We start from the raw sequence: 54,417 nt of genomic DNA on the forward strand, positions 1-54,417 counted from the left end.
AGCGTGTCGGACACGTCACCGAGCCAGGCACTCCACTCACCACACTGGCCCAGTTCCACGACTACCTGACCGCTTCGGGCATCACACCGGAAGACCCCAACAAACCAACGCTTTAATTATCGGCAAGACCTAAGTTCCAGGCATTGGCGTTGAACGCCACAAGGATGGCCCCGAGGGGTCCTTTGCTCCGGCCGCCAGAGGGGCCGTCAGAGGGCGCGGAGGCCTTGCAGGACGCGTTCCATGAACTCGCGGGACGAGCGGTCGCCGAGGGACAGGCCGGTCTGGTGGATGATCACGAGCCCGGCGTCGGCCATGTCGCCGGCGAGCACCTTGACCACGCCCAGTGGCAGGCTGAGGTATGCGGCGATCTCGGCCACCGAGCGGGCGTCGGCGCACAGGTCGCAGATCGCGCGGTACTCGACGGGGGCGGCGCCGCGGTTGGAGCGGCCGAGGTCGCTGGTCGACACCATCGCTTCGAGGGCCAGGTCGTGATCCGAGCGGGTGCGCCCGCCGGTGCGAGCGTAGGGGCGGACACGAGAGCGCGGCTGTGACGACTGTGCCGACTGCGACGACTGCGTCGCCGGAGACGAGGACGGCGTCGGAGCGGCTACGCGGCGCTGGCCGTTGGCCTGGACCTTGACCAGCGTCGACACCCGGCTCAGGTCGAACCGGCTCGGTGAGTCCAGGCCTTCACGCTCGGCTCCCCGGTGCAGCATTTCCCAGGCACCGGTGCTCTCTTCGTCCTGCCGCGAGGTGCTCATCGAGTTCTACCCACGCACGCCGCCCTGGAGCTGCGCGCGCAGCTCCGGGGTCAGTTGCTGGCCGACTCGGTCCACCAGCAGCGTCATCTCGTACGCCACGGTGCCGATGTCGCTGCCGGGCGCGGCCAGTACGGCCAGGCACGATCCGTCGCTGACCGACATGAGGAACAGGTACCCGCGCTCCATCTCGACCACGGTCTGGTTGACCGCGCCGGCTTCGAAGCACCGGGCGGCTCCCTGGGTCAGGCTGATCAGCCCGGACGCCACCGCCGACAACTGCTCGGCACGGTCCTGCGGCAGGCCTTCCGACGGCGCGAGAAGCAACCCGTCAGCCGAGACGACCACCGCGTGGGCGGCGCCGGGAACTCGCCGCACGAAGTCCGTGATGAGCCAGCCGAAACCGCCGGACTGCTGGCCGGAAGCCGTCACTGCCCCTCCTCACTGCCGTTCGACACGCGCATCGGCGCGTAACCCGCCGTAAGCGTATTCGTCCCGCCAAACGTGTCGACCCGGCTCCCCGGTACCCGAGTTACACCCACCGTAGGCAGGTGGGCGCGGACCGCATCGACACATGGTGAACCGTGCATTGTTGCGTGACCGGACCACACCGGACCAGAACCGATCTTGGAGCATGTTACCGCAGGTGGAACGGCATTTACCGACACTGGACCAAACAGGACACCGGCATCTTCGACACTCGGCGGGGCTGTCCGGCAGCCTCCCGGGTGACATCACTCCCCAATGCGGGTGAAGCCTCCGGAGTTCACTCCAACGGCCGCACCGAGACGGGTTTTTCACCCAGCAGGTGGGTCTTTCTAGCCCGCCTGCAAGGCCGCGTCGTGCTCGATCGCGTGCTGCACCACCGAAATCAGCACCTGCTTGGCCGAGTCCCGCTCGCGCGCGTCACAGGCCATGATCGGTACCGAGGACGAGATCGTCAGCGCGTGGCGGACGTCCTCGATCTGGTGATGCAACAACCGATCGAAGCAGTTGATCGCCACGACGTAGGGCAGGTTCCGGTTCTCGAAGAAGTCGATCGAGGGGAACGCGTCGGCCAGCCGCCGCGTGTCCACCAGTACGACCGCGCCGATGGCGCCGATGGCAAGGTCGTCCCACATGAACCAGAACCGGTGCTGCCCCGGCGTACCGAAGACATAGAGCACGAGGTCGGAGTCCAGCGAGATCCGCCCGAAGTCCATCGCGACCGTGGTGGTCGTCTTGTTCGGCGTCGCCGAGTTGTCGTCGACGTCCGAACTCGCTTCGGTCATCAACGCTTCGGTGGTCAGCGGGTCGATCTCCGAGACCGCCCCCACCAGCGTGGTCTTTCCGGATCCGAATCCGCCGGCGACCACGATCTTCGCCGAGGACGTCGGGCCGGTGACCGCCGACGTGTTCGCGTCGGAGTCAAATTCTCCGAAGGCCACTGAGCACCCTCTCCATGAACTCGATACTCGGCCGGTCGCCCACCGCGGTATTCCCGGAGTGCACCAGAACCAGCCCTAGGCCTGCAACGTCACCAATCAACACACGCACCACGCCGAGCGGCAACCGCAGCAGGGCCGCGACCTCCGCCACCGAGCGGGTGTCCAAGCAGAGATCACAGATCGAGCGGTGTTCGGGAACCCGGACGCGGTCGAGCAGCCGTCCGTGCTCACTGGTCGAGATCAGGGCCTCGATCGCGAGGTCCTGGGTGGGCCTGGTCCGGCCCCTGGTGCGGAAGTACGGCCGCACCAGACCGGAACCCGGCTCGGGGTCGGGGTCGGCGAACTCTTCGAACCGCTCGTCGACGTACTCGGTGCTCGCCTGCGTCGGCAAGGCCGCCGCGAGCGGGTTTTGTTCGTCCAGACCGAAGGAAGGGTGCTCAGAGGTGTACAGCGGACCGCTGGTGCCACCGAACAGTTCGGAGCCGGGACCGCCGAGCAACCGCTCGCGGAAGTCCTCGACGCTGAAGTCGGCCGGTCCGGGGCCGGTCACGGTCTCGACCGGCGCCAACCACGTCGCCGGTTCTTCGACCGGGTTCTCCTGCTCGGAGCCGCCGGAACGGCGCGAACGCCATTCACGGTCAACCTTGTCCCGGAACGACTTCCAGGTTTCCGGTGGGACCGGAGTACCCGTCTCGTCCCGCCGGTGGCCGCCCGAAAAGTCGTCACCGGACCGGTCGTTGCCTCTCGCACGCCCGTCGTTCATGACCTTCTCCTCGGTGTCCGCGCGATTCAGCGACGCACCGCGCCCTGCAACTGGGCACGCAGTTCCGGCGTCAGCTGCTGACCGACCCGATCGACCAGCAGTGTCATCTCGTAGACCACCAGTCCGATGTCGCTGTCCGGCGAACCCAGCACCGCGAGGCACGAACCGTCGGACACCGCCATGATGAACAGGAACCCGTTCGCCATTTCGACGACCGTCTGTGCGACCGTGCCGCCCTCGAACACCTTCGCGGCGCCGCGGGCGAGACTGGTCAAACCCGAAGCCACCGCGGCGAGCTGGTCGGCGCGGTCCTTCGGCAAACCCCGTGAGGACGCCAGTAACAAACCATCCGCGGAGACGACCACGGCATGCGCCGCGCCCGGCACCCGATGCACGAAATCGGTGATGAGCCAGGCAAACGTGCCCGACTGACCCGATGACTTACCCGGTTGCGCCTGGTTGTTGGGCTGCGCCTGGCCCCCCGGCTGAACTGCACCCGCCCGTGTCACTGCCACTCCTCACTGCTGTCTTCGGACGAGGAACTCATGCTCCCGCCGCTCACCGAAACACCCTCGTCGGCTCCCCTGCCGGCCGCCGGCTGCTCTTTCATCGCATGCCGGCCGGAGGTGTACCCGCGCTGGAAACTCGCCATCCGGCTCCTTGCGGCTGTCGCCGACCTCGCGATCGACGCCTTGCCCGGCAGACCGGCCGCGACATCGGCGAACACGTCCGGCTGTTCCGGGGTGTTCACCGACCCCGGCACCAAGTATGCGTTGGGCACCCGCTTGGGCAACCCGGCCGGGGTGATTTCCTCGTCCTTGGACTCGAGTAGCGCCTGCGCCGCCTGCCAACCGCTGTCCGACGCGCTTTGCCAGCTCGAAGCTTCGACCGGTTCGATCCGCTCCTCCTCGCGACTGACCTGCGGGGACCCGAATCCCTCCAGGCCGCCCAAGTCATCATGACCGCCCGAGCCCTCGTCCGCGACCGTCGAGGCCGATGACGCGTACTCGGCGAAGTCGGTGGACGGCGCCTGCGCGGCCTCGGCAGCGCGTTCAGCGGACTCCGCCTCGTCACCGTCTTCACTGAACCAGCGCGAAAGCACCGACTGGTAGATCGGCAGCCGCCTGGTCGGGACGTCGTCCTCGAGCGCCGTCGAACCCGTTTCATACGCGGGCTCCGCGGGCTCGGGCTCCTCCGCCGGCGTGACCGGAACGTACTTCGGCTGGCGTTTCGGCAGCACCAGCGGCGTGTACTGGGTGTCCTTCGCGTCGTCGTCGCCGGACGCACCTTCGCCGTTGACGTAGGTGTGGTCCTCGCTCGTCGGCCAGGCCGGCATGCTCTCCGCCGGTTGCCGGACCGGCAGATCGGACGCACTCGGGATCGACGTCGGCAGCGGGTTCGGCGCCGACGTCGGCGAGCTCAGGAACGCCGCGTTGTTGCCGCCGACGAGGTCGTCCAGGCTGATCGGCTTTTCGAGCGGGGTCAGCCCGTTCGCGTCCTTGACCGGCGCTGCCGGCGAAGACGACAGCGGTGCCGGCGAGTCCGGCGGGGTGTACGGCTGCAAGCCGCTCTGCGTGGAGTCCGCGTACGACCGGCTGGACGAGTCCTCGAACGACCGGTTGATCGGCGGGATGGACTGACCGGAGGTCTCGGACCGCGACGCGCTCTGCAGCAGCCGCGGGTCGACCCGGACCGAGGTGAGCAGGTTCGCGGGCACCAGGACCCTGGCGATCACGCCACCTTCGATGTCCTCGTTCTCCCGCAGGCGCACCTCGATGCCGTGGCGCTGGGCCAGCCGCGCGACCACGTACAGGCCCATCCGCCTGGTCACCGAGACGTCCAGGTCCGGCGGGTCGGCGAGGCGCTGGTTGACCTCGGCGATCTGGTCCTCGGACATGCCGACGCCGTGGTCGGTGACCTGGATCGCGAGGGCCTTCTTGCGCGTGACCACCGCGCGGACGGTGATCTTGGTTTCCGGCTCGGAGAAGTACGTCGCGTTGTCGAGCAGTTCCGCGAGCACGTGCACGAGGTCGTGGATGGTCAGGCCCTGGACGGCGACGTCGGGCACCGCGCCGACCTCGATCCGCGCGTACTGCTCGATCTCCGAAACCGCGGCGCCGATGACGTCGGCGGCAGGCACCGGCTTGGGCACGGACTTCGCGAGGCCGGCACCGGAGAGCACCAGGAGGCTTTCACCGTTGCGCCGCAGCCGGGTGGCCAGGTGGTCGAGCTCGAACAGGCTCGCCAAGTGGTCGGGGTCCTGCTCATCGGCCTCGAGCCGGTCGATGACCCCGAGCTGGCGTTCCACCAGCCGCTGGGACCGGCGCGAAAGGTTCACGAAGATGCCGTTGACGTTCTCCCGCAGCAGAGCCTGCTCGGACGCCATCCGGACGGCCTGTTCGTGCACCGCGTCGAACGACCGCGCGACCTCGCCGATCTCGTCGCGCGAGGTGATCGGAACCGGGGTGACCGCGCGCTGGGACGCCCGGATCGGGTCCGGGTCGTCCAGGATCGCCTGCACGGTTTCGGGCAGCCGGGTGTAGGCGACCTCGAGGGCGGTGGTCCGCAGCACCCGGAGCGGACGCAGCATCAGCCGGGCGATCGCGAGCATCAGGATCAGCGCGACGATCAGCGCCGCCAGCACGATCCCGATCTCCCACCACGCCGAGGAGGTCACCGAGCTGGCCAGGCTGTTGGCCTGCGTGCGCATGTCGTTGAGCAGGCTGGTCTCGACCGCGCGCAGCTTGTTCGACGAGACATTGCTGTCGGTGGCGAGCTGGGCGCTGTTGATGTTCGGCGGCTCTTGGTTGTTGTTGGCCGCGAGCGACTCCACCCGGATCCGCTGCCGGTCGTCGACCTCGGCGCCGCTGTAGGTGTCGGTGTAGAGCTGTTCCTGCTGCGGGGTGGCGTTCGCGGAGAACTGGTCGATCGCCGCCTGCCCGCTCGCTTCACCGTCGATGACCTGCTGCAGGAGGTCACCGGGGAACTCGTTGTGCAGCACGCCGATCTCGAGGGCGGCGTCACCGCGGGCGATGAACTCCTTCGCCTCGGTGAGGGACTGCGTGACGGTCGCCTGGCGGAGCAGTTCACGGTTGGTGACCGACGTGGTCACTTCACGACCGAGCTGGACCAGCGAGCTCAGGATCGCGGAGTAGGCGTTGAGCGCCGAGGCGTCGGAGTAGGACGAGGTGCCGATCGCGCTCCGCAGGGCCTTCAGCGCGTCCAGCCGCTGCAGACCCTGGTTGTACCGGTCCTTGGTCGCCTGGTCGGTGTCCAGCTTGCTCGCCGAGGAGTGGAGATCGGCGACGAAACTGTCGACCTTCGCGATCTCGCTGTCCAGCGGAGCCTGCTGGGCAGGGTCCTTCGACGCGATCCGGATGACCGACAGCACGCGTTCCTGCTGCAGTTCGTGGATGGTGGCCGTCACCTTGATGGCGAAGTCGACCTGGCTGACGGTCTGCTGGAACTGCTGGGCTTGCTGGAGTTCGTCGGTGGCCCGCAGGCCACCAAGCACCAGGGCGGTGAGCGTGGGCACGATCAGGATGACCGCGAGCTTGCTGCGCAGCTTCCAGTGGCGCACGCCGAACAGCGAGCCGGTCCGCTTGACCGCTCGTTCCTTGCCCGGCTGGTCCGCGGGCACGTTGCCGTGCGCGGAGTCGCCTCCAGCCCCCGAGGTGTCTTTTGTCGGCACCGCTGCTGTCCTACCGTCGTTTCGCGAGCTGAAGACGTCTTCAGCGTTCTGGTCGACCACTACCGGACACCCACCTCAGTGGGACGATCGGCGTTCGCCGATCTTGAGGTGCGGGGTACGGACGGACGGGTTCGGATCAGCACCGTACGTTCCGCTCGGCCATCCGTGGGGCTCACTCTCACTACAATTGATGGTCTGTACCTGATCGCAGGAGCAGAGGGTAGCGAACACATCGCGAAGATGTAAGCCTTCTGGCGGTGGGGTAGTCAATTGTGAGGCAGGACCTGGGGGCACAGCGTAAGGACGATCTTCTCGCCGAACACCGTGAGTTATCAAAACAGGACCAGACCCACAGAGTCACTCCCTGTGGTCCACATTGCACCCGTTGTCTCCAACAGTTTCACCCTATCAGGTGATACAGGTCACCTTTGGACCCGAACCGAACACCGACTGTACGGTAGCCGCGCCGTTCTCTAGAGTAGCCGCGCGACCGGTTCATGTTCCTCGCCGACGCAGTACATGGGGCATCGCGTTAACTAGCCACCCGGTCCACAAGACCGTGACCAGCTACAAGGAGCTTGTTGTGCTTCGACACGTCATCACCGCCCGGGGGACGAGACGGCGCGCCGTTCTCGGCCTGACCATGGCCGCACTGCTGGCGGCGGGGTCGCTCACCGGCTGCAGTGCCCTCGGTGGCTCCACCAACTCGTCGTCGGGCAACGCCAGCGTCGAAAAGTCGACCATCAAGGTCGCCATCCTCCCGACGATCGACCTGTCGCCGCTGTTCCTGGCGCAGAAGGAGGGGTACTTCAAGGCCGAGGGCCTCAACGTCCAGATCGTCAACGCGGCCAGCGGCCAGGCGACCCTGCAGAAGGTGATCAGCGGCGAGGTCGACATCGCGTTCGCCACGTACGTGCCGTTCTTCCTGGCCAAGAGCAAGGGCGTGGCGGACATCAAGCTCGTCGCCGACTCCGTGTCGGCCAGCCCGAACAGCAACCTCATCGTCACCAGCCCCAACTCGTCGGTGAAGACGGTCAAGGACCTCGCGGGCAAGCGCATCGGCGTCACCGCGACCGGGACCGCGTCGGACACGCTGACCAAGGCGATCATGAAGGCGAACGGCATCGACTACACCAAGGTGCAGTTCGTGCCGACGCCGTTCCCGAGCATGGCGGCCGCCCTCACCCACGGCGACATCGACGCCGCGTACATGGCCGAGCCGTTCATCACGCAGGCCGAGAAGAGCATCGGCGCGGTCAAGGTCGTCGACGTCGCGTCCGGGCCCACCGAGAACTTCCCGATCGCCGGCTACGGCGCGCTGGCGAAGTTCCTCACCGAGAACCCGAAGACGGTCGCCGCTTTCCAGCGCGCGATGAAGAAGGCCTCGGACCAGGCCTCCGCCGACCGCGCGAAGATCCAGCCGCTCATCGTCTCGGACGCCAAGGTGGACGCGGACACAGCCGCGCTGGTGACCCTGCCGAACTACCACTCGACAATGGACCCGTCGCGCCTGCAGCGCGTGCCGGACCAGCTGCTCGAGCTCGGCCTGATCCCGTCGCGGATCGACGTCACCCCGATGCTCGCCGCGCAGCCGACCAGCTGACGTGACTCGTCTTCTCCGCAACCTGGCCGGCCTGCTCGGCTTCTTCCTGATCTGGGAAGTCGCCGTGCGGGCCGGCTTGGTCGATGAGCGGTTCCTGCCGCCGCCGAGCCTCGTCCTGACCAGGGTCGTGCAGATACTGGGCCAGCCGGAGTTCCAGGCCGACGTCGTCGCTTCCGTGCTCGCGTGGCTGATCGCGATGCTGATCGCGATCGCCATCGCCGTCCCCGCGGGCCTGCTGCTCGGCAGCATCCCGTGGCTGCGCACCGCGACCAGGGCGATCGTCGAGTTCCTGCGGCCCATCCCGTCGGTCGCGCTGATCCCGCTGGTCGCGCTGCTCATCGGCGGCGGACCCGGCGCCAAGATCACGCTCGCGGTATATGCGGCCGTGTGGCCGATCCTGTTCAACACCATCTACGCGCTCGCCGAGATCGACCCGGTGCTGCTCGACACCGCGAAGTCGTATGGCACCGGCAAAACCCGGGTGCTGACCTCGGTCGCGCTGCCGCACGCGGCCCCGTTCGTCTTCACCGGGATCAGGATGTCCGCGGCCGTCGCGCTGATCGTGGTGGTCAGCACCGAATTCGTCGCCGGTGCCGCGAAAGGCATCGGGAACTTCGTGCTCGAAGCGAGCAGCGGTTCTCCCCGGACGGACCTGGTGCTGGCCGGGACCGTGGTCGCCGGGCTGATCGGCTACCTGATCAACGAAGGGCTCGAACGCCTTGGCCACCGGTTGTTCCGCTGGAACACCGCCGCCCAGGAGGTGGGCGCGTGACGACGTTCCGCACCGGGGTCTCGAAGGGCCTGTCCTCGATTCTCCGCAACTGGTTGCTGTTCCTCGGTTTCCTGGTGTTCTGGGAGGTCGCGACGCGGCTGGCGGCCTCGCCGTTCTTCCCGCCGCCCACCAGGATCGTCGCGAGCGCGGCGCAGTTGTGGTTCACCGGCCCGGCTTCGCAGCTGTTCCTCACCGATTCCGTGTTCGACAACGTGTTCCTGAGCCTCGGCCGGGCCATCGGCGGCTGGGCGATCGCGTCGGTCGTCGGTATCGTGCTCGGTACCGCGCTTGGCCGTTCGCGGACCGGAATGGACTACGTAGGCCCGCTTTTCGCCTTCTTCCGAGCCATTCCGCCGCCAATGCTGGCGCCGGTGTTCCTGCTGCTGTTCGGTATCGGACCAGGAATGCAGCTCGCCACCATCATTTTCGGCGGGGTCTGGCCGGTGCTGCTGAACACCGTCGACGGCGTGCGTTCGGTCGACAGTGTGAAGCAGGAGACCGCGCGTTCGTTCCGGACGCCGCGGGCGTACTGGATCGGCATGGTCGTGCTGCCGGCAGCGGCGCCGAAGATCTTCTCGGGGCTCAGGCTCGCCTTGTCGCTTTCGCTGATCCTGATGGTGGTGTCCGAGCTCGTGGGCGCCTTCAACGGGATCGGGTACTCGCTGGTCGCGGCCCAGCAGCTGTTCGACCTCCCCGCCATGTGGTCCTGGATCGTCCTGCTGGGCATCCTGGGTTACGGGCTCGACGCGCTGCTGCGCCTCGCCGAGCACAAGGTGCTCGGCTGGCAGCCGGCCCGCAGCAAGTAAGGAGAACGCCGATGTCGACCATGCTCGAGGTCACGGGCCTCAACCACAGCTACGGCAAGGGCGCCGACGCGCAGATCGCCGTCGACAACCTGTCGTTCACCGTCGAAGCCGGGCAGCTGGCGTGCATCGTCGGGCCGTCCGGCTGCGGCAAGTCGACGTTGCTGCGGTGCGTGTCCGGGTTGGTCGCGCCCAGCGCGGGCACGGTCAGCCTGCACGGCGACCGCGTCGACGGCGTCCCCGACGACCTCGCCGTCGTCTTCCAGGACTACAGCCGCTCGCTGTTCCCATGGCTCACCGTCGCCCGCAACGTCGAATTCCCGCTGCGCTGGGGTGGGCTGAGCAAGGCCGAACGCCGCGAGCGCGCGCAGGAAGCACTCGACTCGGTGGGGCTCAGCGGCGCGGTCAGCGGGAAGTTTCCCTGGCAGCTCTCGGGTGGCATGCAGCAGCGCGTGTCCATCGCCCGTGCGCTGGCCAGCCGTCCGGCGCTGCTGCTGATGGACGAGCCGTTCGCGTCCGTCGACGCGCAGACGCGGTTCGAGCTCGAAGATCTGCTGCGGCGGGTCCAGCGCCAGCAGGGCAGCACGGTTCTCGTGGTCACGCACGACATCGACGAGAGCGTGTACCTCGGCGACCGGATCCTCGTGCTGTCGAAGTCACCCGCGAGCATCGTCGCGGACCTGCCCGTCGACCTGCCCGTCGAACGCAACCAGATCACCACCCGCGAGTCGGCGGAGTTCGTCGCCCTGCGAGGGGAGGTCGCGCGGTTGCTCACCGGCGGCGAGGTCCTCGCCAAAGCCGACACGGCGGAGTGGGACCTCGCCGAGCAGACCTCTGCCGCTGCTGCTCCCACTACGGAGACGACGGCGCCGTAGGGTGGCCCCGAGGGCACGCTAGCCGAGCGAGCAGCGGCAGATGATCTAGCGCCGCTAGTATGAGGGCGGGACGTCCCCGTCGATGACGACGTGAAGCAGTGTCGGACGGTCCTCGACGAGTGAAGCGGCGAGGGCGGCCTTCAGCTCTGAAGCCGTCTCCACGCGGTACGTGACACAGCCCAGACCGCCCGCAACAGCGCCGAAGTCGATACCGCCGAGCTCGACGCCCGGGAGCTTGCCCGCGCCGAGCGCGTCACCGAGGACGCGGACAGCGGCGTACTGGGCATTGTCCAGGATCACGAACGTCACGGGCAACTGCTCCCGCGCGGCCGTCCACAGTGCCTGGATGCCGTACATGCTGGAGCCGTCGCCGATGACGGCCACGATCTTGCGGTCCGGGCGGGAAATCGCCGCGCCGACGGCCGCGGGGAGGCCGTAGCCGAGAGAGCCGCTCGCCATGGTCAGGAAGCCGGAGTCCGGCGAAGAAATGGGCAAGTGGTCGTGCAGCATGTTGCGGTGGCTCGGGGCCTCTTCGACCACGATCGCGTTGTCCGGCAAGGAATCCGAGAGCTCGGCGTAGACGTACGCGGCTGAGAGCGGAGACGTTTCGGTCGGCCGCGAGGGTCGGACCAGCGCCGGCGGCGGCCGGCGGTCGGACGCGCTGACGACGTCGAGCAGCTGCCGGATCGCGAGCTTCGGCGTCGCCCGGATCCCGGTGCCCTCGGCCCGCGCGAGGATCTGCTCGTCGTCGCTGACGACGAACAGCGGCGGCAGCCGATACGAGGTTTCCGGGCGGACGACGTGGTAGGTGAACGCCGGTGCGCCGATCACGACGACGACGTCGTGCTCCCCCAACGCTTTCGCCGTCGCGCCGCGCTCCGGCTGCAGGAAACCCCGGAACAGCGCGTGGTTCTCCGGAAACGAGCACCGCGACGACAACGGACTCGCCCACACCCCGGCCTTCAGTCGCTCGGCGAGCGCGACGACGTCCTCCACCGCGAAGTCGGCATCCACACCAGGCCCGACGACAAACCCCGGCCTGACACTGGCGTCCAGCGCGTCGGCCAGCTCCCGCAGCGCGTCCGGGTCCGCCGCGAACCCGGGCACCCGCCGACGCGCCGGGACCAAGGTCGACATCTCGACATCCCAGTCGTCCGCGGGCACTGAGACGAAAGTGGGGCCCTGCGGTGCCTGCGTCGCGATGTGGAACGCGCGCTCGATGGCCGCCGGGACGTCCTGCGCACGCGCCGGTTCGCAACTCCACTTGACGTACGGCTTGGGGAACTCCGCCGCGTCCGTCGCCCCGAGGAACGGGTCCCCTGGCAGCAGCGAACGGTTCTGCTGCCCGGCGATGACGACCATGGGCGTGTTGTTGCGGTACGCCGTGAACACCGAGCCGAGCCCGTGCCCGACCCCGCCGGCGGAATGCAGATTGACCAGCACGGGCTTGCGCGCGGTCTGAGCGTACCCATCGGCCATCGCGACCACGACGGACTCCTGCAGCCCCAGCACGTACCGGAAGTCGCCAGGCCAGTCGGTCAGGAACGGGACCTCGGTCGTGCCCGGGTTGCCGAACACGGTCGTCAGCCCTAGCTCCCGCAGCAGCTCACGGGTGGCGTCACGGACCGTACGAGGAGTCATGCCCCGAGCTTGCCATCCTTAACCACGGTAAGGAAAGCACCCCAGGTCACAGCCGGGACTTCGAGCGCCCCGGCGGCACGGTTCTTGGTGTCCCGGACCCCCACCCGTTCCGCGCGGACGACCTCCACACACGCACTGTCTTCGCTGCTGTAAGTGGACTTACTCCAAGACCTGTCGGTCAAATTCGGCCTCCAACTCAGCGATGACGTCCGAGAGCAGCGCTAGCCATCCGCAACCCGCAGGGACGATCTGCAGGGCCAGGGTCTTCAACTTGACTACCTCCAGTAGGTGCCGAAGCTGGTGTGCCACGACTTGTGGTGAACCGATCATGGCCGCTAATCCGACCATTGATCACCACGAAAGCCAAGTCACCCGTTGCACAGTTTGCAGTACAGATTTGTACCGGAAACACTCGTTCCATGCTGAGATGGCAACAAGCACAGGGGAAACGGCACGCGCTGGACGGACTGCCACCGCGTCCGGGGGAATCGTTCGAGACTTTGTGCGGCCAGGTTGTCGAAGTCGTGCGGGCCGACATTCCGGAGCTCGGGGGCCAATGGTTCGCGTGGACCTGCCGGGAATGTGACGCGGTGTGGCGGCGCCGGGAGAACATCCCGCAGTTCGTGTCGTGATCGAACGTGACGAGCAGCTGCTGGAGCGGCTGCAGGACCTGGACAAGTCGCTCGCACCGGACATCGCCTGGCTGCTGAGGAACCCCTGCGGCGACACGCCTCGAGCAGACGGCCTGCGGGACCTCGGCGAGCGGCTCAGCGCCCTCGGCGAAGCGCTGCTGAAGCGGTCCGACGAACTCGATCGGCACGCGGCCGTCCGGCTGCCGCCCGAGGGTTGGATCCCCGAAGCCGGACCACCCGCCGGTCGGATCCGGGCCGCTCACTACGTCGGCCGGGGCGAACTCCGCTACGGCCCGCTCTACCTGGCCACCTGCGGAGCCCCCTGCCTTCCCTTCTACGGCAAGGACCCCACCCACCGCATCGCCCGCCACCCCCGCTGCACCGCCTGCACCAGCGCCGCGGCCAGTCCAGAGCTCGTGAGTGTCCGGCCGGTTAGAACCAGCGGGAACACTCACAAGTCCTAGTCCTTCACGAGGGCACTCCACTCGCGGACGGCATCTGTGGAGACATCGACAGCCCAGCCGCCGGGGCGGACGGCGCTGCCGACGTGGAAGCCTCGGACGCCGCCGGCGCGCAGCAGGTGCACCTGCGACGCCTTCAGCCCGCCGCCGACCAGCAGCTCCGGCCCGGGCCGCGAGACAAACTCCTGCAGCACACCCAAACCGCTCGCGACGCCGTTGGCGTGGCCAGCCGCCAGGACTGTGTCGCAGCCGAGTTCGGCGAGCTGGTCGTACGCCTTCAGCGGGTCGCGCGCACGGTCGATGGCCCGGTGGAACGTCCATTTCAGCCCGGTCAGCTCGCCGGCGAGCGCGCGGCACGACTCGACGTCGACCTCGCATTCGTCGTCGAGGAAGCCGAAGACGAACTCCCGCGCGCCGGCCTCGACCAGCTGAACGGCGTCCTTCCGCAGCTGGTCGAGGTCTTCCGGCGCGAAGGAGTTGTTGTCGCGCAACATGACGCGCACGGGAATGTCGACGGCTGAAAGCACGTCACGCACCACCTCGACGGACGGCGTGAGCCCGTCGGCAGCCATGTCGGCGACGAGTTCCAGGCGATCCGCACCGCCGGTCTGTGCACGCTCGGCGTCCACCGCGCTGAGCGCGATCACTTCGAGCAGGCCGGTTTTCGAGCTCATTGACCATCCGTTCAAGAAGTTGTGGAGTTGTCGTCACCCCTCGCGTGACGGCCTCGGCGGACACCGCCCTGCAGGCTGGTCATCCGCTCCCGGACCGCGTCAGGGGACAGTGACAGTACCGGCCGCTCCTCGATCGGCGGCGGGTACCGTCCGTCCTCGTCGGAAACGGGCCGCGGTATCCGCCTCGGCAGGGCGGGCCAGGTGTCCTCGGCGCCGTCCTCCTGCTCGAGCTCGGCGTCCGTCGGCCACTCGGGCTCGGAGCTGAACGCCGACCAGGACTCGGGCGCCAGAATGCTCTGCAACGCCGACGCGGTCTCGGGCTCGGGCTCGGGTTCGGGCTCGGGTTCGGGCTCGGGCTCGGGTTCGGGCTCGGGCTCGTGCACCACGGCCGGCACTATGACGGTCTCCGCGTCCGAGAGCATCCCGGACACGACGTCGGGCATGTCCTCGGGCTCGACGACAGGTTCCGGCTCCGGCTTAGCGACAGCAACCGGCTCAGGCTCGACGACAGGCTCCGGCTCTGACTCTGGCTCTGGCTCCGCAACCGGCTCGACGACCGGCGCGGGCTCGACAATGGCCGCGGGCGCCGCTGGGTGCGCGACTAGCGCGGGCGGCGACTCCAGCTCCTGGAGCGGGTCCGCCTGCTGGTCGCCGCCGGCTTGGAACCATCGCGCGAGCACGTCCTGGTACGCCGGCATGCGCTCGGTGGGCGCGTCGATGTCCAGCGGATACGGCTCGGCGTCCGTCGTGGGCCACGCCATCAATTCCGGCTCGACGACCGGGGCCCGGCGCGGTGGCCCGGGTTCCAGTACGGACTCGAGCGAAGGCATCTCGGGCATCGGCTCCGGCTCGACGACCGGCGCGGGCGGCTCGATCGGCAACGCCGGCCGTTCCACCGGCGGCGGCACCGCGGTCACCAGCGCCGCGGGCACGACGACGGTCGCGGTCAGGCCGCCGCCGTCAGCCAGGTCGAGCCGGACGTCGATCAGATGCCGTTTCGCCAGCGACGCGACCACGAACAGGCCCATCCGCCGAGACACCTCGACGTCGACCTCCGGCGGGTTCGCCAGCCGCGCGTTGGTGCGGTCGATCTCGGCCCTGGCCATCCCGGTGCCGTGGTCGGTGATCTCGATCCGCCACGCGCCGGTCTCGGTCGCCGAGCTGGCGAGCGTCACCATCGTCTTCTCGCCCGAGTACATCGTGGCGTTCTCGAGCAGTTCGGACACGACATGCACAAGGTCGTTGACCGCCACGCCGACGACGCCGAGCTCCGGTCCGGCGGTGAGTTCGACCCGCTGGTAGTGCTCGACCTCGGACAGCGCGGCACCGATGATCTCGTCGGCCGACACCGGCGCCGAAACCTCGCGGCCGAGTTCCGTACCGGACAGCACCAGCAGGTTCTCGCTGTTGCGCCGCATCCGCGTCGCGAGGTGGTCGAGCTCGAACAGGCCGCCGAGGGTGTCCGGGTCCTGCTCGTCGGCCTCCATCCGGTCGAGCACCGACAGCTGCCGCTCGACGAGGTCCTGGCTGCGCCGAGACAGGTTGACGAACATCGAGTTGACGTTCTCGCGCAGCATCGCCTGCTGTCCGGCCAGCCGGACGGCCTCACCGTGCACCGCGTCGAACGCGCGCGCCACCTGGCCGAGCTCCTCGCGGCTGAACACCGGCACCGGCGCGACGGCCGTGCGTCTGCTGAACGTCTCGGGCCGCGGCTCGGGATCGCTGAGAATGCCTTCGATCGCTTCGGGCAGTTGGTGCTCCGCGACGTCCAACGCGCTGCGCCTGAGGATCCTCAACGGCTTCAGCAGCGAGCGCGCGATGACGACGGAGAACACCCCGGCCACCAGCAGGACGCCGAACACGATGCCGCTGTCCCAGATCGCGGACGTCCGCGCGGCCGCGGCGAGCGCGTCCGTCCGTTCCTGCATCTGCACGATCAACGCCTGCTGGACCTGATGGGCGAGGTTGATCGTGTAGGTGGCGGAGGTGTCCCACTTGTCCGGGTCGAGGCCCGTCAGGTTCTGGTTGTTCTCGGCGCGCTGCAACGCCGACTCGACCATGTTGTTGCCGATGTCGACGACCAGTCCGATGACGGTGTCGTTGTACATCCGCTGCTCGTCGGGGGTGGCGAAGGTGCGGTAGTCGTTCTGCGCGGACTCCAGTTCCGCCTCCGCGCCCAGCAGCGCGCGCGTGCGGTCGTTGGCGAGGCGGCCCACCGCGAGGGCCTCGGCCATGATCGCGCGCTTGACCGACATCTGGTTCTTGACCTTGGCCAGGGCGTTGCTGGCCAAGCGGAGGCGGGCGAGATCGGGGTCGGCGATGTCGGCGGCCTCGGAGCCGCTGATGTCGAGCACGCCCGAGATGAGCTCGCTGTAGGACTGCAACACGGCGTCGGCAGGGTACGCGGAATGTTCTGCGGAAAACCTCAGACCGGTCAGGACGCCGAAGCGGTCCGTGGTCTGCTGAAGCGCGGACGCGGCGCCTGCCGAGAGCTGCGAGCGACTGTCGGCGAAGGTCTTGTTCAACGTGCCGATCGCCATGTCGACCCGCTGGCGCTGGCTCTGCACCTCACCGATGTCACCTTGACGCGAGCCCGCCACATAGCGGACTGTCAGGTCTCGTTCCCGTTGAAGCTGGTGCACGACTTCGGTGACCGAGCTGTCGACCCGGCCTCGCGCGGCGAGTTCGGCAAGCTGCTTGGCATCGCCGAGGTCGGACTGGACACGCAGGCCGACCAGCGCGACCACGGCCAGCGCGGGGATGAGCAGAACGACGAACAGCTTGGTCCGCAGCCGCCAGTTGCGGAGCCGCCAGTTGCCGCCGCTGGCCTCGATCTCGGGCCTGCGGGCAGCAAGATCCGTCGCGTCGCCCGGTTGGGCACGCTTATCGCGACGGGTCACCTGTAATCCTTATCCGACCGCAGTCTGTTCTCACCGCGGCACCTCACACGCGGCCGATCTCGGGCACCGTCGGATAACCTACTGAAGAGTAACGATTTTCATCAAGATCCGAAAGCCGCTCTACGGTGGTACGGCCTGCGGGCGATCGTATTGCCAGTGGACCCTAAGCTCCAGCATGAGTAGCACATTCCCTCGGTACTTGAGAGGCGCAGATGGCGACCCGCTCACGACGGCTCCTATTACCGCTGGTCGCCGTCCTGCTCCTCGCCGGCGGCTGCGGATTGTTTTCCGGCGACAAGTCCGCCCCGCCGCCGCTGGAACGGACGACCTTGCGCGTCGGCGTCGGCAACGCGATCGATACAGCCCCCCTGAGGCTCGCCGTCGCGGACGGCCGGTTCAACCGGGCGGGCCTGAAGATCGACCTCGTCGAGGAGGGCTCGGGCGACGGTCTGGCCAAACTGGCCAGCGGCGACCTCGACATCGCGTTCGCGAACGACGTCTCGATGTTCCGGGCCGCGGCCGGCGGCACGGCGTTGCAGCTGCAGGGCGAGGCGTACACGGCCGGCAGCGGGACGATGGGCCTGGTGACGTTGGCGAACTCGCCCTACACCGACCCGGGGGCCAAGAAGGCGCCGACGATCGCCGTCGACATGCTCGACGACCTGAGCACCCTGGCCGCCCGCTCGGTGCTCGGCACCGCCGGCGTGGACCCGACGAAGATCACCTTCTACCAGTGCCCGTACGACCAGATGACCAAGGCGCTGAACGACGGCGAAGCCGACGCCGCGTGGATGGTCGAGCCGTACATCACCAAGGCGGAAAAGGAGCTGGGCGCGCAGGTCCTCGCCGACGGGGCCCGTGGCGCGACCCAGAACTTCCCGGTGTCCGCCTACGCCTCGGGCCGCGTCTTCGCCCAGGCGAACCCGCGGACGCTGGCGCTGTTCCGCCAGGTGCTCGGCGACGCCCAGGAGTACGCCGCGGACCCGGCAGTCGTGCGGTCCGCGCTGCCGCGTTTCTCGAGCATCGACGCGACGTCGGCTTCGCTCATCGCGCTGGGAACGTATCCGACGTCACTCAACGCCATCCGTCTGCAGCGGGTCGCCGACCTCATGCACAACGCCGGTGCGCTGGCCGACCGGCTCGACGTCCAGTCCCTGCTCCCCCGAGGCTAGATCGACTCGCCAGGGTTGTGGAGGCAGACCGTGCGCTCGGGCGGGCCCACGTAATGAAGACTGACGTCGGCGCTATCACAGGCGCTCGCGGTGCTGCCTTCGTGCACTGAAACCAGCACGCGGGAGTCCGCCGAACCGCACACGACCTTGGCGAGCTTGGTCTCGTCGTCCAGCGAGTTCAGGCAGTCTCCGGTGACGACGTTGAGTGTGAGACACAGCATGAACTGCTGGGAGTTGCTGGAGGTGCCCTCCTCGTAGCGGAACCGCGTGTAGTCCTCGCCCGGGCAGCTCGTCGGCGTCGGTTCCTTCGTTTCGACGCGGAAGGCCGCCGTCGGCGCGCTGCACTTGATCCGCTGGAACTCACCGTTGGCCGGATCTTCGCTGGTGATGCGGAGGCAGTCGCCGACTTCCATGCCGCGCACCGCGTGCGCGATCGTCCCGGCGACGCCCGACACCCCGGCGCCGAGCACGAACGCGGCGAGCACGCTGACCACGATCGCGATCCTCGTTCCGGCACCCAATCCGGGCCTGGGCCTGGCCACACCGTCGGGCGGGGTGTCCAGGTCGGGCTCGCCGCCGATGGGTGGTGTGGTCAAGATGTCCCTCCCGGTTCCCGGCCATCATCTTCCCACTTCGGGAGGGCACGTATAAAGGAGTACGTGAGTGATGGCCCGCTGATCGTCCAGTCCGACAAGACCGTGCTGCTCGAGGTCGACCATGCCCAGGCCGACGACGCGAGGATAGCCATCGCGCCGTTCGCCGAGCTGGAGCGAGCCCCCGAGCACGTCCACACCTATCGTGTCACCCCGCTCGCGTTGTGGAACGCGCGCGCCGCGGGCCACGACGCCGAGCAGGTGGTCGACGCGCTCACCACCTACTCCCGGTACCCGGTGCCCCAGCCGCTGCTGATCGACATCGTCGACACCATGGGCCGCTACGGGCGGCTGCAGATCAGCAACCACCCGACGCACGGGCTGGTGATGACCACCACCGACCGCGCCGTGCTCGAAGAAGTGCTGCGCAGCAAGAAGATCAAGCCGATGCTCGGCGACCGCATCGACCAGGACACGGTCGTCGTGCACCCGTCGGAACGCGGACGGCTGAAGCAGGGCCTGCTGAAGGTCGGCTGGCCCGCCGAGGATCTCGCCGGGTACGTCGACGGCGAAGCGCACCCGATCGCGCTCGACGAGTCCGACTGGAAGCTGCGCGAGTACCAGCGCCAGGCTGTGCAGGCGTTCTGGGCCGGCGGCTCCGGCGTCGTCGTGCTGCCCTGCGGTGCCGGGAAGACCATGGTCGGCGCGGCGGCGATGGCCGAGGCCAAGGCGACGACGTTGATCCTGGTGACGAACACCGTCGCCGGGCGGCAGTGGAAGCGCGAGCTGATCGCCAGGACGTCGCTCACCGAGGAGGAGATCGGCGAATACTCCGGTGAGCGCAAGGAGATCCGGCCGGTCACCATCGCGACGTACCAGGTGATCACCCGCAAGACGAAGGGCGAGTACCGGCACCTCGAGCTGTTCGATTCCCGCGACTGGGGCCTGGTGATCTACGACGAGGTCCACCTGCTGCCCGCGCCGGTGTTCCGGATGACCGCGGACCTGCAGTCCCGGCGGCGCCTCGGGCTGACCGCGACACTCGTCCGCGAGGACGGCCAGGAGGGCGACGTCTTCTCGCTCATCGGGCCGAAGCGGTTCGACGTGCCGTGGCGCGACATCGAGGCGCAGGGCTGGATCGCGCCTGCCGAGTGCATCGAAGTCCGCGTGACGAACACCGACAACGAGCGGATCATCTACGCCACCGCGGAGCCCGAGGAGCGGTACAAGCTCGCTGCGACAGCCGACTCGAAGACCGCGGTGATCAAGTCGATCGTCGCCAAGCACAAGGGTGAGCCGACCCTGGTGATCGGCGCGTACCTCGACCAGCTGGAGATGCTCGGCGACGAGCTCGACGCGCCCGTGATCCAGGGCTCCACCCGCAACAGGGAGCGCGAGAAGCTGTTCGACGAGTTCCGCCGCGGCGAGATCAGCACGCTCGTCGTGTCGAAGGTCGCGAACTTCTCGATCGACCTGCCCGAGGCCTCAGTGGCGATCCAGATCTCCGGGACGTTCGGGTCGCGACAGGAAGAGGCGCAACGGCTCGGCAGGCTGCTGCGGCCCAAGGAGGACGGCCGGCAGGCGCATTTCTACTCGGTGGTCTCCCGCGACACCATCGACACCGAGTACGCCGCCCACCGCCAGCGCTTCCTCGCCGAACAGGGCTACGCGTACCGGATCATCGACGCCGAGGACCTCCTCCGCCCGATCTAGCGGCTGCGGCTTCACGGACCCCTCGGGGCCACCCTTGTGGCGTTCAACGCCACAAGGGTGGTGCTGTGGCGTTGCGGCCCGCGCGCGCCTTTCGTCCACAGGGAAACCGCACTTGCCAGCCCCAACAGCCCCATCGACACCACCAGCCCCACGGGCGCGGGCCTCTGATCCAGTCCACGTCCCCCAGCCGCCCCAGTCCCCGGCTCCCTAGACCGGACCCCGCACGACGTTCCCGCCCGCGCTGTCGTGCGTCGAAGTCCCCCTCAAGCCACCTTCGTTGAACGCACTGCGAGGGTCGCCATGTCGCGGCCTTTAGGGGTCCCTTGCCACCCTCCAGAGGCAGCTGGGGCACGTGTGGCGAGTGGGGCATGACCCCTTCCTCCGAACGGGGGAAGGGGCCGAACGGGCTGGAAATTGTCGTACCCTCGAACTAGTGTTCGAGTCAGTAGCCGAACACCAGTTCGAGGGGATCCTCATGACCGTCCTGCCGATGCGCCGTTTCACACCTTCACCTGAGCTCGTCCTGTCCGCCGGGTCGTGGCACGGGCGGCTCTGGGTGTCCGACGAGCCGCTGGCCGAGCCGCACCGCTACCTGGACTGCGTCGCCGAGTTCGACCGCACCGGCCTGTGGCCCGTTCTCATCCCGCACGACCAGCGCTTCGCGGCCATGAACGAGGACTGGATCGACGACCGGGGCAGGCTCGCGCCGGTCGAACACCGGGTCGGGACGGTCGATCCGGCGGCGGCGCTGGCCCGCTGGTGGGATTCGTCGTGCTGCGGTGGCGCGTGCCTTCGCCCGTTCGGCGCCACCTTCCCAGGGCTCGCGCGCAGGCCTTCGCGCCGGGCGGACCCGTTGGCCGAGGCCGGCAACACCGGGTCCGTGCTGGCGGCCCACAGCAAGTACCGCCTGGGCCTGGTCCAGACCGAGCGGCCCGCCGACATCCCGGCGATCCTGGGCTGGACGGGCATGATCAAGTCGACCGACCAGGTCGCAGAGCTGTCCGCGGTCATGCGGAGCTGGGAGGAGCGGTTCGGCGCCACGCTCATCGCCCTCGGCTTCGACACGCTGGAGTTCGCCGTCTCCGCCCCGCCCCGCAGCCAGGGCCGCGCCCTGACCGTCGCGGCCGAGCACCGCGCCTTCAGCCTGCCCACGTTCACCGGCCAGCCGGGAAACCTGCGCGAGTTCGCCGCCGGGCTCGTCCACACCCGCCGCTGGAGGTTCTCCTGGGCCTGATCACCTCGCTGCCGGATTGCACTGGAGCCGGAGGAGAGCCACGATCGTGGTGAATCTCTCTACGGGAGGTGCGGATGGCGGAAATCCGAATCGGCACCTCGGGCTGGGTGTACCCGCCGTGGCGCGGCGTTTTCTACCCCGAGGGGCTCGGCCGGCGGCGCGAGCTGGACTACCTCTCGCGGCGCGTGAACGCCGTGGAAATCAACGGATCCTTCTACTCGCTCCAGCGGCCGGAGAGCTACCTCCGCTGGGCCGAGCAGACCCCGGACGACTTCGTCTTCTCGGTCAAAGGTGGGCGGTTCATCACCCATCTGAAGCAGCTGCGGGACGTCAAGGTGCCACTGGCCAACTTCTTCGCCTCGGGACCGCTCGCCCTCGGCGGCAAACTCGGCCCGATCCTCTGGCAGCTGCCGCCGCGGATGACGTTCGACCCCGTACAGCTCCAGGAGTTCTTCACACTCTTGCCGAGAACGACTGGAGAGGCTTCGACACTCGCCGAAAAACATGACGGCAAGCTCCGCGCGGCCGCCTGGACGAACCCCGGCGGCCGTCGGGCGATCCGGTACGCCCTGGAGGTCCGGCACCCCAGCTTCACCTCGAAGGACTTCGTGAACCTGTTACGGGACAACGACATCGCGCTCGTTGTCGCCGATACCGCCGGCAAGTGGCCGTATCTGGACGAAGCCACTTCGGATCTGGTGTACGTCCGGCTCCACGGAGACGAGGAGCTGTATGCCAGCGGTTATGGCGACGCGGCACTCGACGTCTGGGCGGAGAAGATCCGCCGCTGGCACGACAAAGCCCATAAGGAGGTGTACGTCTTTTTCGACAACGACATCAAGGTGAAGGCCCCTGGCGACGCCATGGCACTCGCCGCGAAGCTCGGCATCGACCTGAGATCGTCGGTGGCCTGACACAGGTCCGCCCGACGCTGGTGATCATCTTGGTCGGCCGACAGTCAGCGCACAGTGAGCGGACTCGGGTTAAGTAGCTCACACGGGTCGGCGACCCGCGCGCTGTCACTGGGGGTCAGCGCGCGGGCGGATCCGTAGAGCTCACGCCGATGGGCCGACGAGCGCGGTCAACTTGGCCCGGACGTCGTCAGCGTCGGGGTGCGCAAGCTCGGTCAGCACATGCACAGCGCGTAGCCAAGTCTCCCGGGCTTTGCCGCGGTCGCCCACGCGGAGGTACATCGAGCCGAGCTGGGCCAGCGCGTCGGCCGCTTCGTAAAGCTCGCCGCGGGTGAAGAACAGCTCGACAGCCTGGCTCAAGCAGGAAATGCCTTCGTCGTGTCTGCCCAGCTTCATCAGCGCGTTGCCTCGGCTGTACAACGCAAAGCGTTCGTCCTCGACGATCCCGCCGCGCCGCCAGATCTCCAGCGCGCTGTCGGTCAGCTCCAGTGCCGCTTCGTGGCGACCCATCGACGAGTTGATGTCGCCGAGGGCTTGCAGCACGTCGGCTTCCAGATCGTCGAGGCTCAGCTCCCGGACCAGCCGCAGCGACTCGATCGCGTGACCGTGCGCCCGCTCGTGGTCACCGTTGAACCCGGCGGACAACGCCAGGTTGTACAGAGCGCGGGCCTGCCCTTCGGGCGCGTCGAGCTCCTGCTGGATTTCGAGCACCTGCTCGAGGTACCCGAGCGCCTCGCTGTGCTGGCGCGCCACCGAATGCGCGATTCCGAGGCCACTCAGGATGCCCGCTTCTCCGCGCCTGTTCCCGGCGAGCCGCGAGGCGCGGAGCGCGAGTTCGAACACCGACCGCCAGTCCTCCAGCCGGGCCCGGATCAGGAAATCGGTCTGCAGCAGCCACGCGAGCTGCCAGCACTGCTCGTACCGCTCTTCCCGGTACGCGATGCTCACCGCGGCAATCAGGTTCGACGTCTCCTCGGTGAACCAGTCGAGCGCCTGCTGGTGGCAACCGAACCGGACGCCCATGTCGACGTCGGTGCCCTGCACGAGCCGGTAGTGCCGCTCGGGCCGCAGTAGTCTCGACGCGTTCAGCGCGGAAGTCAGGTACCAGTTCAGCAGCCGGTCGAGCGTTTCGACGCGCACGCGCTCACCGTCCAGCTGACCGGACAGCTCGGCGGCGTACACGCGGATGAGGTCGTGGAACTGGAACCGCCCCGGCCGCGATTCGGTGATCAGGTGCGCCGAGGCGAGCCGTCCGAGGCTCGTCCTCGCCGCCGCGACGTCCACCCCGCCCAGCGCAGCGACGGCCGGCGCGCTGAGGTCGGTGACGGCGGGCAGGCCCAGCAGCCGCAGCAGCTGGGCGGCGTCGTCGTCGAGTGCTTTGTAGGAGTGGGAAAACACCGCGCGGATGTTGGTCTCGTCGCCGTCTTCGAGGTCGAACGAGCCCAGCCTGTCCTCGTCGTACCCGAGCTCGTCGACGAACTCGGCCAGCGGCACATCGGGGAACTGCTCCGCGCGCACCGCGAGGATCCGGATCGCCAGCGGCAGCCGCCCGCAGTAGCGCACGAAATCTTCCGAAGCCCGCGGATCCGAGTTGACGCGGTCGACGCCGATTGTCGCCGCCAGCAAGGTGATCGCGTCATCCTCGGCCAGTTCGCCGAGCGCGATCCGATGCGCCCCGTGGGTGGCGACCAGCGCGCGGAGCTGCCAGCGGCTGGTGACCATCACCAGGCAGCCGGGGCCGGGGAGCAGCAGTCGGACCTGCTCGGTGCGGGCGGCGTTGTCGAGCAGGATGAGCAGCCGGCGGCCGGCGCTGTGGGTGCGCCAGAGTGCCGCGCGGCCGTCGAGATCGCTCGGGATCCGATCGGCCGGGACCCCCAGCGAGGTCAGCATGGTTTCCAGGGCGGCCGCCGGCTCGACCGGGTCGCCCGGGCCGTAGCCACGCAGGTTCGCGTAGATCTGGCCGCCGGGGAAACGGTCCGCCACCTCGTGCGCGAAATGCACGGCGAGGGTGGTCTTGCCGATGCCGCCCATCCCTTCGATGGACGCGATCGGAGTCGCCCCGCGGCCGTCGGTGAGCTGGCCGGCGACGGGTATTTCGGGCATGAGGGACCGCAACGCCTTGAGATCGGCCTCGCGACCGGCGAACGCGCCGAGATCGACCGGCAACTGGAGCGGCACCAGCGGTTCGGGGCCGAGCCGGTAGCGGGAAAGCTCCTGCTCGCTGGACAGGTCGACCGCTTGGTCACCGGTGAGGATTGCCTGGTGGGCGCGCCGCAACGACGCACCTGGGTCCAGCCCGAGTTCGTCGGCGAGCACCTTGCTGATGTCGCGATACACGGCCAGCGCGTCGGCCTGACGTCCGGAGCGGTACAGCGCGATCATCAGCTGCTCGTGGAGCCGCTCGCGCAACGGATTCGCCCTGGTCAGCGCGGTCAGTTCCGGGATCGCCGTGACGTAGTCGCCGAGGCCGAGCATCGCGTCCGCGCGTTGCTCGCGGATGCGCAGGCGCTCTTCCGACAGCTGGGCGACCTCGTCGCGGTGCAGGGCGTCGGACTCGACGTTGAGCAGCGCGGGGCCACGCCACTGGCCGAGTGCCTCGGCGAAGAAGTCCGCGGCTTGGCGGAGTTCGCCCCGGCTTGCCGAGGCCTTGCCGCGGGCGGCGAGGGAACGGAAGCGCGTGAGGTCCAGCGCGTTCTCGTCGACCTCGATCAGGTAACCGCCGCGTGCGGTCTTGATCGGCGCCTGGTCGCCGAGCGCTCGCCGGACCCTGAGCACGTACGTCTGCAGCGCGCCCTTCGACCGGCGCCCGTGGTCGTCGTCCCAGAGCCAGCGGGACAACTCGTCGACGGAGACGACCTGGTTCGGGCGCAGCAGAAGTCCGGACAGCACGATCAGCGGCCTGCTGCCACCGAGCGACACCGGCCGCCCACCTGCTGTGACCTCGGCCGGGCCGAGGACGCGGAACTCGAGCGCCACCGGTTCATTCTGTCCTGATGGACGCCAATCGGCACGTGATTCTCCAAGGACTGCTCCAATGGCATGATCCGGCACATGGACGTCTACGCCATCGCGATGCGAAACCGGTTCCGCAATATCACTGTGCGTGAGGGTGTACTACTCCGGGGAGTCACCGGCTGGGGTGAGTTCAGCCCGTTCTGGGACTACTCAGACGTCGAAAGCGCGCCTTGGCTGGCTTCGGCCGTCGAGGCCAGTGAGCAAGGCTGGCCGGCGCCGGTCCGCGAGCGTGTCGAAATCAACACGACCGTGCCTGTGGTCTCACCCGAGCGAGCGTACGAGCTGGTGTCGGCCTCAGGCTGCAGGACCGCGAAGGTGAAGGTCGCCGACCCGCGGTCGAAACTGGCCGACGACTGCGAGCGTGTCGCGGCGGTGCGTGACGCGCTGGGCGCGTCGGGGGCGATCCGCGTGGACGCCAACATGGCGTGGGACGTCGACACCGCGGTGGACGCCATCAAGGCGCTCGACTCGGCGGCGCGTGGGCTCGAGTACGTCGAGCAGCCGTGCGTGTCGATCGAGGAACTGGCCGCGGTCCGCCGCCGAGTGGCCGTGCGCATCGCCGCCGACGAATCCATCCGCCGCGCCGAGGACCCGATGAAGGTCGCCGTGGCCGGCGCCGCCGACATCGCGGTGCTGAAGGTCGCGCCGCTCGGCGGGGTGCGGCGCGCGTTGGAGATCGCCGAGGCGTGCGGGCTGCCGTGTGTGGTGTCGTCGGCGCTGGAAACCAGCGTCGGGCTCGCCGCCGGACTCGCCCTCGCCGGCGCCCTTCCGGTACTCGACTTCGCATGTGGGCTCGGGACGCTTTCGTTGCTCACCAACGACGTCAGCACTGACACGCTGTCCCCTGTGGACGGTTACCTGCCCGTCCCCCGGACCGCCCCCGAGCCCGACCTCTTCGCGATGTCAGCGGCCGACGACGTCACCCGGGAACGCTGGCTGACCCGCCTCACCCACGTCCGCGCCCTCTAAAGCGGGGCACTTTTGCACAAAAGTGCCCTCGTTGAAAGCTCAACAAGGGCACAAAAGTACAAAAGTGCCCGCTCTGGACGTGCGAGGCGTCAGGCGGGGGTCCAGGAGCGTTGGTGTGCCTGGACGAGCCAGGAGTCGGCCCACTCGGTGTCCGGTCGCACGGGGAGCGGCGACGAGTCGATCAGCTTCTCGAGCTTGCGCTCCAAGCCGGTCGCGGCCTCCAACGCCTCCGCCTTCGTGTGCCGCCCCTGCCGCAGGTCCCGCAACCAGGTCAGCCACGGCTCGGCGACGGGCAGCGAGATGCGACCGGTCTCGAGCAGCTCGACGCCCTGGACGCCGAGACGCACCATGTGCATCGCGAACTTCGTGTCGAAGCCGTACTTCTCGATCAGTTCCGGCCGGTTCGTGCTCGCGCCGCGCAGCCCGAGCATGCGCTGCTGCTGCGCGCGCGAATAACCGAGGAACCGTTGACCCGCCTGGCGCGAAACGATCCGGTCCGCGTTGTCGAGCAGCTCGCGGCCGAGTTCGGTGATCTCGACGATCTCGTTGTCCGGCACGAACAGCGGCAGCAGCACGGTCGGGTTCCCGGCCAGCGCCAGCCGCAGCCACTTGCGCAGCGAGTAGACGGTCAGGTCGAGGTCACCGGGCCCGGAGCGGACACCTTCGGGTTGTGTGCGGTAGATGTACTGCTCGAACCGACGCAGCCCGATGACGTACTCGGGCGGCTCGACGCAGATACCCATCTCGTCGCGGTCGTCCTGGCCGGCGACGGCGGTGCCGTGCAGACCGGAACCGACCTGGCACCGCAGGATCATGCCCCGCTCGGCTAGTGCGGCGAACTCCGGGCTGTCGTGTTTCATGTGCTCTTTGTACGTGCACCGGCCACCGCCGCGCATCTGGTTTTCACCGCCTCAGGGACGAAAGTCCGGGTCTCCTCAGGGCCGTTCCCTGATGTGGCCAGGGTCGTCGACCGGCCAAGCTGGTGCCATGACCAACACCGAGCAGGCCACCACCACCGTCAAGCAGCTCCGCCGCACCCGGGGCGACAAGAAGATGATCTTCGGCGTCTGCGACGGCATCGCCCAGTACCTCGGCGTCGACGCCAACCTCGTCCGGATCGTCTTCGTGGCAGGCATCTTCGCCGGCATCGCGCTGCCGATCTACGCCGCCGCCTGGATCCTCGTGCCGGAAGAGGACTGAACACCGGCTGCCCTCGGACGTGCGTGAAATGCCCGCGAGCGATCGAGAAGCGCACACACGAAGAAAGGCCCGGACCGCCGAAGCGGACCGGGCCTTTCTTGTTTGGCTACACCTGGCCGAAGCCGGGGGCTGGACTCAGAAGTCCATGCCGCCCATGCCGCCGGACGGGTCGCCCTGCGGCGCACCGGCCTTCTCGGGCTTGTCGGCGACGACAGCCTCGGTGGTCAGGAACAGCGCCGCGATGGACGCGGCGTTCTGCAGCGCCGACCGGGTGACCTTGGTCGGGTCCGGGATGCCGGCGGCGAGGAGGTCCTCGTAGACACCGGTCGCGGCGTTGAGGCCGTGGCCCTGGGGCAGGCCCTTGACCTTCTCCACCACAACTCCGCCTTCGAGGCCGGCGTTGACGGCGATCTGCTTGAGCGGAGCCTCGACCGCGATACGAACGATGTTCGCACCGGTGGCCTCGTCACCCTCGAGCTTCAGACCGATGAACGCGGCCTCGGCAGCCTGGAGCAGAGCCACGCCGCCACCGGCGACGATGCCCTCTTCAACAGCGGCCTTGGCGTTGCGCACGGCGTCCTCGATGCGGTGCTTGCGCTCCTTGAGCTCCACCTCGGTGGCGGCGCCGGCCTTGATGACGGCAACGCCGCCGGCCAGCTTCGCGAGACGCTCCTGGAGCTTCTCACGGTCGTAGTCCGAGTCGGAGTTCTCGATCTCGGCGCGGATCTGGTTGACGCGACCCTGGATCTGGTCGGCGTCGCCCGCACCCTCGACGATGGTGGTCTCGTCCTTGGTGATGACGGCCTTGCGCGCGCGGCCCAGCAGCGAGAGGTCCGCCTTCTCCAGGGAGAGGCCGACGTCCTCGGTGATGACCTGGCCACCGGTGAGGAACGCGATGTCCTGCAGGATGGCCTTGCGGCGGTCACCGAAGCCCGGCGCCTTGACGGCGACGGACTTGAAGGTGCCCTGGATCTTGTTGACGATCAGGGTGGCGAGAGCCTGGCCCTCGACGTCCTCGGCGATGATCAGGAGCGGCTTGCCGGACTGGATGACCTTCTCCAGCAGCGGCAGGACGTCCTTGACGTTGGAGATCTTGGAGCCGTAGAGCAGGATGTACGGGTCTTCCAGCTCGGCTTCCTGGCGCTCCGGGTCGGTCACGAAGTAACCGGACACGTAGCCCTTGTCGAAGCGCATACCCTCGGTGAGCTCGAGCTCGAGGCCGAAGGTGTTGCTCTCCTCGACGGTGACGACGCCTTCCTTGCCGACCTTGTCGAGCGCTTCGGCGATGAGCTCGCCGATGGTCGTGTCGGCAGCGGAGATCGAGGCGGTAGCAGCGATCTGCTCCTTGGTCTCGATCTGCACGGCGGCCTTGTGCAGCTGCTCGATGATGGCCTCGACGGCCTTCTCGATGCCGCGCTTCAGGCTGATCGGGTCGGCGCCGGCGGCAACGTTCCGCAGGCCTTCCTTGACCAGTGCCTGGGCGAGCACGGTGGCGGTGGTGGTGCCGTCACCCGCGACGTCGTCGGTCTTCTTGGCAACTTCCTTGACGAGCTCGGCCCCGATCTTCTCCCAGGGGTCGTCAAGCTCGATCTCTTTGGCGATGGAGACACCGTCGTTGGTGATTGTCGGCGCGCCCCACTTCTTCTCGAGCACGACGTTGCGGCCGCGAGGGCCAAGCGTCACCTTGACGGTGTCGGCGAGGATGTTCAAGCCGCGCTCAAGACCGCGGCGGGCTTCCTCGTCGAACGCGATCAGTTTGGCCATTGGGGTGTGGTCCTCCGATATTGAGCGCCACGAACGACAGCAACCGGCTATCCGGCTACGCGCTGCGGCAGGACACTTCCTCGGCCAGGCTCGGTGCCCGCGACGGACGACCCGATCCGGTAACCCGGATCCAGCCTCACCGTCCCGACCTTCAGGCGAGTGATCGGCGACCACCCGCCTGGCACTCGACGGTGTCGAGTGCCAAGTCGTGTTTAGCACTCTCCTGGGTCGAGTGCAAGCAGCGCTGGTGAGAGCGCCGCCGGGTCAGGTCGACGGAACGACGTGGATCGACGGCGGCGGGGCCTGCACGGACGACTGCGAGGGCGCGTTCTGCTGGCCGCTCGGGCCGACCGGGATCACCGGTGCGGGTGAGTTGGTCGACTTGCCGCCGCTGGACAGCACGATGATCACCACGACGACCGCGGCGATCACCACCACACCGAGCCCGATCCACAGCCACTTGAGGCCGCCACCGCGCTTCGAACCCTGCGAGAACGTGGTCGAGCTGCTCGCCGGAGCCGGCGGACGCAGACGCACAGGATCCCCAGGCGGGCCGTATCCGGGAGGACCCTGCTGGTACGACGGCATCCCAGGCGGCGGGGTGCCCAGGCCGTAGGGCTGCTGACCCTGCGGTGGCCCGTAACCGGACGGCGGGCCCTGCGGCGGCATCCCCTGGTGCTGGCCATAGCCCGGCGGCGGACCCTGTGGCTGGCCCTGGTGACCGTATCCCGGCTGGCCCTGCTGACCTGGTTGCTGACCCGGTTGACCCTGCGGCTGACCTGGCTGTTGTCCCCCGTACGGCTGCATGGAGGCCCCTTCTCCCTGTTGTCCCGGCGCCCCCTGCGGCGGGCCCTGCTGCGCTGCCGGAGCCGCCCCCGCGGACCCCGGCGGTTTGTCCGACGTGGCCAGCGGGCCCATCGCCCGGCGCGCCGCGGCGACCATCTCCACACAGCTCGGGTAGCGATCCTTGGGGCTCTTCGACATCCCCTTGCGCACGACCTCGTCGATGGCGTTCGGCAGCGCGACCACGCGGGAGATCGACGGCGGTTCGCCGCTGAGATGTCCCTTGATCACGGTCTGCACGTCGCCCTTGAACGGCGGGCTGCCAGTCAGGCAGGCGAACAGGACGCAGGTCAGCGCGTACTGGTCGGTGCGACCGTCGAGCGGCTCCCCACGCAGGTGCTCAGGCGCGGCGTAGGTCGGTGAGCCGAGGAAGTCGCCACCGCGGGTGCGGTGCCCGGTGGCGCCGCGGCGAGTCAGCCCGAAGTCCGCGAGGTAGACGTGCTCGCGGGTCGTTTCCTTGCTCGTGACCAGCACGTTCGCCGGTTTGACGTCGAGGTGCACCAGCCCGCGGTTGTGCAGTGTGTCCAGTGCGTCGGCGACCTGGTCGAGCAGGTTCAACGCGCGCACGGGCGCGATCGGCCCGTCGGCGATGAGGCTGGCGAGGTCACCGCCGTCGACCATGCGCATGGCGATGTAGAGCATGCCTTCGAGCTCGCCGAAGTCGTAGAGCGGAACGACGTTCGCATGGTCGATCGCCGAGGTGTTGCGCGCCTCGTCGACGAACCGTTCGCGGAACTCGGCGTCCGCGCCGAGATGGTCTCCGATGATCTTCAGTGCCACCTTGCGACCCAGCCGCACGTCGGTGGCTTTGTACGTCACACTCATGCCGCCCTTGCCGAGCACACCGTCGATCCGGTAGTTGCCCAGCCGGCGACCGGTGAGGTCCCCCGACACATCGCCTGTCACGCAGCGCAGCCTAACGCCACGGACAAAGTCAGCGGCGCGAAGTGCCGGTATTGAGCGCGGCAGTGTCCCGGTCTTCGGGCCGAGGTCACGGCGGGTGACATGAACGGACCTTTCCTTCGGGAAAACGGGAGAAAAGGTCCGTTCATGTCACTTTGCGCCACGGCTCGATGCTTCGATCCGGCGTTTACGCGCTTGCACCAGGACTGTGCCCGGACCGGCGAAGTCGAGGGCGAGGCCGTCCCCTGAGCGCACGGACTGGGGCCCGGACGGGTCCACGGCACGCAGGCGGCACTGGACGGAGTCCGGGTACGCGAGCAGGAAGTCCGGCCGAACGGTGACGAGCTCGCCAGGCGCCAACTCGAAGGCGTCGACGGGTCCCGCGGCGGCGAGGACGAGCTGGCCCATGCCGATGTAGTGCTCGAGAAAGCCGACATCGCCGCCGAAGAGCTGCTTCAGCGGCTGCCAGCCCGGGTCGGGCCGGACCGTCGGCGGCCGGACGAGGATCGCGCTCGGCACGACGGACCAGCCGGTCTTGCCGTCGAACTCCAGCGGATAGACGTCACCGGCGTGGGACGGCGCGAAGTCGATCCAGCCGCCCTCCGCCGGGGCGTTGAACACCGAGGGCAGGCCACGGCCGTGCGCCCGGACGCCGCCACGGGCCGGTGGCGTCTCCACCACCCCGAAACTGCTCGCCAACATCGTGTCCGCCAAAGCCTGGACCGCCTCGCCTGGCGACAGCAGCACGCGCGCGACCCCGAAGGTCGGCGCGTGCCTGGTCTGCACCTGCATGAAATCTCCCCTTACAACGCTGTCAAGCGGCCAGAGTCTCGCATGACGGGGGCCGGCAGGCAGGATGGTCGGTGTGATCTCCGTCGATGAGCACCGCCAAGCCGTGACCGCCCTGCTTCCCGTCGCCCCGCCCGTGGCACTGCCGCTCGCCGACTGCGCGGGGCTGGTGCTCGCCGAGGACGTCCGGGCAGGGGTATCGCTGCCGCCGTTCGACAACTCCGCGATGGACGGGTTCGCCGTACGCGCCGAGGACGTCGCCGGCGCGAGTGTCGAGCACCCCGTCAAGTTGCCGATCGCCAACGACATCCCCGCAGGTCGCCTCGACGTCACCGGCCTCGAGCCGGGCACCGCGCACCGGATCATGACCGGCGCGCCGATGCCGCCCGGCGCGGACAGCGTGGTGATGGTCGAGGACACGACCTCCAGCCGCACCGAAGACAGCTGGGACGTGTGGATCACCGCGGCGACCGAGCCGGGCACGCACCTGCGGCACACCGGCGAGGACGTCGTGGCGGGCACCGTCGCGCTGACCCGCGGCACCGTGCTCGGACACGCTCAGCTGGGGCTGGCCGCCGCGTGCGGGCTGGACGAGCTGCGTGTCCATCGGCCGCTCAGGGTGGTCGTCGCGTCCACCGGCTCGGAGCTGGTCGTCGCGCCGGAGCCGTTGCGGCACGGGCAGATCTACGAGTCGAACGCGGTCATGCTGGCCGCCGCGATCCGCGGGCTCGGCTGCGAGGTCGAGATCGTGCGCAGCGTGGTCGACGACGTCGACGAGTTCTCCGCCGCGCTCGTACCGAAGCTCGCCGACGCCGACCTGCTGATCACCTCCGGCGGCGTCAGCGCGGGCGCGTACGAGGTCGTCAAGGACGCCCTGACCGGCGCGGGCGTCGAGTTCCGCAAAGTCGCGATCCAGCCGGGCGGGCCGCAGGGCTTCGGGCGCTGGCACGGGGTGCCGGTCATCACCCTGCCCGGGAACCCGGTGAGCGTGCTGGTGTCGTTCGAGGTCTTCGTCCGGCCGGCGCTGCTGACCGCGCTCGGCCACACCGACGTCGACAGGCACCGCGTGCGCGCCACGCTGACGGAGTCGATGAACTCGCCCGCCGGCCGCCGCCAGTTCCGGCGCGGCTTCTACACGCCGACCGAAGGCCAGGTCACCGGCATCGTCGGCCCGCGAGGCGGCCCCGGTTCCCACCTGCTCGCCGCGTTCACCCAGGCCAACTGCCTGATCGAGCTGCCGGAAGGCGTCAGCGAAGTCGACAAGGGCGACGAGGTCGACGTCTTGCTGCTCTAACGACTCGGGAAGTCGCGAAGCGGGCGGAGGCGGCTGGCCAGCAGGATGCAGACGGCCAGCACCTGCACGCCGGCCATGATCCAGATCGTCTCGCGGACGCCGAGCACCGAGCCGAGGGCACCGGCGAGCACCCCGCCCAGCGGAATCATGCTGTAGTTGACGACAGCCGTGCACGACGTGACCCGGCCAAGCAGCTCCGGCGGGCAGTACTGCTGGCGGAACGTCGTCGTGAGGATGTTGGACGTGCAGACCCCGAGGCCGATGGCGAAGATGCCGGCGACGAAGAACACGAGCCCGGCGCCGGACCGGGTAAGCCCGAGCAGCCCCAGCAGCGGCGCGGCGAGGACCTCGCTGAGCACCATCGTCCGTGCGGTGCCGAAACGGCGGGCGAGCCTGCCGGACACCATCGCCGCCGCGACACCGCCGATCTGGCCGAGCGCGAGCGTGATTCCGGCCGCACCCGGCGAGACGCCGACGTCACGCACGAGGAACACCACCGCGATCGCGCTGAGCCCGGCCAGTGCGATGTTCGACGTGGCGCTGAAGCACGCGAGCACCCGCAAGTAGGGATCACCGAAGACGAACCTCAGTCCGTCGGCCATCTCGCTGCGAAGCCGCCGCCGCGGACCGACACCGCGCCGAGCCCCGCTCGTACTCAGGGAACGCAGGCACAGCGCGGAAACGACGAAACTGAGCGCGTCGGCCAGCACTCCGGACACCGCGCCGAAGGCTTGCGCGATCAGCCCGGCGATCCCCGGCCCGACGACGTCGGCGGTGGACTCGCTGCCCTGCAACCACGCGTTGGCGCCCGGCAGCTGTTCGCTGTCCACAAGGGACGGAAGGTACGAGCGGTAGGCCGTACCGAAGAAGACTTTCGCGCAGCCGCCGAGGAAAGCCGCGGCCAGCAACTGCGCCACGGTCAGCACCCCGAACCACGCGGTGATCGGCACACTCACGAATACGGTGAACGACGCGGCGTCGGCGACCAGCATCACCGGGCGCTGCGGCAGCCTGTCCACCCACGCGCCGGCCGGGAGGCCGAGCAGCAGCCACGGCAGCCAGGCCGTCGCGGTCAGCACGGCGACAGTGAACGTGCTCGCCTGCAACGTCACGACCGCGACCAGCGGCAACGCGACACTCGCGACGCTGCTGCCGAGCAGGCTGGTCGTCTCGCCGATCCAGAGCCGCCGGAAGTCACGCCCGGCCAGGAGCCCAGCGACGCGGGTCGTCGTCACGGCTGCCCAGGCGCACCGAATGCCGACAAGTAGACCGGCTCACGCTCCTGACCGTCGTCGAGCTTGTCGCGGTCACCGAAGCGCGCATACAGGGCGATGAGCTCCTGTCCGAGTTCGTTCAGTTCACCAGGCGAAAGATGCACCCACCTCCCCACGAGATAGGCCGAGTCGAGCCACTCGTCGCGGTAACTGCCACGGTTGGCCAACCAGGCCCTGGCCATGCTCGCGTCGTGCTCGATGTCGAGGGACTCGGCCGCGAACGCCGCCGGATCGTCGCGGAAGTCCAGCGTGGACCACCTCGTCCCGGCCGAAACCCGCTGCCACCAGTGCTCGCGCCGGTCCTTCGCCAACTCCGGCACCTCTTCGACGAGTTCGCTCTCGGCCAGCACTTTCAGGTGATGGCTGACGTTGCCGACGGCTTGCCCGGTGCGCTCGGCCAGCAGGCTCACCGTCGACGGGCCGTGCACCTTCAGCACGTCGAGCAGGCGCCGCCGCAGCGGATGCGACATCGCCGCCAGCACCTTCGAGTCCTTGATTTCCCGTACGCCGCGTTCGACCATGCACCTCAGGTTAGATGCACAAGAGTTGTTGTGCAATGAGTCTTGTCCATCCGCTCCGCAGGGTCGCCGTACGCTGGGCGCATGAGCGTTCTTTCGTGGATCGTCTTCGGCGCCATTGCCGGCTGGGCGGCCAACCTGGTGGTCGGCGGCTCCGATCGCCGCAGGCAGGGCTGCCTGGTCAGCATCCTGGTCGGGGTGGTCGGCGCGGCGCTGGGCGGCCTGCTCTACCGGTGGATCACCGGGCAGCAGAAGGACTGGGGATTCAACTTCCCCAGCTTCGGCGTCGCCGTGCTCGGCGCTGTCGTCCTGCTGGCCGTCGTGCGGATCGCCGTCGGCATCGGCGGCCGGAACAAGCGCTCACGTGACCGCTTGTAACTTTTCTCGGACGAACGGTGATCAAGAGCGGTTTTCCGACTAAAGTAGGCGCTTCTCAGCAGCCAGATCCCGTGGCCGGGTGCGTGTGTCTCGTCGGGGGAGACACACGCACCCGGCCCGTCCACCAAGCCAGGCCGATAGCCGGTTCGGGCACGCTGAGGATGTCCTGCCGCCAGGCGCGAAGCAGTTCACCGAGGCGATCCGCCTCCGTTGAACAGGCTTGCATCGGCGCCTCCTTCAAGTGGACAACAAACGTGACTACCCAGCGTTATCGCGATTTTCGACGTTCCGTTACCTTTTTGTGGCCTATTCCACCCTTGGCGGTAGCGCCCACGCGGGGTAATGGGGCGGATCACCCAACCGCCACACCGGTTCGACGCGGCTGGCGGTAGCTTGGTGCGGCCATCACCACTACCCACGACTGCGGGGAACCCGAAGACCATGAGCGCCGCCAGGCCGGACTCCACCGGCAATCCGCTCGCGCACGCCGTCCAGCTCGCCCGCGAGACCATGCCGCCGATGCATCCGGCAGGTAGGCCGTTCGTGTTCGGCGGGATCGCGGCGACCCTGCTGCTGCGCAAGGCGTCCAAGCGCCTCGGCGTCGTCGGCGCGCTGGCCACCGTCGCCACGGCGGCGTTCTTCCGTGAGCCGAAGCGCGTGGCCCCGACCAGGGCCGGTCTCGCGATCGCTTCCGCGGACGGGCTGGTGTCACTGATCGAGGAGGCCACTCCGCCGCCCGAGCTCGGCCTTCCCGCCGAGCAGCGGCTGCGCGTGAGCGTCTTCCTCTCGGTGTTCGACGTGCACGTCCAGCGCACCCCGGCGAACGGCGTGATCGAGAAGATCGCCTACCGGCCTGGCAAGTTCCTCTCCGCCGACCTCGACAAGGCCAGCGAAGACAACGAGCGCAATTCCGTGCTGCTGCGCACCGAGGACGGCCACGAGCTGGTCGTGGTGCAGATCGCCGGGCTGATCGCGCGCCGGATCGTCTGCCAGGTCGCCGAGGGCGAGAAGGTCGACGCCGGGGCGACGTACGGCCTGATCCGCTTCGGCTCCCGCGTCGACCTGTACCTGCCACCGGGCAGCGAGCTGCTCGTGTCGAAGGGGCAACGCACGGTCGGCGGCGAAACCCCGATCGCCCAGCTGCCGTTACCGAAGGGCTGAGGACATGCTGCGTGTCCCCACGCCCGGCGTGCGGCTACTGCCCAACGCCATCACGGTCCTCGCGCTGTGCGCCGGGCTGTCCGCGGTCCAGTTCGCGCTGAGCGGCAACTATTCGATGGCGATCGGGTCGATCGGTATCGCCGCGGTGCTCGACAGCCTCGACGGGCGCATCGCGCGGCTGCTCGACGCGACGTCGAAGATGGGCGCCGAGCTCGACTCGCTGTCCGACGCGATCTCGTTCGGCGTCGCGCCCGCGCTGGTGCTCTACATCTGGAACGTCGACACCCAGCACATCAGCTGGATCGTGTCGCTGGTGTTCGCCGTCTGCATGATCCTGCGGCTGGCGCGGTTCAACACCTTCCTCGACGACACCGAGCAACCGCCGTACGCGGGCGAGTTCTTCGTCGGCGTCCCGGCGCCGGCCGGCGGCCTGCTGGCGCTGCTGCCGCTGATCATCACCATCGAGTACGGCCAGGGCTGGTGGTCGTCACGGGCCGCGGTGTGGATCTGGACGATCGGCGTCGCCGCGTTGCTGATCAGCCGCATCCCGACACTGTCGCTGAAGACCGTGCGCGCCCCGGCGAAGGCCATCGCGCCGCTGCTGGTCGGCGTCTGCCTGCTGGCCGCGCTGATCATCCTGTACCCGTTCGTCGCGCTGGGGATCGCGCTGCTGCTGTACCTCGCGCACATCCCGTACGCGGTGTACCGCAACCGCTGGCTGGCTGGGCACCCGGAAGCCTGGGCCGTGCCGCCGCGCGAGCGCCGCGCGATCCGCCGGGCCCGCAGCCCGCGCCGCCTCGGCCTGCGTCCGCCGCTGCGACGCCGTGTCGCCGGAGCCGCCATGCGCGCCGTCCGCCTGCCGCGCAACAGCGACCAGCACCTCGCCCGCCGCACGTACTCCGCCGAAGGCAAGGAGCGCGGCGAACGCCGTCGCAGCTGGCGCCAGATCGGCCTCCGCCAACGCGGCAAGTAACCACCCTGGATCGCAACTCGCCGTCGAGTTGCGATCTCTTAGAAACTAAGAGACCCCACAAAAGCGCAAAAGCGCGGCGCCGGCGCTGGGGCTGCACGCCGGGGGTCGATGACCAATAGGGTGGTCGGGTGAGCGATCCCCAGATCACGTTGACCGTCCGGCACACCCCATCCGCGCTGGATTCACGCCGCGGGGTCGTCCGGCTCCACCCCGAAGTGCTCGACGCGCTGGGCCTGCGGGCCTGGGACGCGGTGCATCTCACCGGGGCCAGGGTGAGCGCCGCGCTGGCCGCGCCCGCCGGTGGTGAAGCCGTGCCGGGGGTGGTGCTCGCCGACGACGTGACGATGTCGAACCTGGGGGTCACCGAGGGTTCCGAGATCGTGGTGGCCCCGGCGGAGGTGTCCGCCGCCCGCACCGTGACGGTCGCGGGCTCGAAACTGGCCTCGAGCGCGCTGACGCCGCATGTGCTGCGGCTGGCGCTGATCGGCAAGGTGCTGACGGTCGGCGACGCGGTGTCGTTGCTGCCGCAGGACCTCGCCCCGCCGCCCGGTTCCGACGTCGGCGCGCTCCGCGGCCAGCTGTCCCGCGCGATCGGCATGACCTGGACCAACGAGCTGCTCACCGTCACCGCTGCCGATCCGGCCGGACCGGTCGCGGTAGGACAGTCCACTGTGGTCAGCTGGCGCGACGGCGCCCGGACCGGCGAGACCCCGGCCGCGCCGCCGGTCCGCACCGGGACGACCGTGGTGACCATCGCGCCCGTCTCGTCCGGTGACGACTTCATCGACGCGGAGATCGTCGAGGACGCCGACGTGGACGACGCCGCTGCCGCTGTCGAGGACGTCCCGCTGTTGGCCGATCTCGCCGGTGCCCAGACTCAGGCGCGCAAGCTGTCCGAGTGGTTCGACCTGGCCTTTCACCGTCCGGAGCTGCTCGCGAAGCTCGGCACGTCCGGACGTCTCGGGGTGCTGCTCACCGGGCCCGAAGGCGTCGGCAAGGCCACGCTGGTCCGCGCGGTCGCCAAGGCCGAAGACGTCCGGGTGGTTGCGCTCGCCGCCCCGACCATCGCCGTGCTGGAACCCAACGCGGCGGCGTCACGGCTGCGCGACGCGATCGGACACGCCAGGAACGGCCCCGGCGCGGCGGTCCTGCTGATTACCGATATCGACGTGCTGCTGCCGTCGAGCCAGCCGCCCCCGCTCGCCACCGTCGTCCTCGATGAGCTGCGCAAAGCATTGGGCCGCAGCGACTTCGCACTGGTCGCCACGACGGCTCGGGCGGAGTCGGTCGACCCCCGGCTGCGTGGCGCGGACCTGCTGGACCGCGAGCTCGGGCTGCCGCTGCCGGAGGCCAAGGTCCGGACCGAGCTGCTGCAGATCCTGCTCAAGGACGTGCCGGTGGAACCGGGGCTGGATGTCCGAGTGCTCGCCGAACGCACCCCGGGCTTCGTCGCCGCGGACCTCGTCGCCCTGCGTCGCGACGCTGCGCTGCGGGCGGCGTTGCGGCAGCTCGACGCCGGTGAGCCCCGAGTGTCGCAACAGGACCTGCTCGACGCGCTGGACACCGTCCGGCCGATCTCGATGTCCACTTCGGACGTTCTGGCCACCGGCGGGCTCGGTCTCGACGACGTCGGCGGCATGACGGACGTCAAGGCGTCGCTCACCGAAGCCGTGCTTTGGCCGCTGCGGTACCCGGATTCGTTCGCGCGCCTGGGTATCGCGCCGCCGCGAGGCGTGCTGCTCTACGGGCCGCCGGGCGGCGGCAAGACGTTCCTCGTAAGGGCGCTGGCCGGGACCGGCGCGCTCAACGTGTTCGCCGTCAAGGGCGCCGAGCTGCTGGACAAGTGGGTCGGCGAGTCCGAACGCGCGGTGCGCGAGCTGTTCCGCCGCGCCGCCGAGGCCGCGCCGTCCCTGATCTTCCTCGACGAGATCGACGCGCTCGCGCCTCGACGCGGGCAGTCTTCGGACTCCGGCGTGGCCGACCGCGTCGTCGCCGCGCTGCTCACCGAGCTCGACGGCGTCGAACCGATGCGCGAGGTCGTCGTGCTCGGCGCGACCAACCGGCCCGAACTGGTCGACCCCGCGCTGCTGCGGCCGGGCAGGCTCGAGCGCCTCGTCTACGTGCCACCGCCCACGGCGGAAGGCCGCGCGGACATCCTGCGCGCGACCTCGAAGAACACCCCGCTGGCCGACGACGTCGACCTCGACGAGCTGGCGTCCACTTTGGATCGCTACTCGGCCGCCGACTGCGCCGCGCTCATCCGCGAAGGTGCGCTGACGGCGATGCGGGAATCACTCGAGGCCAGCGTCGTGACCGCCGCGCACCTGGCCAAGGCCCGCGACGCCGTGCGGCCGTCACTGGACCCGGCCCAGCTGGCGGCCCTCGAGGCCTACGCCAAGGGCCGCCAGGCCGACTGAGGCTGTGGCCGGCTCGTGAGTGTTCCGGCTGGTTAGAACCAGGTTAGAACCGGCCGGAACACTCACGAGCCGCTAGCTGCCGGACTTGCCGCCGGCCTGGTAGTTGTTGGTCACGATCACGATGACGCCGGGGCTCGACGCGGCAATGCCGTCGAACCGCGCGGCGGACTCCATGCCGAAGGCTGCGGCGAGGGCCTTCGCGGCCGTCTCCTCGTCGGTGCCCGGCCGGTAGTAGGCCGTGGTCTTCGGAATGACGCCGTCCGGGTAGTTGCTGACGTCGGCGACCGTCCAGCCCTGGGCGCGGAAGTCGTTGGCGGCACGGGCGGCGAGGCCTTTGATCGTGCTGTTGTTGTAGACCCGGACGGTCACCAGCTTGGCCGGGTCCTGCGTGCCGGCGCCGGGCTGACCCGGGCTCGCGGTGCCACCCGGCTGGCCAGGCTGGCCCTGCCCCGTGGACGAAGGGGTCGAGGGGGTCGACGGCGGGACACTCGACGAAGACGCCGGCGGAGGCGCGGCAGATGACGCGCTCGACGACGGCGTGGACGAGCTGCTCGGGGGCGACGACGGGCCGCCCGGTGCGGCGTTGTCGTTCGAACTGCTGCTGTTCAGCACCGTGATGCCGCCGACGACGGCCGCGGCCACCGCCACCGCGATCAACGCCACCCCAGCCGCCTTCAGCGGTCGGGAGAGGCCGGAAAACACACTCATGGCAACTCAATCCCCAGACGCCGTGCCGCTCGGTTGCGCTGCCGCACGGCCCGCATCTTGCGCAGGCGCTTCACGAGCATCGGATCCGCCTGCATAGCTTCCTGCTTGTCGATCAGCTGATTCAGGACCTGGTAGTACCGCGTCGACGACATCTCGAACGTCTCGCGGATCGCCTTCTCCTTGGCACCGGAGTACTTCCACCACTGGCGCTCGAAGGCCAGTACCTCGACCTCGCGGGCGGAGAGGCCTCCGGCCGGGTCGTCGGCCGGTGCGTGCGGGGACGGCTGGGCATCCTCGGATGACCCTGCCCTCGACTCCGCGGCGTCCATCTGACTCCTCACAATCAGGATCGTGCTCCAGCGGCGATCGGGCGTCGGCGAATCACACGGTTGTCATTCCGCACGCGCCATTACATCACGTGCGGTGCGGTCACCGCGGGCATCTGGACCGGCGCGTCTTGGTCTACCAGAAAGGTCTGACTAAAATGGGCGCCCGTGACCGTTCATGCCATCCGAATCGCCGGCGACCCCGTGCTGCATCAGCCCGCCCGCGAGATCACCGAGTTCGACGCGGCACTGCGCACGCTGACCGAAGACATGTTCGAGACGATGTACGCGGCGGAGGGCGTCGGCCTCGCGGCCAACCAGATCGGCCTCGACCTGCGGGTCTTCGTCTACGACTGCCCGGACGACGACGGCGCCCGGCACAAGGGCCTCGTCATCAACCCGAAGATCGAGACCTCCGAGATCCCGGAGACCATGCCGGACCCCGACGACGACTGGGAAGGCTGCCTCTCCGCCCCCGGCGAGTCGTACCCGACCGGCCGCGCGACCTGGGCGAAGGTGACCGGCGTCGACGTCGAGGGCAACCCGGTCGAGGTCGAAGGCACCGGCTACTTCGCGCGCTGCCTGCAGCACGAGACGGATCACCTGGACGGGTACATCTACCTCGACCGCCTCATCGGCCGCCACGCCCGCGAGGCGAAGCGCATGCTCAAGAACAACCAGTGGGGCATCCCCGGCCGCAGCTGGACCCCGCCCGCCGACCACGAAGACTACGAAGAGGCCTGAAGCTGCTGGACGTGAAGGCCACCTTCACAACGGATTGCGCAATGAAGGTGGCCTTCACGTCCAGTCAACACCCCAAAAAGTGGCAGCGGACGACGGCGGGTTGCTCGAGCACGGTGCCGGCGCGGACGGCCCAGGCCAGTCGCACGAACTGCGCGTGCGTCCAGGCCAGCGGGGTCGCCGACGCCGTGGGCGTGCCGGTCGGGAAGCCCGGCTGTCCCGAGGGCGCGTTCTCGTCCCACACCTGTTCGGGCATGGTGTCACTCGAACTGCTGACGCGGGCGAGGTCGTGCAGGCGTTGGGCGGCCGACGCGCGGTTGCCGTCGGCAAGGTCGTACTCGCCGCGTTCGCCGGCCAGCAGCGGCCACAGCCGTCCGAACGTCGTCCGGCTCTCGGCGGGGAACGTGAAGTCCCACGGTGAGCCGTCGGCCTGTTCGCCGTAGCCATCGTCCGTGTACCGGTGCCAGAACTGGCCGTTGGGCGTGGTGTACCCGATCTGCGCGTCGGTGACCTTGATGCTGTTGAGGATCACCGGGTCGTCGGCGCGGTAGACGCCGAGCCGCACCAGCTCGAGGAACCCGGCGTCGGTGACCGCGCGCTGGTCCATGGTGACGCTCGAGTTGCCGAGGTTGTACCGCGTGCCGGCGTCGGCGTTGCCGTCCTTGGTCAGCCGCACGAAGTACGGGGACTTCGACAGCGGGCCGTTCGTGGTGATCGTCTCGCGCGCAAGCCCGGCGCGGAAGGAATCGGCCGCCGCGAGGTACCGGGCTGCGTCGGCTGCGGCGCCGTTGTGCTGGGCGAGGTCGGCAGCGCAGACGAGCCCGGCGATCACCGACGCGATGGTCGACGGCGACCAGCCGTCCTGCTCCTCCCAGCGCTCCTGCTGCGTGTACGGCGAGGGCTGGCCGTTGTCTCCCTTGTACGCCAACAGGAACTCCGCTGCCTTACGCACGCCCTGCCAGGTCTTCTGGTCCGTGCGGCCGAGTTGCTGGGCGAGGATGATCGGGAACGCGGTCTCGTCGAGCTGAACGGACGTCCAGTACGGCTTGCCGTCGACCGCGGAGTTCTGCGGCAGGTGGCCGTCGGTCAGCTGCTGCGTGCCGAACATGAAGACCAGCGCCCGTTCCGCGGCCGGCTTGTCACCGGCGGCCAGCAGGCCCGTCGCGATCTGGTAGAGGTCTCGCGGCCACACCAGGTGATACGTGCCCGAAGGCGAAAACTGCGGGTCGTTGTTCCCGAAACGCCAAGGCATGCTCGGCGAAGCGATGAACGCGCCCGGGTGGAGCTTGTCCTCGCTCGCCGCGAGCGTCAGCACGGAAGCCTTGTACAGACTGCGTTCGTCCGCGGACTTCAGTGACGACGGCGCCCCGCTCACGCCGTGCAGGTAGCCACGCCAACCCGCGTCGTACGCACGCTCGACGTCGTCGAACGACCGGCGCTGCGAAGCGCGCGCGGCGCCGAGTGCCGCGTTCTCTTGTGCGTCAAGGCCGATGGCGACCTCGACGTGCCGTGCGCGAACACCGTCCACTGTGGTCTGTCCAGTGAGGACGACGTTGCCCTTGGTAGCCGTGCCGTAGTCGACAAGTTTGAACGTCTTCGCGAGCTGCGTCGGGCCGTCCGACGCCCCGGCGTAGCCGACGCTGGTGTGCGTGAACGCGGGTGATGCCGTGACGGCGGCCGCGGTTTTCGCGTCGTGGGCAAGGAGTGCGTTGCCGTCGGTGCGCGCCGAGTCGTCGCTGCCGTCGTTGGTGAGGTCCGGGTCCGCGGTGGCGTAGACGCGGTACGGATGCCCGGTCAGCGAAGTGAACTCGACGTCGACCAGCACGGTCGCGCGGGCCGGGTCGGTGACATAGGTCTTGTCTATCCGCCAGCGGTGCTGGTCGTCGGTGATCGTCTGCTCGTAGGTGAGCCCGTCGTCGCTGGTCCGGCGGACCTGCTGGGCGTGGGCCGACGAGTCGACCGTCGCGAACGTGCGGCCGTCGGTGACGACGAAGTCGAGCGAACGGATGCTCGGCGTCGACAGGTCCGGGTAGTAGACCTCGGACATTCGCCCACCCTGCAGGGTGAACCAAACATTGCTGGCCTTGGCCCGCGCGGTGCCGAAACCGGTCTTGTCCGCCGGGAGCCAACTCGGGTGCGCCCCGGGGGCGCCGGGCGCTTCTCCGCCGGGCGGCGCGGCCGCGGCCACCGCGGGCACGAGCCCCGCGACCAGTAGTCCGGCGAACGCCGCGAACATCGTCCTACGCATGTCGACCCCCAGAGAGTGCCGCCCCGCTTCGCTGCGGGAGCGCCTGAAGATTCTGACTGAAAACTCCCGCCTTCGCATGGTCCGATCCGGTAATTCGCCCACCGGAGCGGGGTGACGTGGGCGGCGCGGGGTTGAGTACTGGGCGCAGTCGTGGCATGGTCGGGGGACAACCGAACAGACACCGCGGGAGCTCGCGCTATGGCGGGCTGAGAGGGTGGCTGGTCCCAGCTGCGGGATCCGGCGCCACCGACCGCATGAACCTGACCGGGTAATGCCGGCGTAGGGAGTGCTTTCTTTTGACGACGTCAGAAATCCAGCCGAAGGTCACCACCGGTCCGATCACCGGGTCAGGCAAGGTCTACAACCAGACGGAATCCGGGCTCCGGGTACCGGCCAGGCGCGTGTCGCTGTCCAACGGCGACCATTTCGACGTCTACGACACGTCGGGTCCGTACACCGACCCGGACACCACCATCGACGTCCACAATGGACTGCACCGGCTGCGGGCAGGCTGGGCGGACGGCCGCGAGCACAAAACCCAACTGGCCTGGGCGAAAGCCGGGGTGATCACCCGCGAGATGGAGTACATCGCGACGCGGGAGCGGGTCGATCCGGAGCTCGTCCGGTCCGAGGTGGCGCGCGGTCGCGCGGTGATCCCGGTGAACCGCAAGCACCCGGAGAGCGAGCCGATGATCATCGGCAAGAAGTTCCTGGTGAAGATCAACGCGAACATGGGGAACTCGGCTGTCTGGTCCTCTGTGGAGGAAGAGGTCGACAAGATGGTGTGGGCCACCCGCTGGGGTGCCGACACGATCATGGACCTCTCGACCGGCAAACGGATCCACGAGACGCGCGAGTGGATCATCCGAAACTCGCCCGTCCCGGTCGGCACGGTGCCGATCTACCAGGCGCTGGAGAAGGTCAACGGGGAGCCGGAAAAGCTCACCTGGGAGATCTACCGCGACACCATCATCGAGCAGTGCGAGCAGGGTGTCGACTACATGACCGTGCACGCCGGCGTGCTGCTGCGGTTCATCCCGCTGACGGCCAGGCGCGTCACCGGGATCGTGTCGCGCGGTGGCGCGATCATGGCCGCGTGGTGCCTCGCGCATCACCAGGAATCCTTCCTGTACACGAACTTCGCCGAGCTGTGCGAGATTCTGAAGGCCTACGACGTCACGTTCTCCCTCGGCGACGGCCTGCGTCCGGGGTCGATCGCCGACGCGAACGACCGCGCGCAGTTCGCGGAGCTGGAAACCCTCGGCGAGCTGACGCACATCGCCCGCGCCCACGACGTGCAGGTGATGATCGAAGGTCCTGGACACGTGCCGATGCACAAGATCATGGAGAACGTCCGCCTGCAGGAAGAACTCTGTGACGAGGCGCCGTTCTACACCCTCGGTCCACTCGCGACGGACATCGCGCCGGCGTACGACCACATCACCTCCGCGATCGGCGCGGCGCAGATCGGCTGGGCCGGCACGGCGATGCTCTGCTACGTCACCCCGAAGGAGCACCTCGGCCTGCCGAACCGGGACGACGTAAAGACCGGCGTGATCACCTACAAGATCGCCGCGCACAGCGCCGACCTCGCCAAGGGGCATCCGCACGCGCAGGAGTGGGACGACGAACTGTCCAAGGCCCGCTTCGAATTCCGCTGGGAAGACCAGTTCAACCTGGCGCTCGACCCGGACACCGCGCGGTCCTATCACGACGAGACGCTGCCCGCGGAGGCCGCGAAGACCGCGCACTTCTGCTCGATGTGCGGGCCGAAGTTCTGCTCGATGCGGATCACCCAGGACGTCCGCAAGTACGCCGACGAACACGGACTGTCCACTGTGGAAGCAATCGACGCGGGCATGGCCGAGAAGTCGGCCGAGTTCGCCGACCACGGCAACAAGGTCTACCTGCCGGTGGTCAGTCCGTGACGGAAACCCCGCGCACCGCCCTCACCATCGCCGGATCCGACTCCGGCGGTGGTGCGGGCATTCAGGCCGACCTCCGCACGTTCTTCGCGTGCGGCGTGCACGGCCTGGTCTCGCTGACCGCCGTCACCGTGCAGAACTCTCTGGGCGTCCAGGGTTTCACCGAAATCCCGGCAGAAGTCGTCGCGGCGCAGATCAAGGCCGTCGCCCAGGACATGGGCGTCAACGCCGCGAAAACGGGCATGCTGGCGACCGCGGAGATCATCCGCACGGTCGCGAAGACGCTCGACGAGGTCCACATCGGACGCGACACCGGCGTTCCGTTCGTCGTCGACCCGGTCGCCGCGTCGATGACCGGACACGCGCTGCTGCGCGAAGAGGCGCTGGAGGCAATCCGCACAGAGTTGTTCCCGCGGGCGACGTTGATCACCCCGAACCTCGACGAGGTCAAGCTGCTGACCGGAGTTTCGGTGTCGGACAAGGAAAGCCAGTACGCGGCGGCGCGGGCGCTGTTGGAGTTCGGGTCGACGTGGGTGCTGGTCAAGGGCGGACACATGTATGACGACCCGCACTGCGTCGACCTGCTCTCGGACGGCCGCGAGTTCGTCGAGCTCTCCGGGCACCGGTACGACACCGAGAACACCCACGGCGGCGGCGACACGATGGCCTCGGCCATCACCGCGGCCCTGGCGAAGGGCGCGACAGTCCCCGACGCCGTCGCCCAGGGAAAGGAGTTCATCGAACGCTGTGTCGCCGAGGGTTACGCTCTCGGCGCCGGCGTCGGCCCGGTCTCACCCTTCTGGCGCCTCAAGGAGAGCTGAACGCGGAACTCACGGGTCGCGAGTGTGGGACTCGGCCGCCTGAGTGTGGGACTCGCGACACGCTGCGCGAGTCCCACGTTCAAACGCGCGAGTCCCACGTTCGCCACTGCCGTCCGCGAAGCGATCCGCGCCGCTTGACGGCAAGATCGGTCCCCGGCCGACCACACCATGACCGAAAGACGCAACTCGACGGCGAGTTGCGATGCTTAGCGTCCACAAGCATGGCACGTGGGACTCGCGTGGCGCGTTAGGTGACGGGGGTGAGGACGCGAGTGTCGTAGGCCTCGCGGGCGACGCGGATGCGGTCGAAGTTGCCCACGGTCCAGGTGCTGATCGCGTCGAGGTAGACGGTGATCTCGGTGCCCAGCTCGGTGTGCGCGTACTCGACGGTCGGCGGAGTCGTCGGGTACACAGTGCGCGTGACGAGGCCGTCGCGTTCGAGACTACGCAGGTTCTGGGTCAGCATCTTCTGGCTGATGCCGTCGACCGCGCGACGCAGTTCGCCGAAGCGATGGGGTCGCCTGCCGAGCGCGCCGAGGACCAGCGCGGTCCACTTGTTGGCGACCAGGTCGAGCACCTCACGGCAGGGACAACTGCGCAGATAGACGTCCCAGGGCGATTCTGGCTGCTCAAAGCTAGTTTCCATCAGGTACCTACCCTACAAAGAAGTGCCTTCTTTCGAAAAGGTACCAGCTGCCCCACGATGGTTCCAGACATTCGGAACGATCAAGGAGCGAGAAATGCGTGCGGTGACCCAGGATGAATTCGGCGGCCCGGAGGTGCTGCGGGTGGTCGAGACAGAGCTCCCGTCGCCCGGCGCGACCGAGGTGCTCGTGCGGGTCCATGCGGCCGGGATCAACCCCGTCGACTGGAAGTCGCGCGTCCAGGAGGTCTTCCTCGGCGCGCCACCGTTCATCCTCGGCTGGGACGTGTCCGGCGTCGTCGAGGAGGTCGGGTTCGGTGCCACCGGGTTCGAGGTCGGCGATGAAGTCCTTGGCATGCCTTGGTTTCCCCGCCAGGCCGGGGCGTACGCCGAGTACGTCACCGCGCCGTCGCGCCAGTTCGTGCGCAAGCCGTCCGGGCTGTCGCACGTCGAGGCCGCGGGCCTGCCGCTGGCCGGGCTGACGGCGTGGCAGGGGCTGGTCGACGTCGCGAATGTCCAAGCGGGACAACGTGTTCTGGTCGACGCGGCGGCCGGCGGGGTCGGGCACCTGGCGGTGCAGATCGCCAAGGCGCGCGGCGCGTATGTACTGGGGACGGCGAGCGCGCCGAAGCACGACTTCCTGCGGTCCCTCGGCGTCGACGAGCCGATCGACTACCACGACAAGAACGCGACCGCGACCGATCTCGATCTCGTGTACGGGCTGGTCGGCGAGCAGAGCGACCTGCGCTGGCTGACCGGAATCCGCAAGGGCGGCCTGCTGATCGGCGTCCCGGGCGGGGTCGCGGAGTCTGTTGGCGCGAAGGCGGACGAACTGGGCGTGCGGACCGCGCCGCAGCTCGTCGAGCCGGACCAGGTCGGGCTACTCGGGCTGACCGCGCTCGTCGACGCCGGTCACCTGCGGGTCCACGTCGAGCAGACGTTCCCGCTCGAAGAAGTCGGCAAGGCACACGAACTCGGCGAGACCGGCCGCCTCGCCGGCAAACTCGTCCTCACCGTGGTGTGACTGGTCCGCCGGCCGTGTAGCCGCACGTGAGTGTTCCGACCGGTTCTAACCCGGCCGGAACACTCACGAGCCCTAGTCGGAAGTCAGCCGCGCGGGAGGACCAGCGGCAGGACGGTGGTCAGGCCCGTCCAGTCCGCGGTGATCACGGAAGCGTGCTGCTTCGCGAGGTCGGTCACGCGCTGGGTGGCCTGGTCGACCGTCGGGGTGTGGGCGTCGATGGCCGGCGCGACGTTCTCGCCGTCCGTCATGACCAGGTAGTAGTGGTTCGAGTCGAACCACCACGGGCCGGTCTGGGTGACCCACGCGTTGGCATCCCCGTCGAACACGACGAACCACGGCTGCTGCGTCGAGGTGAACCTCGACCGCGGGTCGCCGGGGGCCGCGTTGTGCACGGTCGGGAAGATGTTCGCGTTGGCGAGCTGGCCTGAGTTCTTCAGGCCGATCAGGTAGTCCGCGTACTCGACGTCTGTGTGGTAAGTGTCCGTCGGGTTCTGCTCCTCGACCGTGCCGGGGATGATCTCGACGATCGACTTGCCTTTGAGCGAGTCGCGCGTAGCCCAGTTGTCCGCCTTCGACGCGGCGTCGAGCGTGGGGTAGTTCCCGAGCAGGTCGATCGGCTTGTAGATGTGGCCGCCGAGGTGTGCGTTGAAGGACGCGTCCAGCAGCGCCGGGCCCATGCCGGTGTTGGCGGAGAAGCCGGTCTTCATCTCGAGCTTGATCGTCAGCGGGCCCTTGTCGGGGTGCGCGTTCTGCCAGATCCGGATGTCGTCGAGGCAGTTCTCCAGGTTCTTGTTCTGGCCACCGGTGTAGAGGTCGGCCACGGTGTTCGCCGCCACGCAGTTGTTCTGGTTGCCCAGCGGGTTGCTGTGGCTGACCTTCCACTCGTGCGTGATGAAGTCCGGCCAGACATCGAGTTCGATCAGCGCGGAGCCCGCGTCGAGCGCCTGAGCGAGGTACGGGTAGGCGGCGGGGTCGTAGGTGTTGTGCACCCCGACCGTCGTCGCCCCGGAAAGCTTCGCCGGATCCGCGCCTGCTGTGGCGCTGGTGACCAGCGATCCCGCTACCAGCGCGCCAACCACCAGCGCTACCGAGGAGAATCTCATCATGTTCCCTTCACCGACCGGGAGTGTCGTCCGGCTAACACTGTGCCAACAGGATTGCCGCCACGTGAAGAGGGAATGGCCGAATGGACTAGACCAGAAGTCGGGAACGAGACTTATTACATGACGAAAACTTCGCCCCCTGTCACAGCATTGACCATCGCCGGCTCCGATTCCGGCGGTGCGGCGGGACTTCAGGCAGACCTCCGCACGTTCCTGACCTGCGGGGTTCACGGGCTCGTGGCGGTCACCGCGGTCACCGTGCAGAACACGCTGGGGGTGCACGACCGGGCCGACATCCCGCCGCACATCGTTGCCGGGCAGATCAAAGCTGTCTCGCAGGACATGGGCGTGGGCGCGGCGAAAACGGGGATGCTCGCGTCCGCGGAGATCATCCACGCCGTCGCGAAAGCCTGCGACGAAGCGGACATCGGCCGCGATCTGCGCGTACCGTTCGTCGTCGACCCGGTCGCCGCGTCGATGAGCGGACAGCCGTTGTTCGACGACGCCGGCTTGGCCGCGGTGCGCCACGAACTGCTGCCGAGGGCGACGGTGCTCACGCCGAACCTCGACGAGGTCCGGCTGCTCACCGGGATGACTGTGACCACCCGCGAGCAGATGCACCAGGCCGCCGCCGTTCTGCAGCGCCTCGGTCCGAAATACGTACTGGTCAAAGCCGGGCACCTGACCGAGGACCCGGAATGCGTCGACGTCCTGTTCGACGGCTCGAGGTTCGTCGAGCTACCCGGCCCGCGCTATCCGACGCCGCACACCCACGGAGCCGGCGATACCATGGCGTCCGCGCTCACGGCGGGCCTGGCGAAGGGGATGTCCGTCGTCGAGGCCGCTCGCTACGCCAAGTGGTTCGTTCAGAACGCCGTCGAGCACGCGTACCCGATGGGCGCCAAAGTCGGCCCGGTCTCGGCGTTCTGGCGGCTGGCTCCGGAGGAGTTCTAGTCTTCGTCGATCAAGAGGGCTTCGAGGGCAGGGAGAGCCACCTTGAGGGCCTCGCGGTGTTCCTCGGACAGCCTGTCGAGGCGGTTGTTGAGCTCCTGGACCCGCGTCGAGCGGACGCCCGAGATCAGCCGCACGCCCTCCTCGGTGGCCGTGGCGAGCCAGGCACGGCGGTCGACCGGGTCGGACTCGCGCCGGACGTATCCCGTCTCGACCAGCGACGCGATGATGCGGGACATCGTCGCGGCGGCCACGCCCTCCTTCGCCGCGAGGTCGCCGAGGCGCAGTTGCCCGTGGTTGACCAGCGTGGCCAGCGCCGAGATGGCGCCGTGCCCTGGCCCGGGGCTGCCCGCCTGCCGCAGTGAGCGGGAGAGCCTGCCGATGGCAAGGAACAGCCTGCCCGAAACGTCCTGTGTCGACGACGTGATCACCGCAAGCTCCTTAGCGTGGCCCGGCTGCTGACGCACCCGGGAAAGTGCCGTCAACGATACGTGCGAAACACGTGGATCCAGGTAAAGACTGGTGTTGTTAGCGCGGCGGACTCGAAGCTTGTGACCAAAAGCGCTGAGGTACCCGGCCTGCACCACGGGCGAGGCGGCCGGCGAGTACAGCGGCGCGCATCGCGGACGCCATCCGTTCGGGGTCCTTCGCCCGGGTGACGGCCGTCGACAGCAGCACCGCGTCACAGCCGAGCTCCATCGCGAGCGTGGCGTCCGACGCCGTGCCGATCCCGGCGTCGAGGATCACCGGGACCCCCGCCCGCGACACGATCAGCTCGATGTTGTGCGGGTTCCGGATGCCGAGCCCGGTGCCGATGGGCGCGCCGAGCGGCATCACCGCCGCACAGCCGGCTTCTTCGAGCCGAAGAGCCAGTACCGGGTCGTCGTTGGTGTAGGCGAACACCGTGAATCCGTCCGCGACCAGCTGTTCTGCCGCGTCGAGGGTCTCGAACGGATCCGGCAGCAGGGTGCGGTCGTCGGCGTGGACCTCGAGCTTGATGAGGTCGGTTTCCAGCGCTTCGCGGGCCAGACGCGCTGTCAGGACGGCCTCGGCGGCCGAGCGGCAGCCTGCCGTGTTCGGCAGCAGCCGGATGCCGAGGCGGCGCAGCAACTCCAGCACACCGGAGCCGCCGTCGGAGTCGGCGCGGCGCATCGCGACGGTCGTCAGTTCGGTGCCGGACGCGACCAGCGCACGTTCGAGCACGGCGAGGTTGGCGGCGCCGCCGGTGCCGATGATCAGCCGCGAGTCGAGCTTGTACTCGCCGATGACGAGCTGGTCGCCACCTAGTGAGACGTCAGCCACCCTGCACCGCCGTGAGGACGTCGAGCCGGGCGCCCTTGGGCACGACGACCTCGCTCCACTCACCGCGCCGGACGACTTCGCCGTCGAGCGCGACGGCCACGCCGCGCTCGGGCGCCTCGATCGCCGCCATCAACTCGGCCACTGTGGACTCGTCGGGGAAGTCCCGCCATTCGCCGTTGACCTGCACTTGCATCAGACTCGCTCCGTACTCTTCAGGCTCGGAAGGCGGCGCGGGTGAGCCGCCTCGGCGTGCGGGGGTAGCTCGGACCCGGCCAGCAGCGCGACGATCGCGTCGGCCGTGACGGGTGCGAGCAACAGCCCGTTGCGATGGTGTCCGGTAGCGGCGAGGACGCCGTCGCCAAGGTCCCCGATGAACGGGAGGTTGTCGACGCTGGCGGCACGCAGCCCGGCGGCCATCTCGACGAGTTCGTACTCGGCGATGCTGGGGAAGACGCGCTCGGCGCCTTCAAGCAGCTCACGGACGCCCCTAGCGGCGACGGTCTCGTCGAAACCGGCCTCGTACTGCGTCGCGCCGAGCACGAGCTCGCCGTCCGCCCTGGGCACGAGGTAGATCGGGCGGCCCTCGACGACCGCGCGCACGGTCCGTTCCGGCGGTGGCAGACAGCCGCGGCGCGGACGCAGGCGCAGGATCTCGCCCTTGAGCGGACGCACTCCCCCGGCCAACGCCGGGTGCAGCCGTCCGCTCCACGCTCCGGCTGCGATGACCACGACGTCCGCGTCGACGGATTCGACGTCGACAATGGTCTCGGTGACGAACTGAACGCCGCGTTGTTCCGCCGCTTTACGAAGGGAGACAAGGAGTTTCCGGTTGTCCACGGCGAGGTCTCCGGGCACGGAAAGTCCACTTCGGACGGACCCGCCGACGCCCGGTTCGAGGCGGCGGGCTTCCCGTCCGGTCAGGACTTCGACCTCGCGGCCGAGCGAGGTCAGGTACCCGGCGAGGATTTCGAGGTGCTCGACGTCTGCGCGATCGAGTCCGACGACGAGCGTGCCCTTCTCGGACAACCCCGGGTCGAAGCCCTCCTCGGCCAGCTCTCGGGCGAACGCCGGCCAACGGCGCAGGGACTCCTCGCCCAGGCTGAGGACGTCTTCCTCGCCCGGCCATGCCTCGGTGACGGGCGCCAGCATGCCGCCGGCCAGCCAGGACGCGCCGCGGCCCGGCGTGGGGTCATAGACGGTGACGCTGTGCCCGCGCCCGGCCGCGCGCCAGGCCACGGACAGGCCGATGACACCGCCGCCGACCACTGCGAGTTCACTCATGAGATCACGCTCCCTGCGCCGGCATGATCCGGATCAGGTTCCACGGTCGGAGCGCTGTCGGCTCCCTCTCAGCCCGTGCTCGGGCTCCCGTGCGGACCACCCCACCGTAGCGCGCGGGTACCCTCGCCGCCATGCCTGGGCTCAGTGGTGACCTGATCCGCAAACGCCTCGCCGACGCGCGGCTCTACCTGTGCACGGACGCGCGGACCGACCGCGGCGACCTCGCGGAGTTCGTCGACGCGGCCCTGTCCGGCGGCGTCGACGTCATCCAGCTCCGGGACAAGACCATCGAGGCGAAGCAGGAGCTGGCGGCGCTGGAGGTGCTCGCCGAAGCGTGCGCGCGGCATGGCGCGTTGCTGTCGGTGAACGACCGCGCCGACGTCGCGCTCGCCGTCGACGCGGACGTCCTGCACCTGGGCCAGGACGACATCCCCGTGTCGCTCGCACGCCGGATCCTGGGCGACGACGTCGTCATCGGCCGGTCGACGCACTCCGTCGAGCAGGCCACCGCGGCCGCCGACGAGGAGGGCACGGACTACTTCTGCACCGGCCCCTGCTGGCCGACACCGACCAAGCCCGGCCGCCCCGCGCCCGGCCTCGACCTCGTCCGCGCGACGGCCGCGCTCGGCACGTCACGGCCTTGGTTCGCGATTGGCGGCATCGACCTGGAACGCCTGCCCGAGGTCCTTGACGCCGGCGCGTCGCGGATCGTCGTCGTCCGCGCCCTCACCCACGCGGAGGACCCCACGGCCGCTGCCCGCACCCTGCGCGCCCAGGTGGCGGGGCACGTTTCGTGAGTGTTCCGGCCGGTTAGAACGCAATGCCACGTAGCTTAAGTCGATCTTGCTGTGTGGGTGAGGCTGTGCAGCACGATCGTGGGTGGGCTGGGGTGGCGTGTGCTTGCCGGTTCGGTGCGTTTCTTGACACGGTAAGCGTTGTGCCGTAAGCGTTTCACCGCGCGAGGGCAGCTGCGGTCCCGGCGCGGTGGGAGAGGTTTGCGGGTGATGTCGGCCATGATGGCCGGGAGTGCGTCAGCCCAGGTCTGAGGGGGGGAAACCCGCCGTGCCGGTAGCGGTACGGCGGGCGATGCGCAGGGCCCGGGTGTAGCTGATCCGGTCGGGGTCGAGGTCCGCGGCTTCAGCGGCTCGGGCGATGAGGACGCTGAGTGCGTAGTGCACGGTCAGCCACGCCCAGATCTCCTGATGCACCAGCTCAGGCAGCCG

General features: G+C 68.8%; 51 protein-coding genes, 1 pseudogene and 2 riboswitches. Of the genes and pseudogenes, 23 read left to right on the forward strand and 29 right to left on the reverse strand.

The genetic code is table 11. From position 1 onward, the window contains the following. Positions 1–206: 206 nt before the first annotated feature. From JWQ81_RS02055 to JWQ81_RS02080, 6 genes are all read right to left on the reverse strand, one after another. A complete protein-coding gene (locus tag JWQ81_RS02055) occupies positions 207–761 on the reverse strand; it encodes a DUF742 domain-containing protein (RefSeq protein WP_297537024.1) in 555 nt (184 codons plus the stop codon). 6 nt (positions 762–767) lie between these two features. Beyond that, complete coding sequence (locus tag JWQ81_RS02060) at positions 768–1,190, reverse strand: roadblock/LC7 domain-containing protein (protein WP_297537025.1); 423 nt, start codon at positions 1,188–1,190, stop codon at positions 768–770. Positions 1,191–1,576: 386 nt separating this feature from the next. Then, on the reverse strand, positions 1,577–2,185 hold the full coding sequence (locus JWQ81_RS02065; RefSeq protein ID WP_297537026.1) for an ATP/GTP-binding protein: 609 nt from the start codon (positions 2,183–2,185) through the stop codon (positions 1,577–1,579). Next, positions 2,166–2,948, reverse strand: coding sequence for a DUF742 domain-containing protein (locus JWQ81_RS02070; RefSeq protein WP_297537027.1), 783 nt, complete (start codon positions 2,946–2,948; stop codon positions 2,166–2,168). Before JWQ81_RS02070 ends, JWQ81_RS02065 begins: the two co-directional genes overlap by 20 nt. Positions 2,949–2,974: 26 nt before the next feature. Next, entirely contained in the window at positions 2,975–3,355 is a 381-nt protein-coding gene (locus JWQ81_RS02075) for a roadblock/LC7 domain-containing protein (RefSeq protein WP_297537071.1), read from the reverse strand. Positions 3,356–3,453: 98 nt separating this feature from the next. Continuing rightward, complete coding sequence (locus tag JWQ81_RS02080; RefSeq protein ID WP_297537072.1) at positions 3,454–6,588, reverse strand: nitrate- and nitrite sensing domain-containing protein; 3,135 nt, start codon at positions 6,586–6,588, stop codon at positions 3,454–3,456. A 634-nt stretch (positions 6,589–7,222) separates the two neighbouring features. On the opposite strand from JWQ81_RS02080, the gene JWQ81_RS02085 reads away from it, so the two are divergent. Genes JWQ81_RS02085 through JWQ81_RS02100 form a run of 4 tightly spaced genes read left to right on the forward strand, consistent with a single transcriptional unit; the run spans position 7,223 to position 10,692 of the window. Then, complete coding sequence (locus JWQ81_RS02085; protein ID WP_297537028.1) at positions 7,223–8,242, forward strand: ABC transporter substrate-binding protein; 1,020 nt, start codon at positions 7,223–7,225, stop codon at positions 8,240–8,242. A gap of 1 nt (position 8,243) precedes the next feature. Then, positions 8,244–9,014, forward strand: a complete 771-nt coding sequence (locus JWQ81_RS02090; protein ID WP_297537029.1) for an ABC transporter permease — start codon at positions 8,244–8,246, stop codon at positions 9,012–9,014. Then, a complete protein-coding gene (locus JWQ81_RS02095) occupies positions 9,011–9,820 on the forward strand; it encodes an ABC transporter permease (RefSeq protein ID WP_297537030.1) in 810 nt (269 codons plus the stop codon). Before JWQ81_RS02090 ends, JWQ81_RS02095 begins: the two co-directional genes overlap by 4 nt. 11 nt (positions 9,821–9,831) lie before the next feature. Then, positions 9,832–10,692 carry an ABC transporter ATP-binding protein gene (locus JWQ81_RS02100; protein WP_297537031.1) on the forward strand — a complete coding sequence of 287 codons (861 nt, stop codon included), beginning with the start codon at positions 9,832–9,834 and terminating at the stop codon, positions 10,690–10,692. Between the two features lie 54 nt (positions 10,693–10,746). Here the strand turns inward: JWQ81_RS02100 and mdlC are convergent, their stop codons facing one another. From mdlC to JWQ81_RS44755, 3 genes are read right to left on the reverse strand one after another with little or no spacing between them, the layout of a single operon-like run. Beyond that, positions 10,747–12,333: a benzoylformate decarboxylase gene (gene mdlC / locus JWQ81_RS02105; RefSeq protein ID WP_297537032.1), complete on the reverse strand. Its 1,587-nt coding sequence runs from the start codon at positions 12,331–12,333 to the stop codon at positions 10,747–10,749. Beyond that, complete coding sequence (locus JWQ81_RS02110) at positions 12,330–12,515, reverse strand: DUF397 domain-containing protein (protein WP_297537033.1); 186 nt, start codon at positions 12,513–12,515, stop codon at positions 12,330–12,332. Before JWQ81_RS02110 ends, mdlC begins: the two co-directional genes overlap by 4 nt. Continuing rightward, entirely contained in the window at positions 12,493–12,681 is a 189-nt protein-coding gene (locus tag JWQ81_RS44755; protein ID WP_366942242.1) for a Scr1 family TA system antitoxin-like transcriptional regulator, read from the reverse strand. The genes JWQ81_RS02110 and JWQ81_RS44755 overlap by 23 nt, the downstream gene beginning before the upstream one ends. Before the next feature lie 71 nt (positions 12,682–12,752). Here JWQ81_RS44755 and JWQ81_RS02115 point away from each other — a divergent pair, with 71 nt between their 5' ends. Beyond that, positions 12,753–12,965, forward strand: coding sequence for a zinc finger protein (locus tag JWQ81_RS02115; RefSeq protein WP_297537034.1), 213 nt, complete (start codon positions 12,753–12,755; stop codon positions 12,963–12,965). Beyond that, on the forward strand, positions 12,962–13,429 hold the full coding sequence (locus tag JWQ81_RS02120; RefSeq protein ID WP_297537035.1) for a hypothetical protein: 468 nt from the start codon (positions 12,962–12,964) through the stop codon (positions 13,427–13,429). The genes JWQ81_RS02115 and JWQ81_RS02120 overlap by 4 nt, the downstream gene beginning before the upstream one ends. On the opposite strand, the gene JWQ81_RS02125 is transcribed toward JWQ81_RS02120, so the two are convergent. Together JWQ81_RS02125 and JWQ81_RS02130 are read right to left on the reverse strand one after the other, a co-directional pair. Further along, the gene (locus tag JWQ81_RS02125; RefSeq protein ID WP_297537036.1) at positions 13,426–14,100 is read right to left on the reverse strand and encodes a copper homeostasis protein CutC; all 675 of its coding nucleotides are present in this window, start codon (positions 14,098–14,100) and stop codon (positions 13,426–13,428) included. The genes JWQ81_RS02120 and JWQ81_RS02125 overlap by 4 nt on opposite strands. A gap of 11 nt (positions 14,101–14,111) precedes the next feature. Beyond that, positions 14,112–17,000 (reverse strand): nitrate- and nitrite sensing domain-containing protein, encoded by a 2,889-nt coding sequence (locus tag JWQ81_RS02130; RefSeq protein ID WP_297537037.1) that lies wholly within the window; start codon positions 16,998–17,000, stop codon positions 14,112–14,114. Positions 17,001–17,212: 212 nt separating this feature from the next. Between JWQ81_RS02130 and JWQ81_RS02135 the strand changes: the two genes are divergently transcribed. Next, positions 17,213–18,172: an ABC transporter substrate-binding protein gene (locus tag JWQ81_RS02135; RefSeq protein ID WP_297537038.1), complete on the forward strand. Its 960-nt coding sequence runs from the start codon at positions 17,213–17,215 to the stop codon at positions 18,170–18,172. Here JWQ81_RS02135 and JWQ81_RS02140 read toward each other — a convergent pair. Continuing rightward, positions 18,169–18,768, reverse strand: a complete 600-nt coding sequence (locus JWQ81_RS02140) for a hypothetical protein (protein WP_297537039.1) — start codon at positions 18,766–18,768, stop codon at positions 18,169–18,171. The two genes, JWQ81_RS02135 and JWQ81_RS02140, sit on opposite strands and share 4 nt — an antisense overlap. A gap of 63 nt (positions 18,769–18,831) precedes the next feature. Between JWQ81_RS02140 and JWQ81_RS02145 the strand changes: the two genes are divergently transcribed. The 3 genes from JWQ81_RS02145 to JWQ81_RS02155 all read left to right on the forward strand — a co-directional run bounded on the left by JWQ81_RS02145 (position 18,832) and on the right by JWQ81_RS02155 (position 22,626). Continuing rightward, on the forward strand, positions 18,832–20,478 hold the full coding sequence (locus JWQ81_RS02145; protein WP_297537040.1) for a DNA repair helicase XPB: 1,647 nt from the start codon (positions 18,832–18,834) through the stop codon (positions 20,476–20,478). Between the two features lie 475 nt (positions 20,479–20,953). Further along, positions 20,954–21,712 carry a DUF4253 domain-containing protein gene (locus tag JWQ81_RS02150; protein WP_366942243.1) on the forward strand — a complete coding sequence of 253 codons (759 nt, stop codon included), beginning with the start codon at positions 20,954–20,956 and terminating at the stop codon, positions 21,710–21,712. A 74-nt stretch (positions 21,713–21,786) separates the two neighbouring features. Further along, complete coding sequence (locus JWQ81_RS02155; RefSeq protein WP_297537042.1) at positions 21,787–22,626, forward strand: DUF72 domain-containing protein; 840 nt, start codon at positions 21,787–21,789, stop codon at positions 22,624–22,626. A gap of 141 nt (positions 22,627–22,767) precedes the next feature. On the opposite strand, the gene JWQ81_RS02160 is transcribed toward JWQ81_RS02155, so the two are convergent. Then, complete coding sequence (locus JWQ81_RS02160; protein WP_297537043.1) at positions 22,768–25,599, reverse strand: BTAD domain-containing putative transcriptional regulator; 2,832 nt, start codon at positions 25,597–25,599, stop codon at positions 22,768–22,770. 75 nt (positions 25,600–25,674) lie between these two features. Here JWQ81_RS02160 and JWQ81_RS02165 point away from each other — a divergent pair, with 75 nt between their 5' ends. Beyond that, positions 25,675–26,607 (forward strand): o-succinylbenzoate synthase, encoded by a 933-nt coding sequence (locus JWQ81_RS02165; RefSeq protein ID WP_297537073.1) that lies wholly within the window; start codon positions 25,675–25,677, stop codon positions 26,605–26,607. A gap of 89 nt (positions 26,608–26,696) precedes the next feature. On the opposite strand, the gene JWQ81_RS02170 is transcribed toward JWQ81_RS02165, so the two are convergent. After that, positions 26,697–27,467, reverse strand: coding sequence for a nucleotidyltransferase domain-containing protein (locus JWQ81_RS02170; protein WP_297537044.1), 771 nt, complete (start codon positions 27,465–27,467; stop codon positions 26,697–26,699). A gap of 127 nt (positions 27,468–27,594) precedes the next feature. Between JWQ81_RS02170 and JWQ81_RS02175 the strand changes: the two genes are divergently transcribed. Continuing rightward, positions 27,595–27,807, forward strand: coding sequence for a PspC domain-containing protein (locus JWQ81_RS02175; protein WP_297537045.1), 213 nt, complete (start codon positions 27,595–27,597; stop codon positions 27,805–27,807). A gap of 135 nt (positions 27,808–27,942) precedes the next feature. On the opposite strand, the gene groL is transcribed toward JWQ81_RS02175, so the two are convergent. The 3 genes from groL to JWQ81_RS02190 form a co-directional block, all read right to left on the reverse strand. Then, complete coding sequence (gene groL / locus JWQ81_RS02180; RefSeq protein ID WP_297537046.1) at positions 27,943–29,571, reverse strand: chaperonin GroEL; 1,629 nt, start codon at positions 29,569–29,571, stop codon at positions 27,943–27,945. Positions 29,572–29,835: 264 nt separating this feature from the next. Then, positions 29,836–31,320, reverse strand: coding sequence for a serine/threonine-protein kinase (locus JWQ81_RS02185; protein ID WP_297537047.1), 1,485 nt, complete (start codon positions 31,318–31,320; stop codon positions 29,836–29,838). A gap of 147 nt (positions 31,321–31,467) precedes the next feature. Then, on the reverse strand, positions 31,468–32,109 hold the full coding sequence (locus JWQ81_RS02190) for an AIM24 family protein (protein ID WP_297537048.1): 642 nt from the start codon (positions 32,107–32,109) through the stop codon (positions 31,468–31,470). Positions 32,110–32,182: 73 nt separating this feature from the next. On the opposite strand from JWQ81_RS02190, the gene glp reads away from it, so the two are divergent. Then, the gene (gene glp / locus JWQ81_RS02195) at positions 32,183–33,400 is read left to right on the forward strand and encodes a gephyrin-like molybdotransferase Glp (protein ID WP_297537049.1); all 1,218 of its coding nucleotides are present in this window, start codon (positions 32,183–32,185) and stop codon (positions 33,398–33,400) included. Here glp and JWQ81_RS02200 read toward each other — a convergent pair. Both JWQ81_RS02200 and JWQ81_RS02205 read right to left on the reverse strand, forming a co-directional pair. After that, a complete protein-coding gene (locus JWQ81_RS02200) occupies positions 33,397–34,635 on the reverse strand; it encodes an MFS transporter (RefSeq protein ID WP_297537050.1) in 1,239 nt (412 codons plus the stop codon). The two genes, glp and JWQ81_RS02200, sit on opposite strands and share 4 nt — an antisense overlap. Then, positions 34,632–35,195 (reverse strand): helix-turn-helix domain-containing protein, encoded by a 564-nt coding sequence (locus JWQ81_RS02205; protein WP_297537051.1) that lies wholly within the window; start codon positions 35,193–35,195, stop codon positions 34,632–34,634. Before JWQ81_RS02205 ends, JWQ81_RS02200 begins: the two co-directional genes overlap by 4 nt. 81 nt (positions 35,196–35,276) lie before the next feature. Here JWQ81_RS02205 and JWQ81_RS02210 point away from each other — a divergent pair, with 81 nt between their 5' ends. The 4 genes from JWQ81_RS02210 (at position 35,277) to JWQ81_RS02225 (ending at position 40,121) form a co-directional block, all read left to right on the forward strand. Beyond that, on the forward strand, positions 35,277–35,570 hold the full coding sequence (locus tag JWQ81_RS02210) for a GlsB/YeaQ/YmgE family stress response membrane protein (RefSeq protein ID WP_297537052.1): 294 nt from the start codon (positions 35,277–35,279) through the stop codon (positions 35,568–35,570). Positions 35,571–36,011: 441 nt separating this feature from the next. Next, positions 36,012–36,731 (forward strand): phosphatidylserine decarboxylase, encoded by a 720-nt coding sequence (locus tag JWQ81_RS02215; protein WP_297537053.1) that lies wholly within the window; start codon positions 36,012–36,014, stop codon positions 36,729–36,731. A 4-nt stretch (positions 36,732–36,735) separates the two neighbouring features. Then, on the forward strand, positions 36,736–37,704 hold the full coding sequence (gene pssA / locus JWQ81_RS02220) for a CDP-diacylglycerol--serine O-phosphatidyltransferase (protein WP_297537054.1): 969 nt from the start codon (positions 36,736–36,738) through the stop codon (positions 37,702–37,704). A gap of 128 nt (positions 37,705–37,832) precedes the next feature. Then, positions 37,833–40,121: an AAA family ATPase gene (locus JWQ81_RS02225; RefSeq protein ID WP_297537055.1), complete on the forward strand. Its 2,289-nt coding sequence runs from the start codon at positions 37,833–37,835 to the stop codon at positions 40,119–40,121. A 72-nt stretch (positions 40,122–40,193) separates the two neighbouring features. Here JWQ81_RS02225 and JWQ81_RS02230 read toward each other — a convergent pair whose 3' ends face one another. After that, positions 40,194–40,829, reverse strand: a complete 636-nt coding sequence (locus JWQ81_RS02230; protein ID WP_297537056.1) for a LytR C-terminal domain-containing protein — start codon at positions 40,827–40,829, stop codon at positions 40,194–40,196. Continuing rightward, complete coding sequence (locus JWQ81_RS02235; protein WP_297537057.1) at positions 40,826–41,158, reverse strand: DUF3263 domain-containing protein; 333 nt, start codon at positions 41,156–41,158, stop codon at positions 40,826–40,828. The genes JWQ81_RS02230 and JWQ81_RS02235 overlap by 4 nt, the downstream gene beginning before the upstream one ends. 165 nt (positions 41,159–41,323) lie before the next feature. On the opposite strand from JWQ81_RS02235, the gene JWQ81_RS02240 reads away from it, so the two are divergent. Next, complete coding sequence (locus JWQ81_RS02240; protein WP_297537058.1) at positions 41,324–41,899, forward strand: peptide deformylase; 576 nt, start codon at positions 41,324–41,326, stop codon at positions 41,897–41,899. 64 nt (positions 41,900–41,963) lie between these two features. Here the strand turns inward: JWQ81_RS02240 and JWQ81_RS02245 are convergent, their stop codons facing one another. Next, on the reverse strand, positions 41,964–44,144 hold the full coding sequence (locus JWQ81_RS02245; RefSeq protein WP_297537059.1) for a glycoside hydrolase family 15 protein: 2,181 nt from the start codon (positions 44,142–44,144) through the stop codon (positions 41,964–41,966). Positions 44,145–44,317: 173 nt separating this feature from the next. Then, a riboswitch (TPP riboswitch) is annotated at positions 44,318–44,446 on the forward strand. Between JWQ81_RS02245 and thiC the strand changes: the two genes are divergently transcribed. Further along, a complete protein-coding gene (gene thiC / locus JWQ81_RS02250; protein ID WP_297537060.1) occupies positions 44,441–46,072 on the forward strand; it encodes a phosphomethylpyrimidine synthase ThiC in 1,632 nt (543 codons plus the stop codon). (Overlaps the previous riboswitch by 6 nt.) After that, positions 46,069–46,890, forward strand: a complete 822-nt coding sequence (gene thiD, locus JWQ81_RS02255) for a bifunctional hydroxymethylpyrimidine kinase/phosphomethylpyrimidine kinase (protein ID WP_297537061.1) — start codon at positions 46,069–46,071, stop codon at positions 46,888–46,890. Before thiC ends, thiD (JWQ81_RS02255) begins: the two co-directional genes overlap by 4 nt. Positions 46,891–47,137: 247 nt before the next feature. On the opposite strand, the gene JWQ81_RS02260 is transcribed toward thiD (JWQ81_RS02255), so the two are convergent. After that, a complete protein-coding gene (locus JWQ81_RS02260; protein WP_297537062.1) occupies positions 47,138–47,536 on the reverse strand; it encodes a helix-turn-helix domain-containing protein in 399 nt (132 codons plus the stop codon). Positions 47,537–47,630: 94 nt separating this feature from the next. On the opposite strand from JWQ81_RS02260, the gene JWQ81_RS02265 reads away from it, so the two are divergent. After that, positions 47,631–48,557, forward strand: a complete 927-nt coding sequence (locus JWQ81_RS02265) for an NADP-dependent oxidoreductase (RefSeq protein WP_297537063.1) — start codon at positions 47,631–47,633, stop codon at positions 48,555–48,557. Positions 48,558–48,640: 83 nt separating this feature from the next. Here the strand turns inward: JWQ81_RS02265 and JWQ81_RS02270 are convergent, their stop codons facing one another. Next, positions 48,641–49,663, reverse strand: coding sequence for a phosphatidylinositol-specific phospholipase C domain-containing protein (locus tag JWQ81_RS02270; RefSeq protein ID WP_297537064.1), 1,023 nt, complete (start codon positions 49,661–49,663; stop codon positions 48,641–48,643). Between the two features lie 117 nt (positions 49,664–49,780). Here JWQ81_RS02270 and thiD (JWQ81_RS02275) point away from each other — a divergent pair, with 117 nt between their 5' ends. Beyond that, on the forward strand, positions 49,781–50,614 hold the full coding sequence (thiD, locus tag JWQ81_RS02275) for a bifunctional hydroxymethylpyrimidine kinase/phosphomethylpyrimidine kinase (RefSeq protein WP_297537065.1): 834 nt from the start codon (positions 49,781–49,783) through the stop codon (positions 50,612–50,614). Here thiD (JWQ81_RS02275) and JWQ81_RS02280 read toward each other — a convergent pair. From JWQ81_RS02280 to thiO, 4 genes are all read right to left on the reverse strand, one after another. Continuing rightward, positions 50,611–51,042, reverse strand: coding sequence for a MarR family transcriptional regulator (locus JWQ81_RS02280; RefSeq protein ID WP_297537066.1), 432 nt, complete (start codon positions 51,040–51,042; stop codon positions 50,611–50,613). The genes thiD (JWQ81_RS02275) and JWQ81_RS02280 overlap by 4 nt on opposite strands. A 97-nt stretch (positions 51,043–51,139) precedes the next feature. After that, positions 51,140–51,913 (reverse strand): thiazole synthase, encoded by a 774-nt coding sequence (locus JWQ81_RS02285; protein WP_297537067.1) that lies wholly within the window; start codon positions 51,911–51,913, stop codon positions 51,140–51,142. Further along, a complete protein-coding gene (gene thiS, locus JWQ81_RS02290) occupies positions 51,906–52,106 on the reverse strand; it encodes a sulfur carrier protein ThiS (protein ID WP_297537068.1) in 201 nt (66 codons plus the stop codon). Before thiS ends, JWQ81_RS02285 begins: the two co-directional genes overlap by 8 nt. Then, the gene (gene thiO, locus JWQ81_RS02295) at positions 52,106–53,194 is read right to left on the reverse strand and encodes a glycine oxidase ThiO (RefSeq protein ID WP_297537069.1); all 1,089 of its coding nucleotides are present in this window, start codon (positions 53,192–53,194) and stop codon (positions 52,106–52,108) included. The genes thiS and thiO overlap by 1 nt, the downstream gene beginning before the upstream one ends. Continuing rightward, positions 53,188–53,295, reverse strand: a riboswitch (TPP riboswitch). It overlaps the preceding gene by 7 nt. 30 nt (positions 53,296–53,325) lie before the next feature. Between thiO and thiE the strand changes: the two genes are divergently transcribed. Beyond that, entirely contained in the window at positions 53,326–53,991 is a 666-nt protein-coding gene (gene thiE, locus JWQ81_RS02300; RefSeq protein WP_297537070.1) for a thiamine phosphate synthase, read from the forward strand. Positions 53,992–54,225: 234 nt separating this feature from the next. On the opposite strand, the pseudogene JWQ81_RS02305 reads toward thiE, so the two are convergent. Beyond that, a pseudogene (locus tag JWQ81_RS02305) lies at positions 54,226–54,417 on the reverse strand (IS4 family transposase); the annotation flags it as partial.

The sequence above is a fragment of the Amycolatopsis sp. genome (assembly GCF_025464955.1).
In the GTDB taxonomy this organism is placed as follows: domain Bacteria; phylum Actinomycetota; class Actinomycetes; order Mycobacteriales; family Pseudonocardiaceae; genus Amycolatopsis.

Excerpts from the sequence above, each read along its gene's own strand:
- JWQ81_RS02055 (WP_297537024.1), bottom strand. The coding sequence starts at position 761 with ATGAGCACCTCGCGGCAGGACGAAGAGAGCACCGGTGCCTGGGAAATG.
- JWQ81_RS02070 (WP_297537027.1), bottom strand. The coding sequence starts at position 2,948 with ATGAACGACGGGCGTGCGAGAGGCAACGACCGGTCCGGTGACGACTTT.
- JWQ81_RS02100 (WP_297537031.1), top strand. The coding sequence starts at position 9,832 with ATGTCGACCATGCTCGAGGTCACGGGCCTCAACCACAGCTACGGCAAG.
- mdlC (WP_297537032.1), bottom strand. The coding sequence starts at position 12,333 with ATGACTCCTCGTACGGTCCGTGACGCCACCCGTGAGCTGCTGCGGGAG.
- JWQ81_RS44755 (WP_366942242.1), bottom strand. The coding sequence starts at position 12,681 with ATGGTCGGATTAGCGGCCATGATCGGTTCACCACAAGTCGTGGCACAC.
- JWQ81_RS02115 (WP_297537034.1), top strand. The coding sequence starts at position 12,753 with ATGCTGAGATGGCAACAAGCACAGGGGAAACGGCACGCGCTGGACGGA.
- JWQ81_RS02125 (WP_297537036.1), bottom strand. The coding sequence starts at position 14,100 with ATGAGCTCGAAAACCGGCCTGCTCGAAGTGATCGCGCTCAGCGCGGTG.
- JWQ81_RS02135 (WP_297537038.1), top strand. The coding sequence starts at position 17,213 with ATGGCGACCCGCTCACGACGGCTCCTATTACCGCTGGTCGCCGTCCTG.
- JWQ81_RS02150 (WP_366942243.1), top strand. The coding sequence starts at position 20,954 with ATGACCGTCCTGCCGATGCGCCGTTTCACACCTTCACCTGAGCTCGTC.
- JWQ81_RS02155 (WP_297537042.1), top strand. The coding sequence starts at position 21,787 with ATGGCGGAAATCCGAATCGGCACCTCGGGCTGGGTGTACCCGCCGTGG.
- JWQ81_RS02165 (WP_297537073.1), top strand. The coding sequence starts at position 25,675 with ATGGACGTCTACGCCATCGCGATGCGAAACCGGTTCCGCAATATCACT.
- JWQ81_RS02170 (WP_297537044.1), bottom strand. The coding sequence starts at position 27,467 with ATGAAACACGACAGCCCGGAGTTCGCCGCACTAGCCGAGCGGGGCATG.
- JWQ81_RS02175 (WP_297537045.1), top strand. The coding sequence starts at position 27,595 with ATGACCAACACCGAGCAGGCCACCACCACCGTCAAGCAGCTCCGCCGC.
- groL (WP_297537046.1), bottom strand. The coding sequence starts at position 29,571 with ATGGCCAAACTGATCGCGTTCGACGAGGAAGCCCGCCGCGGTCTTGAG.
- JWQ81_RS02190 (WP_297537048.1), bottom strand. The coding sequence starts at position 32,109 with ATGCAGGTGCAGACCAGGCACGCGCCGACCTTCGGGGTCGCGCGCGTG.
- JWQ81_RS02205 (WP_297537051.1), bottom strand. The coding sequence starts at position 35,195 with ATGGTCGAACGCGGCGTACGGGAAATCAAGGACTCGAAGGTGCTGGCG.
- JWQ81_RS02210 (WP_297537052.1), top strand. The coding sequence starts at position 35,277 with ATGAGCGTTCTTTCGTGGATCGTCTTCGGCGCCATTGCCGGCTGGGCG.
- JWQ81_RS02215 (WP_297537053.1), top strand. The coding sequence starts at position 36,012 with ATGAGCGCCGCCAGGCCGGACTCCACCGGCAATCCGCTCGCGCACGCC.
- pssA (WP_297537054.1), top strand. The coding sequence starts at position 36,736 with ATGCTGCGTGTCCCCACGCCCGGCGTGCGGCTACTGCCCAACGCCATC.
- JWQ81_RS02230 (WP_297537056.1), bottom strand. The coding sequence starts at position 40,829 with ATGAGTGTGTTTTCCGGCCTCTCCCGACCGCTGAAGGCGGCTGGGGTG.
- JWQ81_RS02235 (WP_297537057.1), bottom strand. The coding sequence starts at position 41,158 with ATGGACGCCGCGGAGTCGAGGGCAGGGTCATCCGAGGATGCCCAGCCG.
- JWQ81_RS02245 (WP_297537059.1), bottom strand. The coding sequence starts at position 44,144 with ATGCGTAGGACGATGTTCGCGGCGTTCGCCGGACTACTGGTCGCGGGG.
- JWQ81_RS02260 (WP_297537062.1), bottom strand. The coding sequence starts at position 47,536 with ATGGAAACTAGCTTTGAGCAGCCAGAATCGCCCTGGGACGTCTATCTG.
- JWQ81_RS02265 (WP_297537063.1), top strand. The coding sequence starts at position 47,631 with ATGCGTGCGGTGACCCAGGATGAATTCGGCGGCCCGGAGGTGCTGCGG.
- JWQ81_RS02270 (WP_297537064.1), bottom strand. The coding sequence starts at position 49,663 with ATGATGAGATTCTCCTCGGTAGCGCTGGTGGTTGGCGCGCTGGTAGCG.
- thiD (WP_297537065.1), top strand. The coding sequence starts at position 49,781 with ATGACGAAAACTTCGCCCCCTGTCACAGCATTGACCATCGCCGGCTCC.
- thiS (WP_297537068.1), bottom strand. The coding sequence starts at position 52,106 with ATGCAAGTGCAGGTCAACGGCGAATGGCGGGACTTCCCCGACGAGTCC.
- thiO (WP_297537069.1), bottom strand. The coding sequence starts at position 53,194 with ATGAGTGAACTCGCAGTGGTCGGCGGCGGTGTCATCGGCCTGTCCGTG.
- thiE (WP_297537070.1), top strand. The coding sequence starts at position 53,326 with ATGCCTGGGCTCAGTGGTGACCTGATCCGCAAACGCCTCGCCGACGCG.